The 57,671-nt window shown below is 30.6% G+C and carries 54 protein-coding genes and 1 tRNA gene (2 of these 55 cut by a window edge); 17 read left to right on the plus strand and 38 right to left on the minus strand.

The annotated features are described in order from the left end of the window. From KCTC32516_RS02830 to KCTC32516_RS02935, 22 genes are all read right to left on the minus strand, one after another. Positions 1 to 72: the start of a hypothetical protein gene (locus KCTC32516_RS02830; RefSeq protein WP_301401826.1), read on the minus strand. Its footprint begins 222 nt before the window's first position; only the first 72 of its 294 coding nucleotides appear in the window; its start codon is at positions 70 to 72; the stop codon falls past the left edge of the window. Between the two features lie 6 nt (positions 73 to 78). After that, positions 79 to 783, minus strand: a complete 705-nt coding sequence (locus tag KCTC32516_RS02835; protein ID WP_301401827.1) for a hypothetical protein — start codon at positions 781 to 783, stop codon at positions 79 to 81. Positions 784 to 788: 5 nt separating this feature from the next. Then, positions 789 to 1,817 (minus strand): patatin-like phospholipase family protein, encoded by a 1,029-nt coding sequence (locus KCTC32516_RS02840; RefSeq protein WP_301401828.1) that lies wholly within the window; start codon positions 1,815 to 1,817, stop codon positions 789 to 791. A 137-nt stretch (positions 1,818 to 1,954) separates the two neighbouring features. Continuing rightward, positions 1,955 to 5,107 carry an efflux RND transporter permease subunit gene (locus tag KCTC32516_RS02845; protein ID WP_301401829.1) on the minus strand — a complete coding sequence of 1,051 codons (3,153 nt, stop codon included), beginning with the start codon at positions 5,105 to 5,107 and terminating at the stop codon, positions 1,955 to 1,957. A 13-nt stretch (positions 5,108 to 5,120) separates the two neighbouring features. Continuing rightward, a complete protein-coding gene (lepB, locus tag KCTC32516_RS02850; protein ID WP_301401830.1) occupies positions 5,121 to 6,077 on the minus strand; it encodes a signal peptidase I in 957 nt (318 codons plus the stop codon). Positions 6,078 to 6,319: 242 nt separating this feature from the next. Beyond that, positions 6,320 to 7,825, minus strand: coding sequence for a TolC family protein (locus KCTC32516_RS02855; RefSeq protein WP_301401831.1), 1,506 nt, complete (start codon positions 7,823 to 7,825; stop codon positions 6,320 to 6,322). Next, on the minus strand, positions 7,812 to 10,871 hold the full coding sequence (locus tag KCTC32516_RS02860) for an efflux RND transporter permease subunit (protein ID WP_301401832.1): 3,060 nt from the start codon (positions 10,869 to 10,871) through the stop codon (positions 7,812 to 7,814). The genes KCTC32516_RS02855 and KCTC32516_RS02860 overlap by 14 nt, the downstream gene beginning before the upstream one ends. Positions 10,872 to 10,969: 98 nt before the next feature. Continuing rightward, a complete protein-coding gene (locus KCTC32516_RS02865; protein WP_301401833.1) occupies positions 10,970 to 11,449 on the minus strand; it encodes a DUF1573 domain-containing protein in 480 nt (159 codons plus the stop codon). Positions 11,450 to 11,454: 5 nt separating this feature from the next. Next, positions 11,455 to 12,639 carry a hypothetical protein gene (locus tag KCTC32516_RS02870; protein ID WP_301401834.1) on the minus strand — a complete coding sequence of 395 codons (1,185 nt, stop codon included), beginning with the start codon at positions 12,637 to 12,639 and terminating at the stop codon, positions 11,455 to 11,457. Positions 12,640 to 12,720: 81 nt separating this feature from the next. Beyond that, entirely contained in the window at positions 12,721 to 12,963 is a 243-nt protein-coding gene (locus tag KCTC32516_RS02875) for a hypothetical protein (RefSeq protein WP_301401835.1), read from the minus strand. Positions 12,964 to 12,978: 15 nt separating this feature from the next. Then, positions 12,979 to 13,206, minus strand: coding sequence for a hypothetical protein (locus KCTC32516_RS02880; RefSeq protein WP_301401836.1), 228 nt, complete (start codon positions 13,204 to 13,206; stop codon positions 12,979 to 12,981). A 74-nt stretch (positions 13,207 to 13,280) separates the two neighbouring features. Continuing rightward, on the minus strand, positions 13,281 to 13,517 hold the full coding sequence (locus KCTC32516_RS02885; RefSeq protein ID WP_301401837.1) for a hypothetical protein: 237 nt from the start codon (positions 13,515 to 13,517) through the stop codon (positions 13,281 to 13,283). Positions 13,518 to 13,722: 205 nt separating this feature from the next. Continuing rightward, positions 13,723 to 14,865 (minus strand): efflux RND transporter periplasmic adaptor subunit, encoded by a 1,143-nt coding sequence (locus KCTC32516_RS02890; protein ID WP_301401838.1) that lies wholly within the window; start codon positions 14,863 to 14,865, stop codon positions 13,723 to 13,725. Next, positions 14,862 to 15,101: a DUF1573 domain-containing protein gene (locus tag KCTC32516_RS02895; protein WP_301401839.1), complete on the minus strand. Its 240-nt coding sequence runs from the start codon at positions 15,099 to 15,101 to the stop codon at positions 14,862 to 14,864. The genes KCTC32516_RS02890 and KCTC32516_RS02895 overlap by 4 nt, the downstream gene beginning before the upstream one ends. Continuing rightward, the gene (locus tag KCTC32516_RS02900) at positions 15,070 to 15,294 is read right to left on the minus strand and encodes a hypothetical protein (RefSeq protein WP_301401840.1); all 225 of its coding nucleotides are present in this window, start codon (positions 15,292 to 15,294) and stop codon (positions 15,070 to 15,072) included. The genes KCTC32516_RS02895 and KCTC32516_RS02900 overlap by 32 nt, the downstream gene beginning before the upstream one ends. Positions 15,295 to 15,679: 385 nt before the next feature. Then, a complete protein-coding gene (locus tag KCTC32516_RS02905; RefSeq protein WP_301401841.1) occupies positions 15,680 to 16,339 on the minus strand; it encodes a response regulator in 660 nt (219 codons plus the stop codon). Between the two features lie 20 nt (positions 16,340 to 16,359). Then, positions 16,360 to 18,378 carry an ATP-binding protein gene (locus tag KCTC32516_RS02910; RefSeq protein WP_301401842.1) on the minus strand — a complete coding sequence of 673 codons (2,019 nt, stop codon included), beginning with the start codon at positions 18,376 to 18,378 and terminating at the stop codon, positions 16,360 to 16,362. A gap of 82 nt (positions 18,379 to 18,460) precedes the next feature. Next, a complete protein-coding gene (locus KCTC32516_RS02915) occupies positions 18,461 to 18,646 on the minus strand; it encodes a hypothetical protein (RefSeq protein WP_301401843.1) in 186 nt (61 codons plus the stop codon). A gap of 330 nt (positions 18,647 to 18,976) precedes the next feature. Then, positions 18,977 to 19,738, minus strand: coding sequence for a LytR/AlgR family response regulator transcription factor (locus tag KCTC32516_RS02920; RefSeq protein WP_301401844.1), 762 nt, complete (start codon positions 19,736 to 19,738; stop codon positions 18,977 to 18,979). Between the two features lie 925 nt (positions 19,739 to 20,663). Then, complete coding sequence (locus KCTC32516_RS02925) at positions 20,664 to 20,900, minus strand: hypothetical protein (RefSeq protein WP_301401845.1); 237 nt, start codon at positions 20,898 to 20,900, stop codon at positions 20,664 to 20,666. Next, a complete protein-coding gene (locus KCTC32516_RS02930; RefSeq protein ID WP_301401846.1) occupies positions 20,900 to 21,169 on the minus strand; it encodes a hypothetical protein in 270 nt (89 codons plus the stop codon). The genes KCTC32516_RS02925 and KCTC32516_RS02930 overlap by 1 nt, the downstream gene beginning before the upstream one ends. Positions 21,170 to 21,191: 22 nt before the next feature. Then, complete coding sequence (locus KCTC32516_RS02935; protein WP_301401847.1) at positions 21,192 to 22,406, minus strand: site-specific integrase; 1,215 nt, start codon at positions 22,404 to 22,406, stop codon at positions 21,192 to 21,194. A 144-nt stretch (positions 22,407 to 22,550) separates the two neighbouring features. Here KCTC32516_RS02935 and KCTC32516_RS02940 point away from each other — a divergent pair. Next, positions 22,551 to 22,653 (plus strand) — tRNA-OTHER (locus tag KCTC32516_RS02940). Between the two features lie 124 nt (positions 22,654 to 22,777). Here the strand turns inward: KCTC32516_RS02940 and KCTC32516_RS02945 are convergent. From KCTC32516_RS02945 to KCTC32516_RS03010, 14 genes are all read right to left on the minus strand, one after another. After that, on the minus strand, positions 22,778 to 25,270 hold the full coding sequence (locus tag KCTC32516_RS02945; RefSeq protein ID WP_301401848.1) for a heavy metal translocating P-type ATPase: 2,493 nt from the start codon (positions 25,268 to 25,270) through the stop codon (positions 22,778 to 22,780). A gap of 12 nt (positions 25,271 to 25,282) precedes the next feature. After that, positions 25,283 to 26,656, minus strand: coding sequence for an APC family permease (locus KCTC32516_RS02950; protein ID WP_301401849.1), 1,374 nt, complete (start codon positions 26,654 to 26,656; stop codon positions 25,283 to 25,285). A 15-nt stretch (positions 26,657 to 26,671) separates the two neighbouring features. After that, positions 26,672 to 29,038 (minus strand): multicopper oxidase domain-containing protein, encoded by a 2,367-nt coding sequence (locus KCTC32516_RS02955; protein ID WP_301401850.1) that lies wholly within the window; start codon positions 29,036 to 29,038, stop codon positions 26,672 to 26,674. A 120-nt stretch (positions 29,039 to 29,158) separates the two neighbouring features. After that, positions 29,159 to 29,524 (minus strand): hypothetical protein, encoded by a 366-nt coding sequence (locus KCTC32516_RS02960; protein WP_301401851.1) that lies wholly within the window; start codon positions 29,522 to 29,524, stop codon positions 29,159 to 29,161. A gap of 148 nt (positions 29,525 to 29,672) precedes the next feature. Further along, entirely contained in the window at positions 29,673 to 30,236 is a 564-nt protein-coding gene (locus tag KCTC32516_RS02965) for a helix-turn-helix domain-containing protein (protein WP_301401852.1), read from the minus strand. Between the two features lie 2 nt (positions 30,237 to 30,238). Next, positions 30,239 to 30,631 carry a DUF302 domain-containing protein gene (locus KCTC32516_RS02970; RefSeq protein ID WP_301401853.1) on the minus strand — a complete coding sequence of 131 codons (393 nt, stop codon included), beginning with the start codon at positions 30,629 to 30,631 and terminating at the stop codon, positions 30,239 to 30,241. 190 nt (positions 30,632 to 30,821) lie between these two features. After that, entirely contained in the window at positions 30,822 to 31,343 is a 522-nt protein-coding gene (locus tag KCTC32516_RS02975; RefSeq protein WP_301401854.1) for a YybH family protein, read from the minus strand. A gap of 21 nt (positions 31,344 to 31,364) precedes the next feature. Continuing rightward, on the minus strand, positions 31,365 to 31,817 hold the full coding sequence (locus KCTC32516_RS02980; protein ID WP_301401855.1) for a heme-binding domain-containing protein: 453 nt from the start codon (positions 31,815 to 31,817) through the stop codon (positions 31,365 to 31,367). Further along, entirely contained in the window at positions 31,818 to 32,444 is a 627-nt protein-coding gene (locus tag KCTC32516_RS02985; protein WP_301401856.1) for a DUF3347 domain-containing protein, read from the minus strand. A 19-nt stretch (positions 32,445 to 32,463) separates the two neighbouring features. Further along, a complete protein-coding gene (locus KCTC32516_RS02990; RefSeq protein ID WP_301401857.1) occupies positions 32,464 to 34,293 on the minus strand; it encodes an efflux RND transporter periplasmic adaptor subunit in 1,830 nt (609 codons plus the stop codon). Positions 34,294 to 34,303: 10 nt separating this feature from the next. After that, positions 34,304 to 35,551, minus strand: coding sequence for a TolC family protein (locus KCTC32516_RS02995; RefSeq protein WP_301401858.1), 1,248 nt, complete (start codon positions 35,549 to 35,551; stop codon positions 34,304 to 34,306). Position 35,552: 1 nt separating this feature from the next. Continuing rightward, positions 35,553 to 39,401 carry an efflux RND transporter permease subunit gene (locus tag KCTC32516_RS03000; RefSeq protein WP_301401859.1) on the minus strand — a complete coding sequence of 1,283 codons (3,849 nt, stop codon included), beginning with the start codon at positions 39,399 to 39,401 and terminating at the stop codon, positions 35,553 to 35,555. Between the two features lie 128 nt (positions 39,402 to 39,529). Further along, positions 39,530 to 39,943, minus strand: a complete 414-nt coding sequence (locus KCTC32516_RS03005; RefSeq protein WP_301401860.1) for an HYC_CC_PP family protein — start codon at positions 39,941 to 39,943, stop codon at positions 39,530 to 39,532. 90 nt (positions 39,944 to 40,033) lie between these two features. Then, a complete protein-coding gene (locus tag KCTC32516_RS03010; RefSeq protein ID WP_301401861.1) occupies positions 40,034 to 41,392 on the minus strand; it encodes a Gfo/Idh/MocA family protein in 1,359 nt (452 codons plus the stop codon). 126 nt (positions 41,393 to 41,518) lie between these two features. On the opposite strand from KCTC32516_RS03010, the gene KCTC32516_RS03015 reads away from it, so the two are divergent. The 15 genes from KCTC32516_RS03015 (at position 41,519) to KCTC32516_RS03085 (ending at position 56,527) form a co-directional block, all read left to right on the plus strand. Continuing rightward, positions 41,519 to 42,100 (plus strand): HupE/UreJ family protein, encoded by a 582-nt coding sequence (locus KCTC32516_RS03015; RefSeq protein WP_301401862.1) that lies wholly within the window; start codon positions 41,519 to 41,521, stop codon positions 42,098 to 42,100. Between the two features lie 43 nt (positions 42,101 to 42,143). Then, a complete protein-coding gene (locus KCTC32516_RS03020) occupies positions 42,144 to 42,569 on the plus strand; it encodes a deoxycytidylate deaminase (RefSeq protein WP_301401863.1) in 426 nt (141 codons plus the stop codon). After that, positions 42,559 to 44,160 (plus strand): S41 family peptidase, encoded by a 1,602-nt coding sequence (locus KCTC32516_RS03025; protein WP_301401864.1) that lies wholly within the window; start codon positions 42,559 to 42,561, stop codon positions 44,158 to 44,160. The genes KCTC32516_RS03020 and KCTC32516_RS03025 overlap by 11 nt, the downstream gene beginning before the upstream one ends. 24 nt (positions 44,161 to 44,184) lie before the next feature. Beyond that, the gene (locus tag KCTC32516_RS03030; RefSeq protein WP_301402719.1) at positions 44,185 to 44,937 is read left to right on the plus strand and encodes a UDP-2,3-diacylglucosamine diphosphatase; all 753 of its coding nucleotides are present in this window, start codon (positions 44,185 to 44,187) and stop codon (positions 44,935 to 44,937) included. A gap of 129 nt (positions 44,938 to 45,066) precedes the next feature. Continuing rightward, the gene (locus tag KCTC32516_RS03035; RefSeq protein WP_301402720.1) at positions 45,067 to 46,056 is read left to right on the plus strand and encodes an AAA family ATPase; all 990 of its coding nucleotides are present in this window, start codon (positions 45,067 to 45,069) and stop codon (positions 46,054 to 46,056) included. A 104-nt stretch (positions 46,057 to 46,160) separates the two neighbouring features. Continuing rightward, on the plus strand, positions 46,161 to 47,027 hold the full coding sequence (locus tag KCTC32516_RS03040; RefSeq protein ID WP_301401865.1) for a DUF58 domain-containing protein: 867 nt from the start codon (positions 46,161 to 46,163) through the stop codon (positions 47,025 to 47,027). A 77-nt stretch (positions 47,028 to 47,104) separates the two neighbouring features. Then, on the plus strand, positions 47,105 to 48,040 hold the full coding sequence (locus tag KCTC32516_RS03045; protein WP_301401866.1) for a hypothetical protein: 936 nt from the start codon (positions 47,105 to 47,107) through the stop codon (positions 48,038 to 48,040). Continuing rightward, complete coding sequence (locus tag KCTC32516_RS03050) at positions 48,027 to 49,034, plus strand: vWA domain-containing protein (RefSeq protein ID WP_301401867.1); 1,008 nt, start codon at positions 48,027 to 48,029, stop codon at positions 49,032 to 49,034. The genes KCTC32516_RS03045 and KCTC32516_RS03050 overlap by 14 nt, the downstream gene beginning before the upstream one ends. A 94-nt stretch (positions 49,035 to 49,128) precedes the next feature. After that, complete coding sequence (locus KCTC32516_RS03055; protein WP_301401868.1) at positions 49,129 to 50,160, plus strand: VWA domain-containing protein; 1,032 nt, start codon at positions 49,129 to 49,131, stop codon at positions 50,158 to 50,160. Positions 50,161 to 50,170: 10 nt separating this feature from the next. Next, entirely contained in the window at positions 50,171 to 51,007 is an 837-nt protein-coding gene (locus KCTC32516_RS03060; RefSeq protein WP_301401869.1) for a tetratricopeptide repeat protein, read from the plus strand. Between the two features lie 49 nt (positions 51,008 to 51,056). Next, entirely contained in the window at positions 51,057 to 52,814 is a 1,758-nt protein-coding gene (locus KCTC32516_RS03065) for a BatD family protein (protein WP_301401870.1), read from the plus strand. 4 nt (positions 52,815 to 52,818) lie between these two features. After that, positions 52,819 to 53,583, plus strand: a complete 765-nt coding sequence (locus KCTC32516_RS03070) for a tetratricopeptide repeat protein (protein WP_301401871.1) — start codon at positions 52,819 to 52,821, stop codon at positions 53,581 to 53,583. A gap of 48 nt (positions 53,584 to 53,631) precedes the next feature. Beyond that, positions 53,632 to 53,925, plus strand: a complete 294-nt coding sequence (locus KCTC32516_RS03075; RefSeq protein ID WP_301401872.1) for a hypothetical protein — start codon at positions 53,632 to 53,634, stop codon at positions 53,923 to 53,925. A gap of 113 nt (positions 53,926 to 54,038) precedes the next feature. Then, positions 54,039 to 55,895: a SulP family inorganic anion transporter gene (locus KCTC32516_RS03080; protein ID WP_301401873.1), complete on the plus strand. Its 1,857-nt coding sequence runs from the start codon at positions 54,039 to 54,041 to the stop codon at positions 55,893 to 55,895. Between the two features lie 5 nt (positions 55,896 to 55,900). Next, positions 55,901 to 56,527, plus strand: a complete 627-nt coding sequence (locus tag KCTC32516_RS03085; protein WP_301401874.1) for a carbonic anhydrase — start codon at positions 55,901 to 55,903, stop codon at positions 56,525 to 56,527. Between the two features lie 48 nt (positions 56,528 to 56,575). Here KCTC32516_RS03085 and KCTC32516_RS03090 read toward each other — a convergent pair whose 3' ends face one another. Further along, positions 56,576 to 57,106: a CvpA family protein gene (locus tag KCTC32516_RS03090; RefSeq protein WP_301401875.1), complete on the minus strand. Its 531-nt coding sequence runs from the start codon at positions 57,104 to 57,106 to the stop codon at positions 56,576 to 56,578. Between the two features lie 92 nt (positions 57,107 to 57,198). Here KCTC32516_RS03090 and KCTC32516_RS03095 point away from each other — a divergent pair, with 92 nt between their 5' ends. After that, positions 57,199 to 57,555: a hypothetical protein gene (locus KCTC32516_RS03095; protein WP_301401876.1), complete on the plus strand. Its 357-nt coding sequence runs from the start codon at positions 57,199 to 57,201 to the stop codon at positions 57,553 to 57,555. Here the strand turns inward: KCTC32516_RS03095 and KCTC32516_RS03100 are convergent. Next, positions 57,548 to 57,671, minus strand: the final stretch of a protein-coding gene (locus tag KCTC32516_RS03100; RefSeq protein WP_301401877.1) for an SDR family oxidoreductase. The gene runs 671 nt beyond the window's last position; the window shows 124 of its 795 coding nt (coding positions 672-795); its start codon lies off the right edge, out of view; the stop codon is at positions 57,548 to 57,550. The two genes, KCTC32516_RS03095 and KCTC32516_RS03100, sit on opposite strands and share 8 nt — an antisense overlap.

A 57,671-nucleotide genomic window follows, 5' to 3' on the forward strand; every position in this document is an offset into this window, starting at 1 on the left:
ATACAAACCAATAAATGCTGCTCTATTTTGTTTTGCTCTTTGTGCTAATCTTTCTTTATACGTTAAGGACATAGTTTTTTATTTTTTAAATAGTTTATTAAATTTTTCTTGCACTTCTTTCATTTTTTTTTCAACAGTATCAATATCTACTTTTTTAACATCTTTCAATATTTTATCTACACCTACTGCATAATCGGATAGTTTTTGGGCTGTTTCAGTTCTTAAATTTTCTAAACCAAATTTATTTAAGATTTCCTCTTGTGCATCATGCACTTTACGTACAGAAGCTAAATGGCCAATTACTATAGAGTTTGCATAGATAATTTGATTATAGGATCTATCAATAGCTGCCATTACCTCTAATTCTTGTTTTTCTATAGGTATTAAAAGTATTTTACGATATACTTCAACTTCGTTATAAACCACAGAAACGAAATCTTTCATAAGACCAATTGCTTGCTTTTGTTTGGGGTAATCAGTGCTGTTTTTGGCTGCATCAATTATAGCTCCTGTCATTGATTCAAACTTACCTGAATTTGCATCTGCAAAATCTGCTTCTAATAGCTTTCCAATTTGATAAGGTGCATATACATCATCTACAAATGTATTTACATCTTTCTTCATTCTAGTAAATAGAATAGTTGCCAAATCTTTGTGCGATTTGTAAACCGTTACTATATCTCTGCCCACGGTTGCTGATAATTCTACAGATTCTTTAGGTACAACAGCACAGGATGTTATAAGTGCTATAACGACTAAAAATAGGATACATTTAATTTTCATAGTAGTTAGTTTTGGTATTTGATAAGTTTTTCTACAATAGTATCTAATTCTTTATCTATACTTTCAATTGAGACAAACGATAAGCCGTCCTCGTTTAATTTTTGTAAATTCTCAATGGACGCATTATCCATTTCAGTATCCGCTGTTATTATTTTAGGTTCAAGTCGGTGATAATCTTTTTGGTCTTGTTCTTCTAATGTTCCAAATATTTGTGTTAAATGATAATGTACAGTTTTAGAATTACCAGACATCATGATTTCTATAATAGGTTTAATCCACCCAATTGCTCCCCAATCTTTGGCCTTCTTATATTCGTAACCTTTGCTTACACTACCTGTCCCAATAGATACAATCATCATGTTTTTAGCAGAAGGTGTGTTCTCTATATTTTCAAAATTCATAGACCTAACTTCTGAGTAGGCTACCAATGAAGGGTTGTTTACAAAAACACCACCATCTATTAAAGGATAAGGAGTACCTATTTCGTTTTTAATAAGAGCAGTTTGAAAGTAGGTTGGGGCAGCCGATGTAGCTCTTGCAACATCTTTAATTTTAAAATTATAAATTTCATTATTAGATTTGTGTTGCTTAAAAAAATGAGGTTTACCATTTCTTATATCGTAAGAACTAATTATACAAGGTTTTAATAAATTTGATAATTTCAATTCTTCAAATGTATCATCAAGTGCTCCTTCAAGTTCAGAAGCGTTATATTTTTCATCTGTTATACCTTTCCCGCTTTTTATTTTTTGCCAATTACTAACATTAAATATCTCATTTCCCCTATTTAAATAGATATTTACCGCTTCTTGAGCAGTTAATTTGGGTCGGTTTTCTTCATTAGGTGTAAGATAAGCTAAGGCCAATATTCCACCAGTACTTGTACCTGCCATAAAATCAAACATATCAGATAGTTTAACATTTGGGTCTCCTGTTCTCTTTTGAAGTTTTTGCTCAATTTGGGTTAAAACAATACCTGGTAAAATACCTCGTATCCCTCCACCATCGATAGATAGAATTCTAATTTTTTTCATATTCTTTTAATTTCAGCAAACACTTTTTTCAATCTAAATAACAACTCAATAAAAAATAAATATAAACCTTATTCAAATTAAATTATTACGGTAAAACCGTAATAATTAGTGCGATAAAAACCTCAATCTAAAGAAAACTAAAGAATTGTTTTTGTGCTCATTTTTATAAAAAGCGGTAAATACAGCAGAATTCCAACTATTGAAAAAAGTAGCCCTCCAATTGACCCAGCAGCAAACGAAAACCAAAAGACCTCTTTTTGTCCTTCCCAAACAAAAGGAATTAATCCAACTATTGTTGTGATTATAGTTAGCATGATTGGTGTTATTTTAGAATTAAAGGCTTTAAAATAACATTTTTGAACACTTAATAAAGGGTGTCCTTTTTTTATGTTATTAAAATCATTGATAATGTACAATGCAGAATTCACACTAATCCCTGATAATAAAATAAAAGATGCATAACCACCTTGATCAAAGTTGATGTCAAAAAAATAAAAAGTTAAAAATACACCTATAAACGAAATAGGAATCATGCTTATTATAGCAAAAGGTTGTCTAAGTGATTCTAATAAAATAGCACAGATAAAAAATATAATTCCAATAATGACAAAAATATAATAATATTGAGCTTTATCTTTCTTATTCCATCTATCTAAATAACTTGGATTATAAATTCTATAACCAATAGGTAAACTTTTTTTAAATTCTAGCTCTCTGTTTTCTTTAAATTTTCTCGCCAAAGGACTTGAACCAATAAAATTATAGGCAACCGTTAAACTATATTGTTGATTTCTTTTTTTAATTGTATTTCCTGTTTTCCTTTTTTCTATTGATGCTAACTCGTTTAATTTATATTGATTTCCATTAACAACTAATGGTGTGTGTTTTAAATCCCAAACATTAAAATTGAGGTATTTGTCAGATACTATTTTTACTTTTTGTAGTTCATCATCTGCAACAATGGATTTTATTTCCCCAATATGAAGCTTATTTTCTAACATTGAATATAAAGCAGATTGTGAAATGTTTGCCAGACTCAATAATTCTGAATTAAAATCTAAATAATACTCGAATAAGGAAGATCTACCCCATCTATCACTTGAGATTTCTACTTTTTTTACTCGGTCATTCGCTTCTTTTAAAATATTCTTTTTCAGTTGTTCTGCATAAGTATACAGTTGATCATAATTATATCCTTCAAGTGTAATTTGATCTCCAAAACCTCCAGTTCCTAAAGCATTCGAGAACCCTCGACCTACTCCAGAAATAAACCAATCCAAACCTCCCAAGCTAATCGCTTTCGTTTCTAATAAACTTTTTAGAGTATGAGGAAAAGAGCCAAACTCATAGGCTTCTTTAAAATAGATTTGAATTACAGAATTACGATAACTAGTTATACTTGTTTCAAATAGATTTACTTCATCAAAAGAAGAGATATATTGCTCCATTTTTTGCACTACCTCATTTAGTTGTTCAATAGTAGAACCTTCAGGCATGACCCCTCTAACGGTTAATGAGGTTCTTTCTGGCTCAGCATAATATGAGTTTTCAAAAACATTGTCTGTAAATAAACGTAATGCTCCTCCGGTTATCTTTTCTAATGTGGGTTTTACCTCATCAGTAAACCAACCTGAACCCAATGTCTTATTATAGATTTTTCCTAATTCATTAGGGTTTTCTATTTCTTCAGGTGATAAATGAAAAGGCAATCCAAAACCTAAAATAAATAATAAAATAAAACCCCATTTAACAATCGGTTTCTTACAAAAAGAAATCAAAGAGGTATATCTTTTTGTGAAGTTAATTATTATTTTTCCCTTTTTCAAGGAAGGTCGTTTTTGCTTTTCTTTTAAATTTAATTTTTCTAATAAAGCAGGAACAAAATAAAAAGAGACTGCTAATGAAACACCAATATTTATTGCAATAACGATAGCAAAATCCCAAAGATTGATACGTTGACTTTCTTCTAATAAAAAGATAACTAATACAGAACCTATCGTTGTTAATGTTGCTGCTAAAATAGCTAAAAAGGCTTTTCTGTTTTTCTTAGTTAACAAATGATCCATCATAATGATACAATTGTCTATAATAATTCCGAACGAGATCGTAATTCCTGCTAAAGAATATAGTTGCAACTCAACACCCAATGCAACATAAAAGATAATAGCGATTAAAAGATTTACAAGGATACTTGTAAATAAAACAAAAAGGTACTTGAAATTTCTATAAACAATAATTGTAAGAATTAATAAAACTAGTAATGAAAGAAATGCTCTTTTTTTTATTTTATTTAATTCGGTCACTAAAAACTCACTACTGTCTTTGGTGAGTTTTATATAATATCCTTTTGAAATTTCTTTTTGTAATTCCTCTATATTTTGTTTTACTTGTTTTGATAAACGAATTGTATTAACTCCTTTACTTGGGTAAATTGCGAAATTTAAAGTGTTTAAACCGTTTATCCGATAATATGCATTTACTTTCCCTTCTTTGAAGCGTATTTTCGCAATGTCTTTCAGAAATAATACTCGATTACCTATTTTTTGAATCGGAATTTCTTCCCAAGAAAAAACATTGGTAGATTTATAAACATACTGCATTGGTATTTCTTTTTCCGCTGCATCTTTTTCCTGCTTTAAAATTCCTTTCCCTAATTCTTTTTTATCTAGATATGTGTTAATTGCATTAGTAACTTCTAGGATTGAAATATTATATTGAAATAATTTATCGGAACTATATGTAATTACCCACTCAAATGGAGCTGATCCATATAAAGAAATTTGATTTACTCCTTCAATTTTAGAAAGTTTAGATAGAATATGGTTTTCAGCATATTTTTTAATAAAATATGGGCTTTCATTTGCATTTATCGTATATGATAAAATAGGAGATTGGTTTTCAGAACCTTCATTCATTGACAGCTGAGGGAAACTGACACCATCTGGAAATTTTTGATAGTTTTGTCGTATGATATTTGCTATTTCAAAACGAGCAATATCAATATCAATGTCCTTCTTGAAAGTTAAGTTTATATTTCCATTACCTTTATTTGAAGTAGATGTAATTTCTTTTATTCCCCTAACAGAATTAAAAAGACCTTCTAATTTAGAAGTAACTTCTTGCTCTATAACTTTTGAAGAAGCTTTAGACCAAGTAAAATTAACACTCAATGATTTTGAAGGACGATTCGGTTTTAGTTGAATACTTAATGAAGGAATTAAACTAATCCCTACTATTGTTAAGCAAACAAAAATTGTTAAAACACTAAATGATGAAAGTTTCTTATTCATTTATCTGCTATTATTAGTTGACTACTTTAAATAACCGATCCCAATTAAATGTATCATTATAGTTTGAATATAAAACGTATTGCACTTTTCCAACGACACTTTCTACAGGTACAAATCCGATATATCTCGAATCTTTAGAAATTCCTCTATTATCTCCTAAAACAAAAATGTAATCTTTTTTAAAAGTATAATTTGAGGTCTTTTTTCCATCCAAAAAATAGTTGCTTTCTTTTTTTTCTAATTGAATTTTTTCAAATTTTTGTAGTGTTTTTTTATACAGATTAAATGTTTCTTCATTCAATTCAATTTGCAATCCTTTTTTGGGGACTATAAATGCTCCCATATTGTCAGCAGTCCAGTTATAAGTGTTTTCAACTAAAAATAAATCATCGTTTTTACGCTGTTTTTTTTTCTTCTTTTTTATGGAATTCACTGATAAAAGCATTTGTATTTCTAAGTACTCCTTTTTAGTTAATACCCCTTCTATTCCATCACTAATTTCTGAATTTGGGTATAACATTGCCTCAATTTTCAAGGAATCTACCTGATTATAAAATGCTTTTTTATTTTTTACAATGATACTGTAATGCTCTTTTATCGCTAGAGGAGGAGTATATTTTTTGTTATTTGTAAATACATCACCGTCAACCATTTTAAAAATATCTCCAGATAAACCAACACATCTTTTAACTAAAAAAAAAGTTCTAGTTTCTTGAAAAACCAACACATCTCCTTGCTGAAAACTATCCATTCCTGAAAACCTTTTATATTGCCACCATTCTTTATCTATATGTGAACGGGCATTGTCATTAAAAAAAAACAAAAAATTAATCCATGGAATTTCAAAAGGAGAGCTAGGTAGTTTAGGTCCATATACTAATTTATTAACCAAAATAATATCATCTGGATATAGTGTATTTTCCATAGAACTACTTGGTATTCTAAAAACTCCAAATACAAATAGCTTCATCCCAATACTAATTATAAAAATTAGAATAAAAAAGGCAAGACCTTTTGCTATTTTAGAAAGAAATTTGTTTTTAATAAATTTTATAATAAATAAAAAAAGGAACCGTAATACAAAGATTCCTAATATACATGCAAGCAGCCAAAAAAGGTGATTTAATGCAATAAACGCAATTACTATACATAGGGATATTATTTTCCAGTACTTTTTAATTACATGATATACTTTTTGAATAAGCTCCATATTTAATTTTCTAAAAGTGATTCAAATGACACTTTTAATGTTTTTCTTTCAGAAAAATTATACAATGTCAATTGTTGTACTTCATAATAGTACGTCCAATATAGTTGCAAATTTTGTATGTATTGCTCAGTTGCCGTTTGCCAAGCCTTTCTAGAACTTAATAAGCGTAATAAATCTACTTTTCCTGATAAAAATCTTTTTTCAGTTATTTGATATGAATCACTTGAAATTTCTTTAGCTCTTAATGATACTACTACCTGCTCTTCTTGTAAATTAAAGTTTTTAACTTTTAAAATTAATTGCCTTTTTACATCATTTACAGTTTGTTGAATTTTAATATCGGTTAACTCCTTAGTCATTTTAGCTATTTTTATATTTCCTTTTCGTTCTCCCCAATCTAAAATTGGCATACTAAAAGAAATTCCTACAATTTGTTGATCTAAAAAATTACGATATGCATCAGAAAAAGTATTAGACTGTTGATTTAAACCATAGCTTGCATTAATAGATAACTTAAATCTATTTCCTTTAACAACTTCATCTAAATCTCTTTCTGCATTAATTTTTTCAATTATAGTGTTTAATAAATCAGGATTATTTTGATTCATATATTTTTCTGCTTCGGATAAACTAATTTTTAATTTTGAAATTAAAATAGGCAGGTCAGGTGCAAATTCAGATAAATTTTCTTTATTTAGAAATAATTTCAGATCGGATACTATTATTTCTAATTCTTGGGTTGCCTTAGATAAATTAGTTTCTGAAGTAAAACTTTCTAATTCTAAGTTTAACAAATCATCTTTTTCAATAGCTCCTATAACATATCTTTTTTCAGCAATTTTAAAGAGTTTTTCAGCATTAGCTTTTGTTTCTATCGCAATAGTTACTTTGGCACTATTTAATGCCCATGTAAAAAACAATGAAATGGCTTCTATGTTTATTTTTTGTTGATTAAAAATAAACTCCTTTTTTGCTTTTTCATATTCTAATAAAGCTGTTTTATTTGCCCATTTTAGTTCATTGAATGCCATTAATGGCTGAATTAAACCAACTCTAATGGGTGTTGTTGAATAATTTTCAATGGTGTTACTCCCATAATTAACTAGTCTATTAAAAGTAGAATTTATAAATACTTTTGTTCCTGTTGCCATAATATTTTGACTTAATGAAAGTTCAGAAAATAAATTTAAACTTTGTTCCTGTCTATACTCATCTATATTATTAGTAGGATTATATCTTTTCACTAAAGATCTATTGTAATTAAATGGTTGTAATTTTAGATCTAATCTAGGTAAGAATTTTGCTTTGAATGATTTGTATCTCCAATAATTAATTGCATACTCCCTTTTTGCTTTAAAGGCTTCAAGAGAATTTTTATTAGCTAATTGTAACGTTTCTTCTAAACTTATTTTTTTTAATTGTTGACCTTGAATACTATTGATACATATCAAACAACAGCATATTTTCAAAATAAATTTAAATTGGTTTGTTATCTTATTTAACAACATATATATTCTTTTTTGATAGGTGATAAAAACAAAGAGGAATTAAATACAAACTAACAATTGTGCCAAGAAGCATTCCTCCAATTAATGCAATAGCTAACGGAGCTTGTAACTCTGCGCCTATGCCATTAGTTAATAACACAGGTAATAATGCTAAAATTGTTGTTAAACTCGTCATTAATATTGGTTTTAATCTTCTTTTACCCGCAACTAATAACGCTTTTAATAACCCTGTTCTTTGTTTTTGTAATTGAATAATGGTGTCAATTTTTAAAATAGAATCATTAATCACAATTCCACTCATAACAACAATACCAATCATAGACATTAAATTAAGACTATAATCAAATAGGTACAGCAGTAAAAATGCACCAGCCATTGCAATAGGTATTTCTAGTAAAATAATAAATGGTAATGTTAGTGACTCAAATTGCGAAGCCAAAATAAAATATAACAAGATCAATGTTACTATCAATACAACCAATAACTCATTTATTAATTTTTTGTTCTTAAAAATACTCCCTGTAAATGTTACATCAAACTGTTTATTCTGAGCAATAACTTCTTTAATTTTTTTCATTACAGGTTTTTCATTAATAACTTCAAGATTCATCGCATAATACTCTCCATCTTTTCCTGCTGTAATTGTCTTTAAATTTTCTTCTTTTACTTCTGTTATAAATTCAGCAATAGAAAAACGTGTGCTATCATTTACTTTAATCTGAGTTTCATGTAATACCTCTCTAATTGTTTTTTCTTCGCCCCCTAAGACAACTGGGATGTAATTTTGATTATCTACCAAAGAGAATATTTCTCGCTCATTAAATGCGCTTTTTAATGTATTAAAGACAGCATCAGATTCTACATTATACAAAATCATTTTTTCTTTATTAGCAAGTAGTATGATGTTTTCTTCCCAAGAAATTGGTTGTACTTCTATATCTGGAAGCTTTTGTCTTAAAGATTTCCATAGAGCTTTTAATTCTTTTTTCTGTGAAGTTCCTATGTTTTCTACACTTCTTATTTTGGCAGTTAACGGAGCATCATTCTCAGAGAAAATAATGTTAAAAATATTATCAACTTCTTTAAACTCTTGAATTGCTTGTGGATAGTTTTTGTTTAAATAATTTGAGAGTTCCTTTTTTAGTAAAACTAATTTTTTGGGAGAACTAGTTTTAACATATAAAGTTACTTCTGAAGTTTTAGCATCTGCTTCTTTACTTAATAAAAATTGTTGTTGACCTACAAATGCATTGTAATCGTCAATGGAATTTTTTATTGGTTCAATTAATTTTAAAACTCTTTTCTTGTTTTCTTCTACATTAATAGATTCATTCCAATCTACTTTTAAAAATGTTTCTGAATTTGATAAGGTAGGCATTGTCTTTTTAGGAAGCATAAAAAACAAGCTAACAGTTAAAACAATAAAACTAAAAAAGATAATAAAGGCAATTCCTTGTTTCTTCATTACAAAACGAAATCCTTTTTCATAAGTTTTCTCATAATTCAATCTATTTATCTTTTTAATAAATGCATTTATTTTTGTAAACCTTCCTTCTTTTAGATAAAAAAGGCGATATATGACGGGTAATAGTGTTATCGAAATTAATAAGGAAACAAAAAGACCAATAGTTATTGCCATCGCTTGGTCATAAAATAAAGCTCCAGTAATTCCACTTAAAAAAATCAGCGGAATAAAAACCGCACAAGTAGTTAATACTGAACTTAACAAAGGCTTAAAAACCTCATTTGTTCCTTTTACACATGCATCAGATAATGAATACCCCATTTCTCTGTATTGAGTAATGTTGTCAATAACAATAATTGAATTATCAATCATTAAACCAATACCTAATACCAATCCTGATAAAGAAATAATATTAATAGAAATACCTAATAGATGAAAAAATAACAAGCAGATAATAATAGAAACAGGGATGCTTATACCTATTAAAATTGGAGATTTAATATCTTTTAAAAAGAAAAACATCACAACAAATGCCAATAACATTCCCCACAATAGGCTCTGACTTAAATTATTGATAGCAACGTCTAATAGTTTTGTTTGATCTCTGGTAATTGAAAAATTAATTTCTGGATAATCAGCTTCCATAGCTGCAATGGTAGTTTGCAATGCTGTTTTTAAATCTTTAATACGTGCATCACTTTGTTTAATTATAGCTAATGAAACGGCTTCTTTACCATTAGAAAGCACCAAACCTTTTCTCTTTTGTGGCTGCTCTTTTACCTGAGCAATGTCTTTTAGTTGATATAGTTTTCCGTTTTTATTTAAATAGATGTTTTCAATATCTTTTAAATTTGTTAACGTAGTTCCTAGACGTAAATTATATTGGTATTGACTGTCTTTGACTAAAATACTACCAATCTCTATTTGTTGTTTTTTAATCACACTTTCAATCTCATTTAGGTCAATCCCTAAAGACAAGCATTTTGATGGATTTGGAATAACTACAATTTCTGGATACACCAACCCGTTTACATCTACTAAAGCAACTTCAGTTATTTGTTCAATTCGTTTACGGATTACTTGATTTGCAAATTGATTAAATTCTATAAATTCTGGTGTTATGTTATTTGATTGATTGGCTGCTTGTGCGTTTTTAAGTGTAACATTTAAATAAAAGACTGGAATATCTGAAGCACTTGCCTTAATTACTTTTGGTCGATCTATATCTCTTGGCAAAGAAGACATAGCTCTGTCTATTTTTTCATTAACTTCAATAAACGTATAATCTATTTTTGTACCATGCGTAAAATTTAATTTAATGGTTGCCTGTCCATTTGATGTCTCACTTTTAATGTTTTCTAGATGATTTAATTGCAGTAAGTTATTGCGTAATGGTTTAATTACAGACTTTTCTAATTCATAAGCAGTACTATTCTTTGCGTTAACTTGTACTGTAATTTCTTGTATGTCAATATCTGGCATTAAAGAAACCGGCACATAAGTAGATGCGAATATGCCTAGAATTAAAATACCCAAAGCTGTCATGATAACAGCAATGGGTTTATGTATTAGAAATTTCATTATTTAATAATTAGTTATGTTCAACTTTTTTTGATTTTATTTAAAGTATATTTTTTTATCAAACCATAAATGTTTACTTCTATTAAACTCACTTGTTATTAATTCAACTCAAGAATGTTTACTTTTAATATTAATTTATGAAAACTAGCGCTTGTATTAGATTTGACTATTGCATATAGTTTTTGGTTACCAATTTTGTTTTTTATATCAAACTCTAGATCTATAAATCCTTTTTCTTGCACCTTTACTATTTCTTTTGTAAAATTATAGTCAGTACATGAACAATCTGGATTAACATATTCAATTAGCAGAGGATTTACTCCTACATTTTTAAAAATATATCTAGCTTTTAGAATAGTGTCACCTTCTATAACTTCACCTAAATTAATAAGTTTATTTTCAAATTCAATTTTTGTTAAATCAAGTAACCTCCTTTTATTATTTAAACTTGATAATTTTTTTTCTTTTTTTACACCATTAGTTTTTAATTTTTGAACATTATTATTTCCGCAAGAAAATAAAAACACAATTAATAATAATGATAAATAATTTAATTTAATTTTCTTATAGTTTTTCATTTCTTTTAATTTAATTTATGTTTCACAATACTCTCAGGTAACTTAAATCTTATAATGTTAATTTTTTCATTTTCCTCATCAATTATTGCATTTGAATAAAAATAAGGAGCATAAAAGTTTTTAATTTGTAATTTTTTAGGCACATCTATATCTAATACTAGAACTTTGTCCTTATAGATTTGTAATCCATCAGTTAAAGACCCACCACCTTTTTGATAACTCCTAAATACTAATCCAAGGTCTTCAAAGACCTTTACCCCTGTATAATATCCTTTTTTAGGTCTGTCATCAAAATACAACTGTCTAAATTTTTTTAAATTAAGTTTATTTATTTCTGTATAATTAGTATCCATATTTAAGCCTGGGACACCAAAAGCATATTGAATTTTATATTCCCTATCATAAACATAAATCATAGGGTCTATCTCATGAGAGATATAAAAATTGTAATTTTTATCAATGTCAAAATTGAATGTAGAATGATGCATTAAATACTCATATTTTAATAATTGAGGTGTTCTTCTCCCAAATAATCTTTTAAATGAAATATTGTTTAAATCTATTTCTACTAAAATATTTCCTTCTTTATAATAATCCATTCCAGAAAGTCCGTTAAATAATTTGTGTTCAGAGTAAATTGGTGCAAAAATACTGTTGCCAAAGCTTTTTAAATTAAAATTCATATAATCAAAAGAATATAAACTTGCATCATTTGGAGATACTTTTTTTAAGTTAGAACCTTTTCCTGTAGGTACACTTCCATTTCTATTAATAGTTGTTTGTTTTATTTTTTTCCAATTTCTATCATAAATATGAATATCATTAGTAGATCCTAAAAAAATTCGTTTTCCATTAGGTAAAAAAGAATAACCATCTATAAACGAAATATTTAATTCATCTTCACTTCTACCTTGTCCCAGTTTTCTTTCTAATAAGTTACCATTTAAATCAAATAAATATACCCAACAAAATCTAAAGTCAACAAAAGCAATTTTATTATCTAGGTAATCTATTGAACCAGTGTATGAAGATTCAATTTTATCTAATTCTATTGAATCTAATTCAATAGAATTAGATAAAATTTTACTTATCGAAGTTTTTTCTGTTTTAAAAAAATCTTCGAAATTATTTTTTTCCTTACACCCAGAAATAAGTATAAAGACTAATATATAAATATAATTTTGTTTCATTTTTGTTGTTTAATAGAAACCGATCATTTTTTTATTAAAAAATTCTCAATAAAAAAATGATAGATTCCTTAATTAATAATGTTAGTTTCCGCAATTAACATCATAAAGTCTACAATCTCCTTCTGTAGCAAATGATGCACATACTTCTCTACTGCCAGTCACTTTGCAATTACCCCACCAATTACATTTGCATACAACTTCATCTCCTTCAAGCCCACCAGGATCTAATTCGCTGGCCTGAGCTGTATTTGAGAAATTAATTGAAATGGTTAATCCAAAACAAATGACAAAAAGTGAAATACTTTTTAATATACTATTTTTCATAATTATTATTATTATTTAACAGTTTCTATCATATTGCCTACAATCTCCTTCTGTAGCAAATGTGGCACAAGTTGGTCCTCCGCCGGTTACTTTACAGTTACCCCAAAAATTACATTTGCATATGATTTCGTCTCCTTCAAGTCCACCAGGATCTATTTCATTTGCGTTAGCGATATTCATACTACTAAAAAGAATAGCCAGCATTATAGTGCTGATGCCAAAAAAAATTTTAATATTTTTCATTTTTATAATGTTTTAATGTTTTAAAATAGGCACACCTTATTTAGTTTTAATAAATTAAAGTATGCCAAATATAATTAACCTACTGTGCAGTTAGCATCATAATCTGAACAATAACCATTGCCTTCAAATGACGCACACTTTTCTTGGCCACCATCAGCCTTACAATGGCCAAAAAGATTACATTTACATACAATACCGTCTCCTTCAAGTCCGCCAGGTCCTAATTCATTTGCATTAGTAATATTCACATTGCTAAAAAGCATAGTTAACATAATTACACTAAGTCCTAAAGTTTGTTTTACTTTTTTCATTTTAAAAATTTTTGTGTAAGAGGAATACCCTTACGGTTATTAATTTGTACTTTTGTAAACTTTTGAAAGGAAAATGAAGTTTATAAAACATTAGTATTTTTATTCTAAATATGAAATACTTTCTTTAAATAATATTAAAGACTTCCTCTGGGTTATAGTTTATTTACATAAGCTGTAGTTTTAAGTTAAACATTGTCAAAAGTTTTTAATTTTTTATCCCAGAGGATATTTTTTTTATTTGATAATTTATTTTCACTTCGCTATCATGAGCAAGGTTTAAATTCCCTTTTGTAATAATTGTATCACCAACTTTTAATGTTGCAGAATTTTTATCAGGGTTTGGAATTACTGTATAATAATCCTTGTTTTCGTTAACAGTTTTTACATAAGTCCAAAAAGCTTTTCCTTTTTTTACTTTAAACAAAACTTCCTGATCTTGCCTTAAAACAATAGCGCTTTTTGGTATTATAAACTGATTGTGTATTTGTTTTTCCATGCTAATTTTTACATTCATACCGTCTATCAGATTACCATCATTCTTAACTCTTGCTTTTATTTGTATTGTTCCATTTTTTTCAACCAATGGGTTAATGCTTACAACTTTTCCTTTGTATTCTTTTTGAACACCCATTGCAAATACACTTATTTGATTTCCTTTAAGAACTTTATTAATTTCTGACTCCGTAATTGGAAAAATCACATCAAAATATGTATCATTAATTAATGTTAAAAAAATACTTCCCGCTGTAATTTGGTCGTGTAATTTGTTTTTAATTGCGGCTATTTTTCCACTAAATGGCGCTGTTAAACTTGTTGAATTCACATTGTATTTTGAACTTTTTATCTTTTGTAAAGCTTCTGTGTATCCAGAACGCAATCCAGCCATATCATAAACTTGCTTTGGAATTTCATTTTTTCTCTTTAAATCATAACCTCTATTAACTAACATATCCTCTAATTCTAATAGCGCTTTTTTCAAAGTTGTTTCTGCACTTATTAGTTCTTCCTTGTATTTGTATTTATCTAATATTGCTAAAACTGTATTCTCTTTCACTGCATCTCCTTCTTTTACAAAAAGCATATTTAGTTTTCCAGGTACCTCAAATTTTAAATCATTTTTTTGAACTGCCACTAATTTTCCATTTGACAATAATTCTTCATTGAAAATTCCTTTTTTAAGAATTAAAATTTCTACTTCATTTTTTTCTACAACATAATTTTTCCTATCAATAGATTCGTCTATTTTTTTTTCTGGCTTACCTTCTGTACAAGAAATTAGTAACAAAAGACAGCCATAAACAAACAGGATAGAAGTATTTCTTATAAATATGTTTTGTAGTTTTATCATTCTATTTTAACTTCTGGATACGCTACACGTCCTTTTATTTTTAATTCTAAAGGCGAATTTTTACCATTAAAATATACTGTTATTGTTTTATGAAAACGCCCAGACTCTTTAGAGTCATAGGTAACTTTTATAGCACCTTTTTTTGAAGGCTTAATTGTTTCTTTTGACCAAACTGGCACTGTGCAACCACATGTAGTTATTACCTCATCTAATTTGTAATAATTCTTTTCCGTCATTTTTAAATTGAAAAACAAATGAGGCTTCTTTTTTTAGAGGCAACTCTCCAAAGTCATGCATAGTTTTGCTAAAATCTATGGAAGCATTTGTTGGTAGCGTAGTTTCGTTCTCACAAGAAACCATAATCAAGGCAAGAATCATAATATAGAAAGACATTGCCTTTCTATATTTAAGTAGTTTTTTCTTTTTCATTTTTTGAGGAATATAAACGCAATAAAATTTATTTTTAAACAACAAGGTCTAAACATACAACTTAAACACATCATGGTATTACGGTTTTACCGTAGTTTTAATATTTGGAAAACTAGCTAAACTCTTAATATTGATAACTATTTATTATTTAGCAATAAAAAAATGTAAAAATTAGTCAATAAGTAATAATTTAAAAACCACCTCCGATTTTGGGGTGGTTAAATTGCTATGAAAAAGAATGTTGGAAATACACCAACACGATAAGTTTACAAAAAATATTAATTTAATATTACGCTTTTACAGTAAATATTTTTTAATGTATTTGGGTTTATTTGTAATAATTATTTTAAGGGAAAATTGGATGAATTTTTATAAAAAAAAGAGGTTATAAAAAACCTCTTTTTTTTGCTTCTACTAACAGTTCTTCATCATTTTCTACATCAAAAAATTGTTTAATGTATTTTTTTCTTTTTTCTACAGCACTTAATGACAAAGAAATATATTCTGGAATTTGATTTGTTTTTACACCTCTTGATAAATGATATATTATTTTAACATTCTTTTCATCTAAAAGATCATTATTTTGAATAACTCTATTTGCTATTTTACTAACTGATTTACTATAAAACAACCCGCCATCCATAACATTAAAAAGAGCTTGGACTAAAATGCTTTTACTCACATCACTTTTAATCAAAATACCATTATGAGGAATAGTTTTAATCATATTTTCTAAACGTGTTGCTTTATTAATCATTGTTAAAATAATGATTTTAGTCTCTTTAAAATGATTTCCTATATACAAAGCAATATCTTCACCAGAGGTGAATTTCATATTCCTTGAAGAAGGTATTTGAATATCTACTAGGACTAAATCAAATGCACCTTGATTTTTTGACTTATTTAATTGAGCAATAGTTTCTTCACAATCATTGACGGATATAATATTTGGGGTAAATTGACTTTGAGAAGATATTGCTTTTTGATAACCTTCAATAATCATTGGATGATCATCAATAATTAATATTTTTAATTTTTCTTTCATACAATTATCTATTTTTAAAACTAAACTCTCAATGAAATCTCAATAGTAATTTTAGTGCCTTTATCTTTTACAGAATTAATATTTACTTTCCCTTTGAGGTCATTTACTCTTGATCTGATATTTTTGAGTCCAATTCCTTTAGATTTAGCCTTTGTATTAAATCCAATTCCATTATCTTCAATACAAAATAGTAAATTATTTTCAGCTTTGGTAAAACTTATTATCACTTTTTTTGCTTCTGAATACTTGTTAATATTTTGAATAGCTTCTTGTAGTATTCTGTAACAGTTTATTTTTATAGTATTAGAAATATTTTCCCAGTCAATATTTTTATCAAAGTTTAATTGAAAATTAAAACTAGTGATTTTACTTTGTTTTTCCATCAATTGTTCTACTAATACTTTAAAGCTGGAGTTGTTATTAAACTCTGTTAACTTTAAATTGTGTGAGATTTCTCTAATTTCTTCTTCAATAGACTGTAACTCATTAATGTTTTTTTCACGCGCTTTTATGTCATTTTCTGAAACTCCTTCGTTAAAAGCATCTAAACTTAATCTAGTACCAAATAATCGACCCAACACACCATCATGAAGATCTCTTGAGATTCTGTTTTGCTCATTAACACTACCTTCATTAAACATTTTTTGTTGTGAAAGCATTAAATTATAAATTTCGATATTGGATTTATCCTCCTTTTGTGCAAACTCCAATTCTTTATTTTTTGAACGTTGTCTAATTATGAAATATATTAATAAAAAAAATACTGAAGTAATAATTAATATTAGCATTAATAAGTAGTTCTTTTCTTGAGTTTTTTTATTCTCTTGAATTACTTCATCTGTTTCATAAGCAATACGTGTAAATTTTTCTCTAACAACCCTTTCTTGTTGTTGTAAACTATCTGAAAGCTGAATGTATTTATTTAAATACTGTTTCCCCTTAGTCCCTTGTGAAATTTTTGACAGTAATTTATAAGATTCTAATAAACCATCATTGTAATTTATTTCTTTTGCAATATTTTTTGACAACAAGCCGTATTGAAGTGCTTTTAAGGTATCGTGTTTTGATAAATTGTATTCAGCCAAATGATGATAACTGGCTACCATTCCGTCTTTTATTTGTAAGCTATCTCTAATTTGTAATGACTTATAAAATAATGCTGGAATTTCGGAGAGTTCTTCTAATATAAATTTTGAATAGGCTTTATTATCTAATGCCATTGCATAAAGTCTTGGGTTTCTAATGTTTAAATTTTTAATTTCGAGGGCTTTGTTATAAGAATCCAAAGCAACTATATGATTCCCTTGTTTAGCATATACCCTACCAATATTGTTATAAGTAGTTGCATATAAAAATTGATTATTTTTAATTTTACTTAAATAAGATTTAGATTTTTCAAAATTTTGAATTGATAAATTAAATTTACCCAAATTCTTATTATTAATTGCTAATGAATTATAAGCTAAATACAAACTTCTAAATTCATCAGTACCTTCAAGTTTAGAAATAGCCTTAATAGCATTAATTTCGCTTCCAGTAAAATCTTTTACATCCTCTTGAAGGGTTGCCATACTGAGTAACATCCGTCCTTCATTTATTTTATCTTCTCTTAATTCAAAAAGATGTAAAGCCTTGTTATAGAAGTAATATGCACTATCTACTTTATATTCAAATTGATAAAAATATCCTAAATAAGAGTAAGCTCTTGTCAATGCGATTGTATCTTTTCTGTCTAAAGAAAACTTTAAGATTTGTTTACTTTTCCTCCCATATTCTTTAAAGTCACCTAGCATTAAACTACCATAAGTTGTTCTAATTAGTAAATGAGCTTTAAGTGAATCATTTTTTATTTTATCTATTTGATTGTCTGCCTTCGATAAAAAAACAGTACGAATAGAGTCATTAAATGAGATATTACTAGAAAGTTGAATCAATGAATCTACCTTTTTACTAATAGAATCATTTTGTTTTTGCTCTAATTTTTCAGAACATCCGAGCAGGAAAAGTACCGCAATTATTAAAATTACATTTTTTATCATAGCTAAAAAGTATTACTAAAGTAAATGTAATGAAATGATTTAAAAAAAACCTCATGTATAATCATGAGGTCTTTTATCAGCATTAACCTCCAGATGGAGGCGGTGGTGGTGGTGGTGGTGGTGGGTCATCATCACCACCAGAATCAGTAGTTAATTCTGTATTCTCCTTATTTTGATATAGATCGTTATCTTCATCAAGATCTGTACAAGAAACAAACAGTAAACCACCTAGCATTAAAATTGCTACATATATTATTGATTTCTTCATTTTTAATTGAATTAAAATTTGACAAAAGCCGTCCTACTCAAGTGTTATACTGAGGTGATAATTCACGAAAAAACGACACTAAATAATCAATGTGGGAAGTCATTGATGTTTGCAGAAATCAATAGTTAACTAGTTTTCCCAGACTAATAAAACTTTTTTATCCTACCCTTTTTTGAAGCTTCAAATAATCAATTGAAATGCATCAATTGAAATTGTACACACCAAATTTAAATAATAATTGGGTTATTTAATAGTGATTGGAGTCTTGTTTTGTATAAGGTTCTATAGGTTTAGTGAACAGCCTAAAACAAGTGGTGAATGGTGTTTTAATTACGCTGTAGTTTTAACATGATTCTCTGAAGATAAACTCAATAAGAAATTACGAATTTCAAGCATTTCAGATTTTAATCTTTTTGAAAAAGGTATCACTTGTTTGGTGAATTTAAGGATACATTGATATTTACTGAAATGAATTTTTGAAATGAAATTTACATTTACCATATAGCTTTTATGAATACGTACAAACACATTTGGTAAAGTTGTTTCAAAATTCTTAAGTGTTTGACAACTAGTTACTACTGAGCCATCCTTTAAATAGAAGTCAGTTGTATTATTATCCGCTTTTAGATATATAATATCATTTGCTACTAAAAACCGATACTCGGTAAATGATTTTAAACAAATAGATGAAGATTCTGGTTGGCTTTTCTCAAATCTTAGTAGCGATTTTTTTAAATCGAAATAATTAAATGGCTTCAAAAGATAATCGAAAACTCCATTTTTAATTGCTTGATATGAATGGTTCGTTGAGGAGCTTATTGCAATAAACTTAGGTAGGATCTCCAAATACTGATGCAATTCATGTATCATATTAAAAGAATTCGTTTTTATCAAACCTACTTCTAATTCTGTATTTAAAAATACAAGATTGGGAATTTGTTCTAGTGCTAGATTTATTGCTTCAGACTCATTTTTGGCAATACCAACACAATAATAATTAGGATAGCTTTCCAGTTGTTGTTTTAACTCTCTAGTATCTTCTATTTGAGAGTCAACAATTATGTATTTATATTTTTTTGTAGAAAAATCCAACTATCAATATTTTTTTATAATTCAAAAATAATTGATTATTGAAACAGATAACTACGGCTTTACCGCATATAATTTCTTAAAATAAATGTTGTAACACTCAAACAAGGTGTGATTTTTCACAAGCTAAACCCATAATAATATGTCTTTTTATAGCTTTTGATACTATTAAAGTAAATATTTCAAATAGGATGAACTTCTTTTTAAAAAATTTACTATATTTGAATAGAAAGTGTTAATCACTATTCTTTTTCATAGCAATTCACTCCACCTCTCTAAAGAAGTGGAGTTTTTTATTAATTAAATCTTTAGAAAAAGATCCAAACAAAGAAGCTATCCTATCAGAGTGCTAATTTTAAACATTGGCATATAAATAACATAATTTCTCTACCCAGACGCGATATTCATCTTCAATTTGAATAAGCCTCATAATATTAATGAAAAACCGAACCCGATTTAGCGATATTTGAAAATTTAAGGTAAAACCTATTCTCATTTTTATTTACTACAGTAGATTTCTCCAGAAGTGAAAATCAAACATTAGAGGCAGGTAATTTTGTTATTCCTTTTAATAACTATAAATACATTTGTAAAACAATAATGACAGGTCTGCCGAATGAATAATGGTATAGTATAACGATTAAATATGGTTTTATAATTTTAGTAGTCTTATTAAAGCCTTAAGTTATTGAAGTATAAAAAAATTTGTTTCGATAATGCAGTAATAAGGGGAGCCTTCTTGTGCTCCTACTCTTATTAATGAGATTTTTATTTATTTTGTTTTAAAACTACTGTTTTTACTAAGGATTATAGCTGTAAAAATATTCTAAGAAACGATTCGATACTTATTTATAAAATAAATTAGAATCTGGATAATATCGAACCAATAGTTAACTTTATAAGACCTTAAAAGGAAGATTTACTCAATTTATCTTTCTAAATCCTTGTCTTGGCTTCTCTCTTTTTGAGAATATAATTTTTTAAGTTCTTGCGTTCTTAATTTGGTTTGATTTTGTTCAAAGAAATATTTCCCGTCTTTCAATCCTTGGATGTAATCGTTCAAACTATTTGTTTTAAGTATTTCTTGAAGTAACTCTGGATTATTCTTTGCCAATAAATATGCATGATTAAAACCTTTTAAATATTTTTCATTTACGTTATCCATTAGAAAAGTTTTTTGGAATGCTTATTCAGATATTTTATTATAGAATCATAATCGTAAAGGATGATTTTTTTTTGAGGTTGCGTAAAAGCAACACTCCCCTTGTCACGCAATTTCTGCAAAGTTGTCTTACTTTTAATGTTTAATATCTCCATTGTACGTTCAGGAGAGATCCATTTATCTTGAGTAATGTTCTGTTTCTCTTTTAAACGATCTACAACTTGTTCAACTAGTTGATAAAAAGCTTCTTCTTGTAAGCAAATGACTTCCATGTGTTAAAGATAAAATAATTTATTAAAAATCTATTACTTTGTCTAAAGCATCATCTGTATCTTTATGCATAAAGTTAGATTGATAGTTGATTGTAGTAGTAACCGATGAGTGTCTATATAATTTCTGTAACATTTGAATAGGAATTTTATCTCCAGATATATTTCCAAAAGTATGACGTGCAATGTGCATCGTTAGCTTTTTATTAATTTCTGCTTTTACTGCTATTTGTTCTAAGTATTTATTAAACTTTTTGTTAGCGGTTTTTGTCTTTGCTAAAATATCCTTGTCACTTTTTAAATTTGCTTTTTTAAGTTCAGGAAAGATAAAATCATCTTCATTTAATTTATCTTTTGCATAATTTTCTAATATTGGTAAAACCTTTTGAGGTAATTTAAGAGATAAGAGTTTATCATTCTTATTCATTCGGTAATGCAATCTTTCGTCAAAAATATCACTCCATTTAATCTTTAATACGTCTGCAACACGCATACCTGCCAAATAGAAACTAAAGAGCCATACATTTCTTGCATGAAGTTCTTGTTCCTTGAGGGTTTCTAAGTTTTCTATTTTCTTTACTTCATCAGCAGACAATCCCACTTTCTCTGTTTCTGGAAATTTGACCCTAATTTTACCTTTCCCGAAAGGATATAATTTACTATCAACAATCCCCTTTCTAATAGCAATGTTAAATAGCGTCCTAATAACTATAAGATTATTAGTAATTGAACGTGGAGAGTTTTTTCTTTTTATTCTAAGGTGAGAAATAAAATTTTTAAGAAAATCTTCATTAATTTCTTTAAAAGATAAATTATCAGAGCCTGCAAAATTTATTACGTGATTAATCCTTGGTTTATCTGAACTTAATCGAGTTAATTTTTTATTAGCTTCCAATTCTAATAAAAATTGTTTGCTAATATTATTAAAGCTTTCGTTCTCAAAAGGCTTTACTATCTGTTTTTTAATTTGTTTTGAGGAAAACTCTTTATGATTTGATTGCAACTCTATAACTGTATCACTTGCTTCAGCTAATCTCTTAACAAGTAAATTATTTAAGCGAACTGAATTAGGATGTGATTTTTTTATTTTCCTTTCTACATCATCCCAATGATGAGATTCAATATAATGTCCTGTGTAGATAACATTAGCTTTTCTATTTTTAACAATTCTAATCATTAAGGGATACAAGCCCTCTTTATTAGGTTTTTTTCGTAAGATTAATCTTATACTAGATGCCATATTGTTAATGTATTATCTTATTTTAGTATTACGTAACTTTGGGTTATAAAGCTAAGTTAACATTTTTAGGTCAAACATAGGTCAAACATAAGCTGATTTTATGCGGTTTTATATGCTTTTATAAGGCACTGTAAATAAAGGCAAGTGCTTGAAAATTAGCACAGATAGATACATATTGAACCATTAAAAACTGGATTCAAAATCCAGTTCTTTCGGGAGTGTGGGTTCGATTCCCACCTCGAGTACAAAAAACCTCAACCTTTTAATGTTTAAAAAGTTGAGGTTTTTACATTTTAAGTCTTTTTAACCCTCTTTCAATAGTTCTTTGCTCTCTGAAAAAACGATCCTAAACTAAATTACTAGTTTCTAGTTTACAATTTTACTTTTCTTAATCGCAAAGAATTAGCAATAACTGACACAGAGCTAAAACTCATGGCTAAAGCAGCAATTATTGGCGATAATAAAACACCAAATATTGGAAATAAGACACCTGCTGCAATGGGCACACCTAAAACATTATACACAAATGAGAAAAATAAATTTTGCTTGATGTTTTTCATCACTGCATGACTTAAATTTTTAGCTTTTACAATGCCTTGTAAATCGCCTTTTACCAACGTAATTTCAGAACTTTCTATGGCAACATCTGTACCTGTTCCCATGGCAATACCCACATTAGATTGTGCTAGTGCCGGTGCATCATTAATACCATCACCAGCCATGGCCACTATTTTTCCTTCTGCTTGTAATTTTTTAATGAATTCTAATTTATCTTCTGGTAAACAACCTGCTTTAAAACTGGTTAAATGCAGTTCATCTGCTACAGCTTTTGCCGTATTTTCATTATCACCTGTTAACATAATAACTTCAACACCTTTGTCCATTAATGCTTTTACAGCTGCTTTACTAGATTCTTTAATAGCGTCTGAAATACTCACAAAACCTACGGCAATAGCATTCACTGAAATATAGGATACTGTTTTACCTAGTTTTTGTTCTGCTGTAATTTTAGTTTCTAGTTCGTTTGGAATTGATGCTTGTATTTGTTCCATCAATTTTTTATTTCCTAGTGCCACTTTATCTTTAGCAACAGTTCCTACAACACCTTTACCAGCAACAGCTTCAAAATCATTCACTTTAATCAATGTTGTCTTATTTTGCTTCGCATAATTTACAACAGCTTGTGCCAATGGGTGCTCGCTATATTGATTTAATGATGCAATTTGTTGTAATAAATCAGTATTCTTTTCATCTATAGCAACTACTTTCTCTACAGAAGGTTTTCCTTCCGTTAAAGTCCCCGTTTTATCCGTAATTAAAACATTTACTTTATTCATTAATTCAAGTGCTTCTGCATTTTTTATCAATACACCATTTTGTGCACCTTTACCAACACCAACCATAACAGACATTGGCGTTGCCAAACCTAATGCACATGGGCACGCAATAATTAATACAGCAACCGCATTTACAAAAGCATAAACAGTAGCTGGTTCTGGCCCAAAATTAGCCCAAATAATAAAAGTGATTATAGAAACCAAAACCACAATCGGTACAAAATATTTAGAAATAGTATCTGCTAATTTTTGAATTGGAGCTCTAGAACGACTCGCGTCATTTACCATTTGAATAATTTGTGACAGCAAGGTTTCTGAACCTACGCGCTCTGCTTTCATCACAAAAGATTGTGTTCCGTTTATAGTTCCTGAGCTTACTTTATCATCTACAGTTTTATCAACAGGAATCGGCTCTCCTGTAATCATCGATTCATCAATACTACTTTTTCCTTCAAAAATTACACCATCTACAGGAATTTTATCGCCTGGTTTTACGCGCAATAAATCACCTGCTTTGATATCGTGAATTGACACTACTTTATCTTCTCCATCAACTACTAAAACAGCTTCAGATGGTGCTAATTTTAGTAATTCTTTAATCGCACCACTTGTTTGACTGTGGGCTCTAGCTTCTAATAATTGCCCTAGTAAAACTAGGGTTAAAATGACTGCTGTTGCTTCAAAGTAGAGACTTACATCTCCGCTTTTACTTTTAAATTCAGCAGGAAAAACATCAGGAAATAACAAACCAACAATGCTAAATAAAAAGGCCGCTCCTGTACCTATACCAACCAAGGTAAACATGTTTAAATTCCAAGTAATAATAGATTTCCAAGCACGTTCAAAAAACATCCAACAGGTATAAAAAACAACTGGAATTGTTAAAAATAATTGCAACCAATCCCAATATAATTGAGGCATTACTTTAGTAAGCGGATTGGATGGAAGATGCATGGACATTGAAATAATAAATACCGGAACTGCAAAAATTACGGATAATTTCATTTTTTTTAGCAACTTCTGATAGGTTTTATCTTCTTCACTTTCCGTTGGTTTCATTGGCACTAAATCCATTCCGCAAATTGGGCAAGAACCTGGTCCGTCTTTAATTACCTCTGGGTGCATCGGGCATGTATATTGGGTTTTTTGCACTGCTTTTGGCTGTTCAATTAAGTCCATTCCACACACAGGACAATCACCTGGTTTTTCGTACGTTTTCTCTCCTTCACAATGCATCGGACAATAAAAAATCCCATTTCCATCCTTTACTTGTACCTTTTGATGATGTTTATGGTCTGAATGATGGTGTTCGTGTCCAGGCATTTCTATCGTGTAATGTAAACCTGCTTTTAATAATGCTTCTTGTAATTTTTCTAAAGGAACATGAGAGGACATTTCGATCGTTACCTCAGATTCTTTTAAATCGACTTCTACTTTCGTAATTTCTTTTAAGTTCCCTAAAGCACTTTCTGCATTTGCTTTACAGCCCATGCAAGTCATTCCTATTAATTTATATGTGTGTTTCATTTTTTGTAAATTTTACATTTTCATTATTTCTTCCTTATCAACTACTTGTTTTCCAATTTCCTCCATACCCATATGCATATTTCCATCTTCATCTGTATGTGATTTCATAAAAAGATACTGAGAGATAAAAATAAGAATAATCCCAATCGCTGCAACAATAAGCACAAAAGGATCGTTTACATATTTTAGATAGACAAATGCTGCTAAAACAACAATATCCATTAGCATTGCAATTATTGGAATAACGGGATTGAATTTCACTTCGTTTTTTAAGTTTTTAAAAAGCCCCCAATGAATTGCAATATCCATTATTAAATAAAAAATAGCACCAATAGAAGCAATTCTCGTTAAATCAAAAAATACGGTTAAGAATATTGCTAGAGTAACCGTAAAAATTAATGCAGGGTTTTTAAGATTTTTGAGGTTATTTAAGTTAGGAACTTGTTTCATATTACTTAGCATCCCCAACATTCTGGATGCAGAATACACACTAGCAATTACCCCAGATACAGTTGCTATTATAGCAAGAAAAATGGTTAATATAGAACCCCATTCTCCAAAAACTGGTTTTGCTGCAGCAGCCAATGCATAATCTTTTGCCGCTATAATTTCCTTTATACTTAATCCGCCAGCAACTGATAATGCCAAAACAACATATATAATTGTGCAAACAGCTATTGAAATTATAATAGAACGTCCTACATTTTTATGTGGGTTTTTAACATCTCCTCCTTGGTTTGTTATTGTTGTAAACCCCTTATAAGCAAGGATAGATAAAGCTAAAGCGGCAATAAACCCAAAACCTTCTGGTAAAGATTGACTACTGGTTGGTGTATAACTTCCTGTTATTGTAGGTAAACCCGAAATAACTAATCCAGAAATTGCCAACAACGCAATACCAACTACTTTAATAATTGCCGTAAAAGTTGCTGTTGCTTCAATAATCTTATTCCCAGAAATATTGACAATATATGCTGTGCCTAAAAGAACCACTCCCAATACTGATGCGTAACCCGTATATTCTTGTGGAAATAGACGTAACGTATATGCTCCGAAAGTACCCGCTACTAAACTTTCTGAAACCACCATTGATACATACATCAACAAAGAAAATGAACCAGCAGCAGTTCCTGGTCCATAGGCTTTTGTTAAAAATTTTGCAACACCTCCAGAAGAAGGGTATGCATTTGAAAATTTAACATATGAATATGAGCTAAAACCAACGACAACTGCACCAGCAATAAATGCAATAGGAAATAAATCACCAACTAACTCTGCTATTTGTCCCATAAGCACAAATATCCCTGCGCCAATCATTACGCCAGTTCCTAAAGAAATGGAGCCTAATAAAGAGATTTTTTGAGTAGTGCTTTTTAGCTTTTCCATGTTAGTATATGCTAATTAAAATCTTATAGACAAACCACCACCAGCTCCATATCTGTTATCATAACTCGCCATTAAAGAAAAGTTTCTTGAGAACATATATTCAGCTCCAGCATTCCAGACCGTTTCTGATGAAAAGTTTTTATTTATAGGTAGATTATTTACCCATCCAAAGTCCATTAAATATTCATAATACCCGAAAATAGAGAGTTTAGGGAATACCATTATGCTTCTTCCTAAAGAAATTCTTGATCTTAATTCGTTATCAATTCTTGCATCAAGCGAAAACAAGTATGGTGTTAAATAACGGATTCCAACTACAGCTGTAGTTTTAAATTGATTTAGACTTTTTCGTGTTTCATTCTCAATATTTACACCACCAAACACTCGAAAATAATCTTGCAGGTAGTATTCATAAGTTACCTCTGCTTCTAAATTTTTATTCCAACCATATTCAAAAGATGCATTCAATTGATTTCTTAAATTGGATGTCGTAAAATTAATAGCCGTATAGCTCGAAGCAGCATCTATCAACCCCCAAGAATACCATCTATCTGTTTCTGCAATAATTTTTGATTCCGGAAAATCTTTCATTCGGGGATCTCTTGGTGTATCATAAGATACCACTCGTGCCATACCACCCATCATATGATATAAAATGTGACAATGGAAAAACCAATCGCCATTCTCATCGCCTTTATTGCCATAAAATTCTATAGTGACTTTTCCCATTGGTGGCACATTCACCGTGTGTTTTAATGGAGAATAATCTCCATTTTTATTGATGACTCTAAAAAAATGACCGTGTAAATGCATTGGGTGGTGCATCATCGTTAGGTTATTCAAGGTAATTCGAGTTACCATCTTACTATTTATTTTAATCTTATCTGCTTCAGACAATGGTACACCATTCATGCTCCAGATATAGCGACTCATATTCCCTGTAAGATTTAATAATATTTCTTTTACAGGAACATTTTTATCGTAGTTGGTTTTCTTTGGCGACTTCAAATAATCGTAATTATATTCTGCAAATAGGTCCATTTCACCCATTTTCATTGGTTCCTTTTTTGGATTCATTTGCATGCCTTTCATTTTAGAATGATCCATTTTCATACCTTCCATTTCAGAGTGATTCATTGGCATAGAATCTTTAGCTTTCATCATTTTCATTTCAGACATTGTTTTGTCTTTTTTCATGTTTATGCCTTCCATTTTATCCATCTGCATACCATACTTGGCCTTCATTTTATAACGTTCATCCTTTTTTGGACGATATTTTAATGCAGGTGCACCCATTTTCATATCCATTTTTGCCATTTTCATCATCATTCCAATCTTATCTGGCTTCGGAATATCTTGTGCTTTTAAAACTTTTCCAGTCCCTAAAAATGCTGAGGCTGTACCAGAACCATCTTGTGCTGTAATTTTGAATTCTATTTTTCCGTTTTCGGGGATGGTTACAATATAATCGTAGGCTTCTGCAATGGCTATAAATGTTTTGTTCTTTTTAACAGGTACTACATCAAGGCCATCCGCCGAAACTAATAGTGGATCTCCACCACCAAAAGTCATCCAAAAAGAAGTAGATGCGCCTCCATCAATAATTCGCAATCGTACTTTTTCCCCTGGCTTAAATTTTGGGTACTCAACACTTTCTTCTCCATTAATTAAAAATGCAGGATAATATATATCTGCTATATCTGCGCCTTGCATACGTTGTCTCCAGAAATTAAGTTGTGCACCAAAAGCACCTCTGGCAATTACTTTATTTAGCGGAGTAGATGTTCCTTTTTTAATACCGTACCATTCGTTACCACGTTTTAAATTTTTAAGAACACTCATTGGTTTTTCATTAGTCCAATCAGATAGCATTAATACCAATTCCTTGTCATAATCTAATGTTTTTTCTTTAGGCTGAATAACAATAGAGCCGAAAACACCACTTTGTTCTTGTAACATGGTATGAGAATGATACCAATACGTACCAGATTGTCTAATGGGAAATTCGTATTTAAAAGTAGTCCCAGGTTCTATGGGTGGTGTATTTAAATACGGAACACCATCATAAAAATTAGGAAGTAAAAGACCGTGCCAATGCACTGAGGTTTCTACACTCATTTCATTTTTTACGTAAATAACAGCGTATTCTCCTTCTTTAAATTCTAGAGTAGGACCAGGGATGGTTCCGTTAACGGTCATTCCCATTACGTCTATTCCTGCTTTATTAACCGTTGCTTCTCGCAATGTAATCGTGTGTTCTCTTACCGGAAGGTTATTTACATTTCCTTCACTTACCTTATTGGTCTGTGCCTCTATGGTTAAACCAGAAACTAGAAGAACTAAAAATAAAAACTTCCTTTTGAATTGTTTTAAATTTTTCATGTTTTATCTTTTTTGGGTTTAATTATTTTTCTTTTTTGCATTCCACCATATTGCCCATAGAATAATTAATAGTGGAATAACCCATACATACATCATAATTTCTAGGTTTTATAGTTGGTGTTATTTGTGACTATTATGCATGTCACCCATATCCATTCCTTTGTCTTTCATCATTTTCACGCAGGACTGCATACATTCACTACTCATCATCCCTTTATCATGCATCATTTGCATCATATTGCCCATCATTTTACTGTCTTTCATCATATTGCCCATCATGTTTTTCATCATGTCTGGATTTTTCATCATTTGCATGCCATTTCCTTGTGTCATCATCTTCATCATGTCTTTATCGCCTTGCATCATTTGCATGGCATGCTCATTTCCTTTTATTTTTCCCATAAATTCTGTCATCATTCCTTGATCACCTACGATGTTTTGCATCATTTTGCTTCTCATTTCAGGGTTTTTGAGCATTGTACTCATGTCTGTTTCTTGTTTACAACTAGTAAGTGTAAAAAGACCAACTACTGTTAATAGTATTGCTAATGTTTTCATGATATTAAAATTTAATTGTTATTATTTATAGTGTAAAGATCACCATCTTAATTAACTTTTTTGTGCATGATTTTGGTTATATGTTATCTAATTTTTGGCGTTTCCCTATCCTTTTAAATTCTGTCGGAGTTAATCCAGTAATTTGTTTAAATTGTCTTGATAAATGTTGTGGGCTGCTATAATTAAGTCCGTAAGAAATTTGACTTAATGTTAATTCATTGTAGATGATGAATTCTTTAGCACGTTCTATGCGCTGTTCTATAATGTAGTGTTCTATGGTTTTACCTTCTAATTCTGAAAATAGTTTACTCATGTATGAATACTCTATTCCTATCTCTAAAGTAAGGTATTTTGAGAAGTTTTGATGTGCTGGCTTTTCTAATCCTTGATGAATGTTTTTTATAATTAACGCCTTTATCTTACTGATAATAATTGCGTCTTTATCTTCAAGGATTTCAAAACCTTCTTTTTTTAGTAATTTGTTTAAGATTTCTTTGTTTTCAGTTGAAATATCTTCTGTTAATGTTAGAACCCCAAGAGTCACCTCATCAAAAGCTATATGGTTGTTTTGTAAAACATCTGTAACCACCTTAATACAGCGATTACAGACCATGTTTTTGATGTTGATTGTGTGGTTCATTTCTACAAAGAATCTATGACTAATTTTAATCGTTTTTCAATATCTAATGCTACATTCCCTAATTCATTATTTTCAATCATTCCCATGGCTACAGTTGGCATAATTGCAGAAACAAATACAGCATCGTTTTTTTGATATACAATAACGTTGCAGGGCAACATTAAACCAATTTCAATTTCTGACTGGATGGATTGATATGCGCTTGGTGGATGACAAGCACCTAAAATGGTGTAATTCTCCATTTCAACATTAAGTTTGTTTTTTAGCGTGTTTTTAATATCTATTTCAGTTAACACCCCAAATCCATCATTTTTTAAGGCTTGTTTTGTTTGTTCTATTGCATCTATAAACGTAGCCTTTACTTTTTTTCGATATCCATAATTTGCTGTTTTCATTTTGTCTGTAAATTAGTTATTTATTAAATTTTTTCTTAATGTAATTAACCCATCTTTTAGCTTGTAATAATCTTTTGTAGATGGCTTTTTATTTCTTTATAAGATATAAAAAATAATTTAACATAGCATCATAAGTAACAACTTGTACAATCGTTATTAAACCTCTTTTTAACGCTAGTAATCTCGTTCTTTACGGCTTCAATTTTTTAAATGAAGTGTGAGAATGAATAATTTTCCAGTTGCCATCAATTTTTTGTAAAATAGAAGTAGCAACTCCTTTACTTTTTATGGTTCTCTCTTTAACTCCTTTAGCTTTATCACCTTTTAAAACAATTGTATATACATACTTTTCTGTAGTATATGCATACGGCAAGCTAACTGTTGTATTAATACCGTAATCTGAAAAGGTAAAGCTTTTAAAATGCCCTAATTCTGGACCTAAATGATGGTTGATGTATTCTTTGTAAGTGCCTTCTGCTTTCCCTTGTTCAAAAATAGTAGCTTCTGGAGTAAATAGTTCAAAAGTACCATCTGTTGTTAAATTTTGTATTGCATCTTTGTATGCCTGCATTACAGAAAATATTGCTTCTTTTTCTTTTGATATATTAACTATTTCTTCTTTATTGGTTACGACTTCTTTCTCTTGTTTTTTACAGCTTGTAAGTACTACTGTAAAAATGGTGATGATAATAAGTGATTTTAAAAGTTTCATTTGGTTTTGTTTTGAGTGTTCTTATATACTATCTCTTAATTGTGTAAGCCATTCAAAAAGTTCTTTTTTCTCTTTTTCTGTGAATTTTGCATCGCCATGAATTAAAGTATAAGATGTTAATGGCATCTCACCCTCTTTAATTTGACTTATTATTGATTTTAATTTGCCTTTCTTTCTTCTATTAGAATAATTGCTCCAAGCACTAAAATTAAGTTCTTTTTTTCCTGCTATTACATGGTCTTCTAAAAACCAAGCAATAGGTTGAATTTTATTATACCAAGGGTATGATGTATTATTACTATGGCAATCATAACAAGAGGTTTGTACCTTAATTTTGATATGATAAGGAACATTATTTACCAACATAAAATCAGTTTTAGGCACCGTTTTACTTTGATTGCGAGTTGTGGGAAAAAATTGTATTCCCACAAGTGCAATCAATAAAACCAAAAGTATGATTTTAACTTTTTTCATTTAATTAATTTGTTTTTTAACAAAACCACACGTCAACATTTTACTTCCATAATAAGGATTTTTGACGTCTTTTGTTTCGCTTAACCAACTTGCTTTTTTCATTGGACAAATATCTTGATACAACGTTTTTTCTGTTCCTAATAAAGAAATCAAATCATTTATGTCTGTATTTAAGGTCTCAAAATGCTCTCTTTGATGATCAATCGGACTTTTTACAATATGCTCTGCTTGTTCTTTTGCGCTTTCAGCAATTTCCATGTAATTTTTATGTGCTTCACCTGATAATTTGGTCATATCAAATTTTGAAAAAGCAGTTAATAATGCTGTTGCTCCTTTTGCTGCACCCTCTTTATTGTCTGCAACCAAACCGTTTTTAATTTGGATGTATGCTTCAATAATTGGAGTTGTTGCTGCATTTTTTTGAGCAGTTGTTTCTATGGTTCTTTTTTCTTTTTTTTCTGACATTTCTTTGTCTTCATGATCCATTTTAGAATGATCGTCATCTTTCATTTCTGTTTGATGTTTATCATCGTTATCATGATCTTTTTTGTTCTCCTTACAAGATGTAATTGTTAGTGCAATAAACGCTATTGATAAAATACCTGTTGTTACTTTTAAATGTTTCATTGTTTTTGTTTTTTAGTTATTAATTAATTATTGTTTTTGTGCTACCGCAAGTAGCCATTTTAGATCCATAATATGGATTATTTATTTTTTCGTCTAAACTCAACCAAAAAGCTCCTTTATTAGTATCTGCCATTGGGCAAAATTGTTCATAAACCTGCTTATTAACTCCAAATAATTTTACTGCTTTAGATAAATATACTGATAAATGTATAAAATGATTGCGTTGTTTTTCAATATCTAAAGTTTTTGAAATAGCCGTTGCAAAACTTACAATTTCTTTAGAAACAGTCATCCAATGATTATGCGCGTCCATATTTTTTAATTGTTTCATATCTACTTTATCCATTGCTTTTAATAGTTCTTTTGCAGATTTTTGAGCTGTTTCTGCATCATCTTTTGTAAACGCATCTTTAAGCGCAATATATTGAGTAAAAGCTTTTTCTAATTGAGTTTGAAAAGCGTTAGAAACTTTAATGCGTTTATTCATTGTAGCATGATCTGTCTTACTTTCCTTTTTCTCTTTTAAACTACCGCTGGTTTTATCATCACCCATATTCATTCCAGGCATATTTGCCATTCCTCCTGTATTTCCAGAAGTTCCAGTTGGATTCATCATACTTTTTTGCCCCATTAATTGAGCAGAAGCATCAATTCTAAAGACACCATTTGTTGCTACTATTTCACCCGCTTTCAATCCGCTTGCAACAATATAAAAATCTCCCATGTTTTGACCTAAAATAATTTCTCTGTATACAAAAGAAATCGTTCTATCGTGAGGTACTTTTACATATACTACAGATCGTTTTCCTGTCCATAACACTGCCGATTTAGGGATAATTATAGCATCCTTTATGTTTTTAAGTTTTGCTTTTATAACTCCAGTTGCATACATTTCTGGCAGTAATTTTCGGTCTACATTTGCGATCTCTACTCGTACTTTAGCAACTCGGGTTTTTGCAGATACAAAAGGATCTACGAAAGTGATTTTTCCTTTAAATGCTTTACCAGGGTTTGCTTGTATGGTAAAATCTACATTATCACCAATATGAATCCAAGGAATATCAGCCTCATAAGCTTCAAACAATACCCAAACCGAACTTAAATTAGCAATATCATATAAACTACCACCAGCTTTTATATAATCTCCTAGCGCTACATTTTTTTGCATTACATAACCCGAATAATCTGAATATATATCTACTTGTTCGCTCACTTTTCCTGATTTTTCTATCGCATCTATTTGTGCATCCGTAAGCTTCCATAACTTTAATTTATTACGTGATGCTGTGTATAACTGTGGATAAACCGCTCTAGATCGTATCGCTTCAAACAATTCTTTTTGTGCCGTAATTAAATCCGGAGAATAGATGCGAACGATTGGTTGCCCTTTTGTTACTTTTTCTCCCGTAAAATTCACATACAAACGCTCAATTCGCCCTGGAATATGAGAGACTTGAGAATACAAACGTCTTTCATCTGGTTTTACTCTACCTAACAAACGAATTTCTTTTATTGCTTTAGAACGTTCTACAGTTGTGGTTTGAATATTTGCCAATTGATAAGCTTGATCACTCATTACAATTTCGTTGTCTGCGATGTTTTCTGAAGAATCGCTTGACGTTTCTAATGGAATAAGCTCCATTCCACAAATAGGACAATCGCCTGGTTTTTCTGCTCTTATTTGTGGATGCATCGAGCAAGTCCACAATTTGCTAACTGGGTCTTGAACAAGGTTATGTTCCGTTTTAGAATGTTTCGTTTCAGAATTTCCTCCTGAAAATACATTGCCTAAAATAATTCCGAGAATTAATATTCCGGCAGCGATGAGATAATTTTTATATTTTTTCATTTTATATTTTTTAATTTCCTATTAAATAATTTACAAATGCAGTAGCTACATTTTTATCAATTAGTGCTTTTTGATATGCCAATTCATATTTTAATAATTGACGTTCGATACGCAATACTTCTTCAAAATCTTTAGAATCCGTAGAATAGGATGTAATCAAAACATCCAACACTTTTTTTGCAATTTCTGTTTGTTTCTTATTTAACAAAATGCGTCTGTCACTATCACTATAATTTTTATGTGTTTTTTCATAAATGGTAGAAAGACTATTTTTTTTGTCTTTTTTATTAGAAATTTCAGCCTCTTGCATGTATTTAGCTTCCTTGATAAGAGCTTTATACTTTTTTCTAAATAAAGGAATTTTTATTCCAATAGATGGAAACATAAAAGCATCTTTTCCGTTGTTTGACACTGTAGAGCCTGCATTCTTGCTAATGATTGTATAATCCAAACCAATGGTAAATTTTGGAAGCCCTTCTTTTTGTGCTACTACCTCTTGATTTATAAAAGCATTCAATCTATGATCGATACTCTTTAATTGATGATTTGAACTATAAATAGCATCCAGAACGGTTTGTTTATCTATTGGTAATTCATCTTGCCATAACATTATCGGAACATTAATTTTAGTACTTGCTTTAGTGTTCAATAAATTATTAAACTGTATTTGCAATACCTGTTTGGTATCTTTAAGTAATTCCAATTGATTGCGCAAATCATTCAATTCTAATTCCACTCGAAGTTCATCTACGATGGATGCCTTTCCAGCTTCAATTTTAACCAAAGACAGGCGTTTAAAAGCCTCCAAAATTCGAATATTCTTTTGTGTTATTTCTATCGCTTTTTCAATAAAATAATAATTGTAATAGGCTGTTTTTACTTCAAAGAATAAATTTGATTTTGCATTTTCAAATACTTCGTATTTTGCTTTTGCCATTTCGGTAGCCACATCTTCTTTAGCACTCAACAATCCAAACCAAGGAAAGCTTTGCGATACATTAAATTTCCAATTTTGTGGACCAACTCTTGTCTCAACAGGTTGCACAAAATACCCAAAAGCGAAACTTGGATCTGGTAAAGCACCTACTTGAGGTACTTTTTCCATAGCCGCCATATAATTGCTGAATTTCGCTTTTAATCCAGGGTTATTTTTAGCGGCAACTACTAAATAATTTTTTAGCTGTTCTTGTCCAAAAGCGCTCGATACAAATAGCATCAACACACTAAAAAAGAATAGCTGTTTTATAATTTTTTTCATCTTAATTTGTTTTTTCTGTCATTTTTTTAAGCTGTCTTTTTAATCCGTGCTCTTTCCACATGCAATACAATACCGGAACTACAAACATGGTCATCACTTGTAGCAACATCCCTCCAAAAGACGGAATTGCCATAGGCACCACAACATCTGATCCTTTCCCGGTTGCTGTCAACACAGGAATCAGTGCAATCACTGCAACTGCTGCTGTCATCATCGCTGGTCGTACTCGTTTTGCTCCTGCATGTAACACAGAAGTTCTGATATCTTTCACCGTTGTCGGTTTTTCCTCATCAAAAACTTGCGTTAAATACGTTCCCATAATAACACCGTCATCGGTTGCAATCCCAAATAAGGCAATAAAACCTACCCAAACGGCGACGCTTAAATTAATGGTGTGTAATTGAAATAAATCTCGCATATGAACACCTGCAAAGCTGAAATTTAAAAACCACTCTTGACCATACAGCCAAATCATGATAAAACCACCAGAAAAAGCTACAAAAATACCTGAAAACACCATCAATGATGGTAAAATATGTTTGAACTGAAAATACAATATCAATAGAATTAAGACCAATGAAATTGGTACTACAATCATAAGACGTTTTGAGGCTCTTATCTGATTTTCGTAATTTCCTGTAAAACGATACGTTACACCCGCTGGTAATTTAAATTCGCCCGAATCAATTTTAGCTTTGATTAATTTTTGTGCTGCTTCTACCACATTGGTTTCTGCATTGCCTTCCTTCATATCAAAAATGACATAGCCAGTTAAAAAAGTATCTTCACTTTTTATCACCTGTGGGCCTCTTACATATTCTATGGATGCCAATTCGCCCAATTCTACTTGAACACCAGTTGGAGTTGGAATTAAAATCTTTTTAATATCCTCTGGATTGTCTCTAAACTCTCTGGCGTATCTAACACGAACAGGAAAACGCTCTCTACCTTCAACAGTTGTTGTTAGTTGTTTTCCACCGATTGCCACAGACAATTGCATTTGCATATCCTTAATGGTTAACCCGTAACGAGACATTGCTTGTCTATTTAGTTTAATTTCTAAATAAGGTTTACCAACAACTCTATCGGCAAAAACGGTAGATGGATTGATACTTGGAACTTCTTTTAATAAACGTTCTAATTCAAAACCTACTTTTTCAATTGACTCTAATGTGGGTCCAAATACTTTAATTCCCATTGGCGCACGCATTCCTGTTGCCAACATGATTAATCGTGTTTGAATAGGTTGCAATTTGGGTGCAGAAGTTAATCCTGGAAATTTGGCATGTTTGATAATTTCTTTCCAAATATCGTCTGGCTTTTTAATCTTTTCACGCCACTGTCTAAAATTCTCCCCATCTTCATCTAAAATAAGTTCTTCTTTAGTTATTTTAAGAAATTCGTCTTTACCATATTTATAGGTTGTTCCATCTTTTAAAACAAAGGCTTGATTATCATCAACTTTAAAGCGCTCTCTATGTCCATCAGCATCCAACATATATTCAGGAATATAATTGATGGTGTTTTCATACATAGATGTAGGAGCAGGATCTAAAGCCGAATTGACACGTCCCCACTTACCTACAGACGATGCTATTTCTGGAATGGTCATTACATGTTTGTCTATACTAGCAATAACTTCCGTGTTTTCGGTAATACCAGAATGTGGCATTGTGGTTGGCATTAATAGAAAAGAACCTTCATTTAACGCTGGCATAAATTCTTTTCCAATTCCTGGAAACGTTTTGCCTAAACTAGCCCAAGCACTATTGTTTTTAACAAAATTGGGCATAAACCCAAAGGTTTTTCCGAAACCTAACCAAATAGTAATTCCAAAAAAGACAACAATAATTGGAACACTTAAAAATTTCCATTTGTTATCTAAACACCAAGCCAATATGCTTGTATAAAAATGTACAATAGTCATTAAGACCCCTAATACAGAACCTACAATAATGATTACAAAAATAAAGTTCACAAACGTAGAATTTGAAGCTCCTAAAGGCATCCATTCAACTGTTAAAAAATAAAGAACAATAAGTGTTGTAATTATAATGTTGATTAAGTTTGCTGTTTTTTCTGAGTACGGTAATTTTATTTTATTATTTAAAAAGCTTCTTGGTGCTACTTTTGTTAGTAAATTATTTACTCCAAATGCAATCAAAGCAAGTGCAATAATACTTCCGTATGCTATTGTAAACACAAGACCAAAACCAATTAATAAGGCGTTAAATATTCTACTGGTTTTCTTTTTGTCCAGTCGAATAGAAAATAATACTTGTGCAATTGCCGGGATAAATAATATCCCAATAAATAATGAAGACACCAAAGCAAAAGTCTTCGTCCACGCTAACGGTCTAAATAATTTTCCTTCGGATGCTTGCATCGCAAAAACAGGTAAGAAACTTACAATGGTAGTTGCTAATGCCGTCATTATTGCAGATGCCACTTCAACCGTTGCTATATAAATAACTTCCACTAACCGTTTTCCTTTAATACCTTCATTTTCTGGCATTTCGAGATGCCTGATAATGTTTTCGGTAAAGACAATTCCCACATCCACCATAACACCTATCGCGATAGCGATACCTGATAATGCAACAATGTTGGCATCGACATTAAAGTATTTCATTAAGATAAAAGTCATTAATACTCCAACAGGCAGTAACGTGGATATTAATACGGAAGCTCTTAAATTTAGCACCAAAACAATCACTACCAAAATACTAATCAAAATTTCATGTGACAAAGAAGATTCTAAAGTTCCTAAGGTTTCTTGGATCAATCCAGAACGATCATAAAAAGGAACGATGGTAATTTTAGAAACGGTTCCATCTGCCAGGGTTTTTGAAGGCAAACCAGGAGCAACTTCTTTTATTTTATCTTTTAATGATTTAATTACAGCTTGTGGATTTGCACCATATCTTGCCACAACAACACCACCAACGGCTTCAACCCCACCTTTGTCGAGACCACCTCTTCGTGTTGCTGGACCAAATTGAATTTTGGCGACATCTTTTAAGCGGATTGGGACATTATCTCTAACGGTAACCACACTTTCTTCGAGATCAGATAAACTTTTAATATACCCCAATCCTCTCACTAAATACTCTACTTTATTAAATTCTAAAGTACGAGCACCAATATCGAGATTGCTGTTTTTAACAGCATTCATAATCATTTTTACATCTACATTATTGGCTTTCATTGCATCAGGATCGATTTCGATTTGATACTCTTTTAAAAATCCACCAATAGATGCTACTTCAGAAACTCCGCTAGTTGCAGTTAAATAATATCGAACATAAAAATCTTGAATGGTTCTTAGTTCTTGCGGATCCCAACCGCCTGTTGGTTTTCCTGTTTTTGGATCTCTTCCTTCTAAAGTGTACCAATAAACTTGTCCTAACGCTGTTGCATCGGGTCCAAGTGCTGGTTTGACCTCATTAGGAACTGTGCCAGGAGGTAAGGAATTTAGTTTTTCTAGAATACGAGTTCTACTCCAATAAAAATCTACATCATCATTAAAAATAATGTAAATACTAGAGAGCCCAAAAATAGAATTACTTCGGATGGTTTTTACTCCTGGAACACCTAGTAGCGCTGTTGTTAGCGGATAGGTAATTTGATTTTCAATATCCTGAGGTGATTGTCCCATCCATTCGGTATAGACAATTTGTTGGTTTTCACCAATATCGGGAATGGCATCTACAGGAACTGGGCTTCGCTCAATAAATGAGGTTTCCCAATTAAATGGAGCGGTAACTAGACCTCCAATAATAAAGGTAGCGAGTAATAGAAATGTTATTAGCTTGTTTTCAAGAAAATAACGAATGGTTTTATTTAACATAAATTTTGATACTTAAACAATTGAACATTGGTATTATTAAAATACCGAATACCTGTCTGCCGATAGGCAGGCAACAAGTTATCCTTGTAGATTATTTCTACAGGACAATACAGTTTAATGTTTAAAAATCAAATTAAATAAGTTTCGTCAAGTTTTTGTATATCCTTGACGACCAAAGGAGTTTTGTAATCTGTATAAGAATTCTTGTTTTCTTGTACACTATCAAAAGGATTTATGAAAGCGTAAACAAATGAAGTTATAAGTTTTTGTTGTTTAAGTGAAAGCTTGTCAAAAGTTATTTGTAGTTCATTTTGACCCGCAACAACAATCTGTTTGTCATCGCAACAACTCTTTTTAATTGTAACACATTCTTCACTAGAAAGGTCTTGTGTTTCCATACCACAACTTTCTGCAGAACTCAACATTGATGAATCTACTAAAACATCACCACAAAAGTGCATATCAACAGTAAACGACATTGTAGAGAATAACACTACAAAAGCCATTAAAAAAGATACTATTTTATGAGTTATTTGTTTCATTTGTAACGCAAAGATATAAAAATTTCTTTATTAACTACTTATTCGTTCTTTAGAAAAGCCTCAACTTTTCAGTTGAGGCTTTTTTTATGTTTAATACGTGTCTTTCATCCAATTATACGGTTTGCGTTTTACCCACATTCCGCGTGTAAAATCTGGAAAATCTTGCGGCTCTCCGTTGTTTTCTATGGATGCTTCAGAAAGTGGCGTAATTGCGCTCCAAGCGGCAGCATCATAAGCATCTAAAGGCGGAGCAATATTGCGTTTTGCAGATTCTACAAAAGCGTTAATTACAAAGAAATCCATTCCGCCATGACCAGCGCCTTGTGCGTGTTCTCCAAATTTTTTCCAAAGTGGATGATCATATTTTTCTAACCATTCTTTTGATGCGTCCCAACGATGTGGCTTCGATTTTCCTTCAACATACATTCTATCCCCGTCTTTTTCCCAAAGTCCTTCTGTTCCTTGAACTCTAAATCCTAAAGAATACGGTCTTGGCGAACTACAATCGTGTGTAACAATAATAGTTTCGCCATTTGCTGTTTCAATTGTACTGGTAATTATATCACCAATTTTAAAATTTAATTTTGCATTCGGATGCTCTTTTCCGCCATTATCAACAATATATTTATGCAAACCTCTAGATTTTGTAGCATGAGAAGTTAAAGACATCAATCTATTTCCTCTGTTTACGTTACACATTGTTGCCACAGGACCAACACCATGCGTTGGATATACATCTGCATTTTGCATTAAATTATGTTGCGTGCGCCAAGCAGATTCTGAAATTCCTTTTTCGCCAAACTCTACTCCTTTGCCATAAGCGGATTTTCCATCATTAAAAAACACCCCTCTTAAATCGTGTTGATACCCACATCTAAAATGCAATAATTCTCCAAACACATTTTGCTTTACCATGTTTAAAACTGCCAATACATCTCTTCGATAATTTACATTTTCAAGAATCATCATGTGTGTTCCTGTTTCTTCGTGCGTATTGACCAAATCCCAACATTCTTCCATGGTATTTGCCGCAGAAACTTCTAAACCTGCGTAAACGCCTGCCAACATTGCATCTTTTGCCATGCGTGTATGCCACAACCAAGGTGTTGCAATAATTACGGCATCAACATCATCTAGTTCTAATAAATTTCTATAATCTAAATCGTTTTTTCCAAAAATTTTAGGTTTCTTTTCTCCTGCTTTTTCTATAGTGTCTAAAGCAATTTTAATTCTTCTAGAATCGATATCGCAGATTGCAGTTACCAAAACATCGTCTCTTAACAACACATTATTTAAATGATTAGTGCCTCGCAAACCAACACCAATTAAACCTACTTTTAGTGTTTTGTCTTTATACGAATCGTTTGATGCAAATGATAAACTTGGCGACATTGCTATTCCTGTACCAATTATGGCTGACTTTTTTATAAAATCTCTTCTAGAACTCATATTGTTTTGATTGGTTAATAGTTATGTAATATATTTCAAACTCTTTCAAATTTATAAATATTATTTTAGGATTAAGAATCCTTAGCATAACTTTTTTATATCTTTGATTTTCTAAAAACTTTTTCAATGGATAATTTTCTTTTATATGTAAAAATGGGACTCTATCATGTGTTAGATTTTGCTGCCTATGATCACATCCTTTTTTTAATTGCGTTGGCTGTTGTTTTTGAATTTTATCAACTAAAAAAAGTTTTGTGGTTAATCACGTTATTTACAATTGGCCATAGTTTAACTTTAGCTTTATCGGCATACGGAGTTTTAAAAATTGACGTAAAAGTTGTAGAGTTTTTAATTCCGGTTACTATTTTTATCACCAGTATTGTAAATATTTTTAACCTAGGAAAAACATCAAAAAATAAAGATAATATCAATTTAATTTTTGCCTTAATTTTTGGCTTGATTCACGGTTTAGGATTTTCTAATTATTTTAGAATGATGATTGGACGAGAAGAAGACAAATTAATGCCACTATTAGAATTTGCGTTAGGAATCGAACTATCGCAAGTAATTATTGTTTTAAGCATCTTAATTGTTGGCGCTTTAATGCAATCCTTTTTTAAAGTTACCAAAAGGGATTGGATTTTAGTCATCTCGTCTATTGTAATTGGTTTTGTAATACCAATGATGATAGAACGCCTTTTTTGGTAAAAAATTAACGCTTCAACTTTATAAAAGAAACTACTTTTGCTACATGAATAAAAAGCAACACAAATACGATACTGCTTATCTGAAAATGGCTCAAGAATGGGCAAAATTATCGCACTGCGAACGCAAACAAGTGGGCGCTTTGATTGTAAAAGACAGAATGATTATTTCTGACGGATTTAACGGAACTCCAACTGGTTTTGAAAACTTTTGCGAAGACGAAGAAAATTACACAAAATGGTATGTGTTGCATGCAGAAGCAAATGCCATCTTAAAAGTTGCTTCTTCTACACAATCTTGTAAAGATGCAACGTTATACATCACGATGTCGCCTTGTAAAGAATGTAGTAAATTAATTCATCAAGCAGGAATAAAAAGAGTGGTATATGCAAATGCTTATAAAGATGATACTGGTTTGCAATTCTTAAAAAAAGCAGGTGTAGAACTAATGCATTTAACACATGAAGAATAAAAATTATTTACCAATCTATTTTGCTTTTGCAATTGTATTTGGCGTTTTAATAGGAAGTTTTTTTAATGGAGGAAATTCTTCTAGAAATTTATTTGCAAAAAAATCTTCGAACGAAGCAAAAATAAAACGCTTAATGGACTACATCCAAAGAGATTATGTTGATAGCGTAAATACAGAAAATTTATTGGACGGCGCAATTACACAAATCTTAGGAAAATTAGATCCGCATTCTGTGTACATTCCAAAAGAAAACTTGCAAGCAATTACCGAAAACATGCAAGGTAATTTTGTGGGAATTGGCGTTCAGTTTAGAATGATAAAAGATTCTATTACGGTAATTCAACCTATAAAAGGCGGGCCAAGTATTAAAGCGGGAATTAAAGCTGGAGACCGAATTTTAATGGCAGATAAAGACACGTTATTTGGTAAAAATTATTCTAGCAATGCAATTCCAAAATTTTTAAAAGGCAAATCAAACACAACTATTAATTTACAAGTCTATAGAAAATCTACCGACTCTTTGTTTACCATTTCTCTAAAAAGAGGAAAAGTTGCCATAAAAAGTGTCGATGTTTCGTATATGATAAACGATTCTATCGGTTACATCAAATTAGAACGTTTTGCCAGAACATCTTACAGCGAATTTAAAACTGCCTTAACAAAACTCCAAGAAAAAGGAATGACCGATTTGGTCTTAGATCTTAGAGGAAATGGCGGCGGATATGTAGATATTGCAACCAAAATTGTGGATGAATTTTTAGAAGACGGAAAACTCATTGTTTTTACCAAAGACAATAAAGGAACTGTTGACGAATCGTATGCTACAAATCGTGGTGCTTTTGAAAATGGCGGATTGTATATTTTAATCGATCAAAATTCTGCTTCAGCTTCAGAGATTGTTGCTGGTGCTTTGCAAGATAACGATCGCGGAACAACTATTGGAAGACGTTCTTTCGGAAAAGGTTTGGTGCAAGAAGAATTAGATTTAGGCGATGGTTCTGCTGTTCGTTTAACTATTGCGCGTTATTATACGCCAACTGGGAGATCCATTCAAAAACCATATGAAAAAGGAAAAGGAGCAAAATATTCTCGAGATATTAATAACAGAATTAAAAGCGGAGAATTATTAAATAGAGACAGCATTAAAGTAGTTGATTCTTTACAATTTACAACGCCAAAAGGGAAAGTTGTTTATGGCGGCGGCGGAATTATTCCCGACGTTTTTGTTGCTGTTGATACAACATCCTATTTAAATAATTTCTATTTTAATACCATTCAGAATTTTGCTTTTGATTTGGTGGATGCCAACAGAAAAGAATTATCAAAAAATAGTTTAGATAGTTTTCTCAAAAATTATGACATCAACAAATCGTATAAGGAATATTTGAAAAGCATCAACACCACTTTAAAAGATTCTAAAAGACGTTATGCAAAGCGATTTAAGCCATCAAAAAAGGTGGAAAAAACTTTAAAAGAATATTTAAAAGCTACTATTGCAAGTCAAATTTATGGCGATGATGGTTTTTACAGAGTCATACAAGCTGACGATAAAATGCTGCAAAAAGTTTTAGAGTTGGAAAGTAATAATTAATGCCGTTACTTTGTGACAATGAATATCAAGATTCCAAACAATAAAAAAATTTACTTCGCTTCCGATCAGCATTTAGGAGCTCCAACTGCAGAAGCTAGCTTCCCTAGAGAACAAAAATTTGTTGCGTGGTTAAACGAAGTAAAAGAAGATGCCGCAGCTATTTTTTTACTGGGTGATTTATTTGATTTTTGGTTCGAATATAAAACGGTTGTTCCAAAAGGATTTGTAAGAGTTTTAGGAAAATTAGCAGAAATAAAAGACAGCGGAATTCCGATTTACTTTTTTGTAGGAAACCACGATTTATGGATGAAAGATTACTTTGAAAAAGAATTGAACATTCCTGTGTATCACAAACCACAAGAATTCACTTTTAACAACACTTCTTTATTTATTGGTCATGGCGATGGATTAGGTCCTGGAGACAAAGGCTATAAACGCATGAAAAAAGTATTTACTTTTCCGTTGTTTCAATGGATTTTTAAATGGTTACATCCAGATGTAGGAATGAAATTAGGACAATACATGTCTGTTAAAAACAAACTAATTTCTGGCGAAGAAGATGCCGTTTTTTTAGGCGAAGAAAACGAATGGCTGGCACAATATTGCAACCGCAAATTAGAAACCAAACATTACGATTATTTTGTATTTGGACACAGACATTTGCCTTTAGATATTCAGTTAACAGAAAACAGCAAATACATAAATTTAGGCGATTGGATTGGTCATTTTACCTATGGTGTTTTTGAAGAGGAAGAATTATCCTTAAAAAAGTATTAAAAGTTCCATTTCACAATACTTTAACCAAACCTTTAGCATTCTTTTAACAAGAAAAAAATCGCTATTATTGTAGCTTTGTTTTCAACAAATTTTTATCACACCAAAAATCCTAAAATGATAGAACAACAAATGAATGTAGATGTAAGAGCAATCAATGAAAAGATTGAAAGAGAAAGTGCCTTTATAGACATTTTAACCTTAGAAATGAACAAAGTTATTGTCGGGCAAAAAGACATGATTGAACGATTGTTAATTGGTTTGTTAGGAAACGGGCATATTCTTCTTGAAGGAGTTCCTGGTTTGGCAAAAACATTAGCAATTAACACATTATCTAAAGCGATTCAAGCTTCTTTTAGTAGAGTTCAGTTTACTCCAGATTTATTGCCTGCGGATGTTGTTGGAACCATGATTTACAACATGAAAGAAAATGATTTCATGATTAAAAAAGGTCCAATTTTTGCAAATTTTGTGTTGGCGGATGAGATTAACAGAGCGCCAGCAAAAGTGCAATCTGCTTTGTTAGAAGCCATGCAAGAACGCCAAATTACAATTGGCGATACTACGTTTAAATTAGACGAACCTTTTTTAGTAATGGCAACGCAAAATCCGGTAGAACAAGAAGGAACCTATCCTTTACCAGAAGCACAAGTTGACCGTTTTATGTTAAAAGTAGTGATTGATTATCCAAAAATTTCGGATGAGCAAACCATTATGCGTCAGAATTTAAACAACGATTATATCACTGTGAATCCTGTAGTTTCTGTAGCGCAAATCTTAAAAGCTCGTGAAGTTGTAAATGAAGTGTATATGGATGAAAAAATTGAAAAATACATTCTAGATATCATTTTTGCAACGCGTTATCCAGATAAATATAACTTACCTAATTTAAACTCATTAATTAGTTTTGGAGCTTCACCTCGTGGAAGTATCAACTTGGCAAAAGCTGCAAAATGTTATGCTTTTATAAAACGAAGAGGCTATGTCATTCCTGAAGATGTTAGAGCTGTTGTACACGATGTGCTGCGTCATAGAATCGGAATTACTTACGAAGCTGAAGCTGAAAACATCACTTCAGAAGACATTATAAACAGCATTATTAACGAAGTTGAAGTACCATAGACAATTATCATTGTTCAATTAACAATTATCAAAAGTTTGAATTGATGATTGTTAACTGGTTATTGTTGACTGATTATTGATAATTGTTCCCTGAGAATTGAAAAATGGATACAAAAGAAATACTTAAAAAAGTACGAAAAATAGAAATCAAGACACGTCGTTTGTCTGATGATATTTTTGGTGGCGAATATCATTCTACTTTCAAAGGTCGTGGTATGACGTTTTCTGAAGTGCGTCAATATCAATATGGTGATGATATTAGAGCCATCGATTGGAATGTTACTGCACGCTACAACGAACCTTATGTAAAAGTTTTTGAAGAAGAACGAGAATTAACCATGCTATTAATGGTTGATGTTTCTGGCTCGGAATACTTTGGTACAAATCAGCAATTTAAAAGAGATACGGCAACAGAAATTGCCGCAACTTTGGCTTTCTCTGCTATTCAAAACAACGATAAAGTTGGATTGATGCTATTTTCTGATCAAGTAGAATTATACATTCCGCCAAAAAAAGGAAAAAGTCATGTGTTAAGAATCATCCGAGAATTGATTGAGTTTAAACCAAAAAGCAAACAAACGAACATCAACGAAGCGTTAAAATTTTTATCAAACGTGCTAAAAAAGAAAGCAATTGTTTTTTTATTATCAGATTTTATGGATGATGATTACGAACAAACATTAAAAATTGCGGGAAGAAAACACGATGTTACAGGAATCAAAATTTTTGACAAACACGATGAAGAAATTCCGAATTTAGGAATTGTACCTATGCAAGATGCAGAAACTGGCAACGTGCAATTGGTCAATACAAGTGCTAAAAGCATCAGAACAAATTACAAAGCAAATGCCTTGCGTTTACAAGATTATTACACAAAAACATTTAGCAAATCTGGAGCAGGAACAATTACAACTCGTGTAGATGGCGATTATGTAAAAAAATTATTAGGCTATTTTAAACACAAAGGATAAACAATAAAAAAATGTCTCCTCGAGCGGAGTCGAGAGGTTAATAAGGTCTCGACTCCGCTCGACCAGACAAAACGATAATGAAACAAAAATTATTTTACATATTATTATTATTTTCAATTGCAACATTTGCGCAGGTTACACCTGTTGTAAAAGCAGAAATTGACACAACCAACATTAGAATTGGTGAGCAATTTGAGTTTAAAATAACGGTTAACGATACGGCAAATGTCATCATTCCTAAACTAGAAAAGTTAACTGGTTTAGAAATTATTGAAGACAAAAAAGTTGATACGTTAAAAAATCAATTGATAAAAAAATACATTTTAACAAGTTTTGATAGCGGCGCCTATTACATTCCGCAACAACAAATATTTATCCGTCAGAAATTATTTTTAACAGATTCTTTGTTGATAAAAGTTGCTTCTGTTGTAACAGACACGGTTAAACAACCTGTATTTCCAATAAAATCAATTCAAAAAGAACCGTATCAATTTGATGATTTTAAACCCTATTTATGGTATGTTTTAATGGCATTCATTATCATCGGATTGATTTTATATTTCATCCTAAGAAAGAAAAAAGAAGTTGTTGAAGAAGAAATAATTCCTGCTTTACCACCTTTTGAAGAAGCAATTCAGAAATTACATGAATTGGATGAAAAATTATTGTGGCAAAACAACTTAGTTAAAGAATATTATAGTGAGTTAACAGAAATTGTGAGAGGCTTTATTGAGCGCGAATTAAAAGTGCCAGCGTTAGAATCTACCACAGATGAATTGATAGAAACCTTAACCGATTTTAGCGATTCAAAATCAATTTCTACAACAAAAGAAAACATTAAAAAATTAAGAGATTTATTAAGAGAAGCCGATTTGGTAAAGTTTGCAAAATCGAAACCAATGTCTGAGGAAATTGAAGCACATAGAAAAGATGCTGAAGAGGTTGTAACTGAGTTAAAACCAGAAACAATAGAAATTCCTGAAACTAAAACCGAAGAAAATGAACTGGAATAATTTTGAGTTTCATAGTCCAGAATTTTTCTGGTTGTTTGCGATAATTCCGTTTGTAATTCTTTGGCGCGTTTTAGTTCGTAAAAAAAGTGCAGCAACATTAACAATACCAAGTTTAAAAGGATTTAAAGCGGAGCAATCTATCGTTTCAAAACTAAAACCTCTTTTATTTATTTTAAGAATTAGTGCTTTGTGTCTTCTAATTTTAGCATTGGCAAGACCAAGAAACGTTGCTGTAAGTAAAAAAACAAAAAGCAATAGAGGAATTGATATTGTTATGGCAATTGATGTTTCTGCAAGTATGTTGGCCAGAGATTTAAAGCCAAACAGATTAGAAGCTCTAAAAAAAGTAGCTATAGATTTTGTAAACCAAAGACCAAATGACAGAATCGGAATTGTTTTGTATGCAGGAGAGAGTTTTACACAAACTCCAATTACAAGCGATAAAGGAATTGTAAAAAGAACCATTTCTGAAATTAAATGGGGACAATTAGAAGGCGGAACTGCAATTGGAATGGGATTAGGTTCTGCTGTAAACAGATTGAAAGAAAGTAAAGCCAAGAGCAAAGTCATTATTTTATTGACAGACGGAGTAAATAATTCTGGATTTATCGACCCAAAGACAGCAACAGAATTGGCAAAAGAACTTTCTATAAAAGTATATACCATCGGAATTGGAACAAACGGAATGGCAGATTTTCCTGCATTTAAAGATCCAAGAACAGGAAAATTAATTTTTAGAAAACAACAAGTAGAAATTGATGAAGATTTGTTAAAATATATTGCAAATCAAACAGAAGGAAAATATTTTAGAGCAACAGACAACATAGAATTAAAAGCTATTTACGACGAAATTAACAAGTTAGAAAAAACAAAAATAGAAGAATTTAAATATTATAATTATCAAGAATTGTATAGAAGTTTAGTGCTTATAGCATTAGGATTATTAGTATTAGAATATCTGTTGAAAAAAACACTGTTTAAAAGTTTTATTTAAAATAAGTTCATAAAGTATGAATGTAATAAAGTTGTAAAGTTATATGTTCAACTTTTTAACCTTTCACTTTATAACTTTATAACTAAAGAAAAGAATGTATCAAATAGAAGAACCAACATATTTTTATTATTTAGCAATTATTCCTGTAATAATTGTACTATTTCTATTGGCTTTTTGGTGGAAAAAAAGAACTCAAAAAAGATTTACTGATAGTCTTTTATTAGAAAAACTAGCCCCAAACACCTCCACTTTTAAATCCGTTTTAAAAATGATTTTTTTAATCATTGGAATTGGGTTTTTAGTGATTTCTTTGGTAAACCCTAAAATGGGAACCAAGTTAAAAACGGTAAAAAGAGAAGGTGTAGATGTTGTTTTTGCGTTGGATGTTTCTAAAAGTATGTTGACAGAAGATATTGCGCCAAACAGGCTAGAGAAAGCAAAGCAAATTATTTCTAAAATTATTGACAAATTAGGAAGCGATAGAGTTGGAATTATTATTTATGCAGGAAACTCGTATCCGCTTTTACCAATAACAACAGATCATGCAGCGGCAAAAATGTTTTTACAAAATGCAAGTCCAGATATGGTTTCGAGTCAAGGAACAGCCATCAACGAAGCATTAAATTTGGCAAAAACCTATTATAATAATGATGAACAAACCAATCGTTTTTTAATTATTCTTTCTGATGGAGAAGATCATCAAGAAGACACCAAACAAGTAGCGCAAAACATGTCTAAAGAAGGCATTAAAGTTTATACAATTGGTGTTGGAACAGAAAAAGGTGGACCAATACCGATGAAAATAAGCGGTTCTTTAATTGGGTATAAAAAATACAAAGGGGAAACGGTAATTAGCAAAAGAAAACCAGAGATGTTAGAAACAATTGCAAATGCTGCTGGCGGAAAATATATTGACGGAAATAAAACTGAAAAACCTGTGGATTTTATTGAAAAACTGATTGCTAATGCGCAAAAAAGTGAATTCGAAACCAAACAGTTTTCAGATTATAAAGATCAGTTTCAATGGTTTATTGGATTGGGAATTTTCTTTTTATTAATTGATGTTTTCTTTTTAGACAAGAAAACGAAATGGGTTAAAAAAATCGATTTATTTAATGAGCACTAAATACAAAACTATGAAAACATCTTATTCATTTTTATTGTTTCTGCTGTTTTTTACAGCATTCTTAAACGCTCAAGAAGTTAAAGATTCTATCGTTTTAAAAAGAGAAGCAAGAAGTTTATTAAGAGAAGGAAACGAATTGTATCAGCAAGAAAAATACACAGACGCTAGTGTTTTATTTAAAAAAGCATTAGAAAAAAGTGCAACCTATAAAAAAGCAAGTTACAATTTAGGAAACGCTTTGTATCAACAAAAAAACTATAAAGAAGCTGTTCCGCAATACGAGGTTTCTGCAAAAAGTGCAGAAGATAAATTTACAAAAGCAGCCTCATTTCATAATATTGGTAATGCTGCGATGAAGCAAAAGCAATACCAACAAGCTGTTGATGCGTATAAAAATGCGTTAAGAAATAACCCGAATGATGATGAAACTCGTTACAATTTAGCCGTTGCTAAAAAGCTATTAAAAAAAGAGAAGGATAAAAAAGACAAAAATAAAGATAAAAAGGACGACAAGAAAAAAGACAACAAAGACAAAAAGGAGAATAAAGATAAAAAAGGCGACAAAGAGAAAAACGACGACAAAGGAGATAAAAAGAAACAAGATAAAAAAGACGACAAACAGAACGACAAGAAAGACGGAGATAAAGACAAGGATCAAAAACAAAAGAAAAACCCGAACGATCAAAAAAAGAATCCGCAAAAACAAAAGCCACAAAAAGGGACTATGACACCTCAGCAAATTAAACAATTACTAGAAAGTTTAAACAACGAGGAAAAGAAAACCCAAAAGAAAATGAATGTTCAAAAAACCAAAGGGACGAAAGTTAAACAAGAAAAAGATTGGTAATTTTCTGTTTTAATTTTTCTAAAAAGATATTATTTTTGACAATCAAAAAATGAAAAACAAAAGCATTTACATATTTTTATTCCTGAGTTTTATTGCTCAATCTATTTTTGCTCAAACAGATTTTAAAACCACTGTAAGCAAAAGTAAATTAGGGGTAAATGAGCGCTTTAGAATTGAATTCTCTATCAACAAACAAGGCGGAGATAATTTTACACCTCCAAGTTTTAAAAATTTTAAAGTTGTTGCTGGCCCAAGTCAATCTGTAAATCAATCTTGGATAAACGGCAGCGTAAGTTTTTCGCAATCGTACACCTATGTTCTTGAACCAAAAGCAATTGGTACATTTTCAATTTCTGGAGCAACAATTCAGTTAAACGGAAAAACACTGACGTCGAATTCGGTAAAAATCAATATTCTAAAAGCAGTAGATATTCCTCCAAATCCGAATGATCCAAATTATATTGCGCAACAAAATGTGCATTTGGTTGCCGAAGTTTCTAAAACGAAACCTTATGTTGGAGAAGGGATTTATGTAGAATACAAATTGTATGTAAGCGAAAATATTAGTGTTAAAGATTTTTCTGTTACCGACACACCACAATACAATGGTTTTTGGAATCAAGATATAAAGATTAATAATTTACAGATTAAAAACGGCATCTATAACGGAGAAAATTATCGTTATGTAGTCTTAAAAAAAGCCTTGTTGATTCCGACTAAATCTGGAAAATTAGTGATTGAACCCATGAAAATGGATATTTTAATTGGTGTGCCAACCGGAAGAGGAGATTTCTTTGGAAATGCAATTACAAGAAATATTACCAAAGTATTTTCATCACCAAAAAGAGATATTAGCGTAAAACAATTGCCGCTAAAAAATAAACCTGGAAACTTTAATGGCGCTGTTGGAGATTTTGATTTTAGCATTACTTCTAGTAAAAATGATTTAAAAGCAAACGAATCTTCGCAAATAAAAGTTGCTGTTAGCGGAAAAGGAAATTTAAAATTATTTGAACTTCCACAAATTGAAACGCCAAAAGAGTTAGAGATTTACACTCCAGAACACAAGGAAGCAATTAGAACAACGTTGAACGGAATTCAAGGTTCTGTCTATGATTTATACACCGTTGTTCCGCAATTTAAAGGAAAATACAAAATTCCGAAAGTATCGTTTTCTTATTTTAATCCATCAGAAAAAAAATACAAAACCATTACAACTGAAGACTTGTTTGTACATGTTTTAGAAGGAAAAAAGGTAGTTAGTACAACAAACAATGTTATTAAAAAAGATGTTGCAATCACTGGAGCTAATTTTAGATACATTCAAACAAAAAGTGTTTTTTCTCCATCAAAAAAAGAAGATTTCTTTACCTCCAATCTTTTTTACATATTGCTTTTGTTACCGTTAATTGCAATTCCGATTGGAATTGTTATTTACAATATTTCATCAAAAAGAAATAGTGATCTTGTTGGTGTAAAACAGCGAAAAGCAGATCGATTGGCTAGAAAATATTTATCAGAAGCAAAAAAACAATTAGGCAATAAAGATAAATTTTATATCGCTTTAGAAAAAGCGTTGCACAATTATTTAAAAGCAAAATTACAAATAGAAACGGCTGATATCAGCAGAGACAATATCATCGAAATTTTAAATTCTAAACAGATTGATGATGCTACAATTAACAATTTTATAGAAGTATTGAATAATTGTGATATTGCTCGTTACACACCAATAACTGTTGTAATGATGAATGATGATTTTGAAAAATCGATAAAAGTAATAACCGCATTAGACAAACAATTATAAACAGATGAAAAAACTATTTTTCTTTTTATGTATGCTGTCTTCAACAATTTTTGTTGCACAAACAAGTACAAAAATGTTGTTTGATAATGCAAACCTTTTGTATAAAGATGGCAAGTTTGAAGAAGCTATTAAAATCTATCAAGAAATAGAAGCAAAAGATTCCGTTTCTTCAACGTTGTATTACAATTTAGGGAATTCTTATTATAAATTAAATAAGGTCGCACACGCTATTTATAATTACGAAAAAGCATTAATGTTAAATCCATTAAACAAAGATGCGGCAACTAATTTAGGATTTGCAAGAAGAATGACAATTGATAATATTGAAGAACTTCCTAAAACCTTTTTACAACGATTAGAAATCAATTATTTGCAAAAATTTACTTACAACCAGTGGGCAATGTTCACAATTGTGTTTTCGTTTTTAGCCGCAATATTATTTTTGCTTTTTTACTTTTCAACGATTTCTAATAAAAAAAGAATTTATTTCTTAACCAGCATGTTGTCTTTTTTCTTGCTGATAATTTCTGTGTTTATTACGTATCATCAATATCAAAAAGCATTGAATACGAAATATGCCATTATTTTTTCTCCAAAAACAACTGTAAACAATGCACCAATACTAAATTCTGATGAAATTTTTGAGTTGCATGAAGGTACAAAGGTTCGTGTTTTAGATGCGGTAGATAATTGGAAAAAAATAAAATTGTCTGACGGTAAAATAGGTTGGATTTCTGCAGATAATCTTAAAATGTTAACCGATAAATAGCTGCTTTTTTTGTTGAAAAACTTATATTTGCAATAATTAAGAATAAAAATGTACAAAAACAGAATAGCCGTTTTTTTTTCAATCCTATTTCTAACATTTATTATAGCTCCAACTGTAATATCGTTAGTAGATAATTCTGTTGATATTTCATTTATTTATTCAAGTTCTGAAGAAGAATCTAACAACAAACAACTAGAAAAAGTAAAAATTATATTACCTCCTTTTAACATTAGTGATCTTGTTTTTTCTTCTACAAAAAAAGTGAGTGCATTAACACACACCAATAAAAATTATACAAAACCATATTTAAACTTGGTTTTTCCACCTCCAGAGCACTTTTAATTTCAACTTAAAATAACGCTCTATCTTTATCAAGAGTGTAAGAAATTAATTTACAAAATTTATCATTAAATAACCTCAAAATTTTATCTTAGAGGTTAAAATATACATACATTATGTTCAAAAATATTAAAGGCGATCTTTTTGGCGGTATCACAGCCGGAATTGTTGCTTTACCATTAGCATTAGCATTCGGAGTTAGTTCTGGTCTTGGACCAAGTGCTGGATTATACGGAGCTATCTTTTTATCTTTTTTCGCTGCCCTTTTTGGCGGAACAAATACACAAATTTCTGGTCCAACAGCTCCAATGACAGCTGTAAGTATGGTGGTTATTGCTGGAATTATTGCCACAAATGATGGCGATATCTCTAAAGCTTTACCAGCAATTTTAACCGTTTTTTTATTAGCTGGTTTAATGCAAATTGGCTTAGGAGCCTTAGGTATCGGAAAATACATTCGATATATTCCGTACCCTGTAGTTTCTGGTTTTATGACTGCAATTGGAGTGATTATTTTGATTACTCAAATTTTACCTTCTTTAGGGTATTACCCAAAGGAAGATGTAAATTTTGTGAATCAATTTAAGCCTCATGCACAAGAAGTAATTTTAGAAAACATCTTAAAGAAAGAAGCAGGAGAAGGAATTTTAGTCTTAGAAGATTTTAAAGAAACAATTATCCGAGCAGAAAAAATTACTCAAAGTGATATCTTAAAAGAATCTGAAACGTTGGCATCTAAAGAAGCGTCTGGTGTATTGGGAGCAATTAAAGTATTACCAAATGCTTTAAGAAACATTAATATTTTAGAGTTATTATTAGCTTTAGGTACCATCATTATTATATATGGTTTTAAACGAATAACAACAAAAGTTCCAAGTACTTTAGTGGCATTGCTTGTAATGTCTGGAGTTGCAGTTGGTTTTGGTTTAGATTACAGAGCAATAGAAACAATTCCTGGCGGATTTCCAATTCCAAATTTATCCTTATTTACAGAATTTAGTCTTGGTAGTTTAACGCCATATTTCTTTACCGCACTAACGTTAGCGTTATTAGGCGCAATTGATTCTCTTTTAACAAGTGTTGTAGCAGACAATATGACCAAAACCAAACACAAACCAAATAAAGAATTAATTGGACAAGGAATTGGAAATAGTATTGCAGCTGTCTTTGGAGGGATTCCTGGTGCTGGAGCAACGATTAGAACCGTTGTAAACATTAATTCTGGAGGAAAAACAAAACTATCTGGAATGGTAGCCGGAATTATGTTATTAATCATTTTGTTAGGCCTGGGGCCAATTGCATCTAAAATTCCGGCGGCAGTTTTAGCAGGAATCTTAATTACCGTTGGTATTGGCGTGATGGATTACAAAGGGTTAAAAGCAATTCCTAGTTTACCTAGAGATATAAAAGTTGGCCCATTTAAATTAAGTTCGGAAGTGTTAATAATGTTAGTAGTATTATTATTATCTACATTTTGGAACTTAGTATATGCGGTAGGAATCGGGCTGATAATTGCTTCGTTAATGTTTATGAAGAAAATTGGTGACTTAGCAGCAGAACGCTCTGATGTGAAATCGTTAAAAAAAGAAAAAAACTGGGAAGATGAAACTGGTTTTCCTGAAGAATTAAAACAATCTGTTTTTATCAAACACATAAAGGGACCGTTATTTTTTGGAACAACAAGCGATTTTCATAGCTTAGCACAGCAAATTCCAGAAAATGCCTCTTCTGTTATCATTAGACTTGGTAGAATGCAATATATGGATCAATCTGGTTTATATGCGATGGAAGATGTGCTTCAAGAGTTAAGAAATAAAAACATTCAAGTTTTATTTGTAAACTTACTACAGCAACCAAAATACATGATGGAAAGAATTGGGATAATTCCTGAGCTGATAACAAAAGAACACATTTTTAAGTCTTTCTCAGACTGTACAAATTGGATTAAAGAACAACAACAATCAAAAAAATAAATAATATGAATTTACAAAACGTATTTAAAAATAATAAAGAATGGATCAAAAATAAAATAACAACCAACCCAAACTACTTTGATGAGTTAGGAAAAGGTCAAGATCCAGAATTTCTATACATCGGCTGTTCAGACAGTAGAGTTACCGCAGAAGATTTAATGGGCTTAGGCCCTGGAGAAGTTTTTGTGCACAGAAACATTGCAAATATGGTTACCGGAACAGACTTAAATGCAATGTCTGTGGTAGAATATGCAGTTGTACATTTAAAGGTAAAACACATTGTAGTTTGTGGTCATTATGCTTGTGGTGGTGTTAAAGCCGCTATGCAATCTCAAGATTTAGGAATTCTAAATCCGTGGTTGCGTAATATTAGAGATGTATATAGAATTCATAGAGAAGAACTTAACGCAATTACAAGTGAAGATAAAAAATACGATAAACTTGTAGAGTTAAATGTACAAGAACAATGTATTAATTTAATTAAAACAGCCGCGGTTCAAAAAGCTATTAGAGAAAGAGATTTAAAAGTTCATGGATGGGTTTTTGATATTCATTCTGGAAAGTTAATCGATTTAAAAATTGATTTTAATAACATTCTAGAATCTATCAGAGAAATATATCATTTAGATTAAACAGATTTATATTTTCAATAAAAAAGGCTTGCAATTGCAAGCCTTTTTTTATACTACTTTTTTTATAATATCATCAATTACATCTTCGTCAACTCCATTTTCTCTTACAATTGATGGAAAAATTGTTGGTGCAATCCTTTTTACGGGTTTGTATAAAATCGATTCTTCTAAAGTTTCTTTATCAACAAGTGTGATTGAAGAGTTCATTCTATCAAAAAAGATAAAAACAACACTCAATAACAAGCCCATTTTTACCAAACCAAAAACACCACCAAAAATTTTATTTACGATTCCTAAAGCTGCTAAATCTGCTAGTTTTGTTAAAAATTTCCCTATCAAACTCACAACAACAAGTATCAAAATAAAAGTAATTGCAAATGCTGCTAAAGAAATTTGTTTTTCTGACCAAGAAACACTTTCCTTTAAAAAATCTCCAACGAAATACGAAAAATGAATGGATCCCCAAATACCACCAATTAAGCCAACCAAAGAAGCAACTTCTATAAAAAACCCTTTCATTAAACCTCTTGCAAATCCAAATACTAGGAATACGGCAATTACAATATCAAAAACATTCATGCTACTCTATTTTGGTTATCTGCGCTAACTTACTAAAAAAGAACCAAAAATATTATAGATAGTATGTATCTTTGTTGCTTAGCTAAAATTTTATGACAGAAATTACTACTTTAAAAGAAAAATGGAATTTGTTAGTTGAGAATTTATCAACGCAATTTGCTGATGGAGACCCCTTAGATATCGATGCAATTATTTATTTAATTGGCATTCAAGAATTAGGACAAGGACACCGAAAATTTAAGAAAGACGAAAAAATAAACTTAATGCATATTGCCATTTGCAAATTGTTAGAACCTTATGGTTATTACGAATTTGAGTTTTTTGATAATGATGGCTGGCCACATTACAAAACCACAAATCAATTGCCAAATTTAAAACCTGGCGAACAATCAGTATTGATGAAAGAAGCCATTGTTTCGTATTTTGAGGGATTAGATTTTTTTAAGTAACAGATAGTTTTCGAATCATAACCGATAACAATTTTGGAATAAAGCGTTTTGCATAAACGCCTAATTTTTCTTTAAATCCCGCAATATAAACTTCTTCTTTTTTTGCATCAATTGCT

This window comes from Polaribacter huanghezhanensis, from assembly GCF_030444335.1.
Lineage (GTDB): Bacteria > Bacteroidota > Bacteroidia > Flavobacteriales > Flavobacteriaceae > Polaribacter > Polaribacter huanghezhanensis.

Excerpts from the sequence above, each read along its gene's own strand:
- KCTC32516_RS02835 (WP_301401827.1), bottom strand. The coding sequence starts at position 783 with ATGAAAATTAAATGTATCCTATTTTTAGTCGTTATAGCACTTATAACA.
- KCTC32516_RS02840 (WP_301401828.1), bottom strand. The coding sequence starts at position 1,817 with ATGAAAAAAATTAGAATTCTATCTATCGATGGTGGAGGGATACGAGGT.
- KCTC32516_RS02845 (WP_301401829.1), bottom strand. The coding sequence starts at position 5,107 with ATGAATAAGAAACTTTCATCATTTAGTGTTTTAACAATTTTTGTTTGC.
- lepB (WP_301401830.1), bottom strand. The coding sequence starts at position 6,077 with ATGAAGCTATTTGTATTTGGAGTTTTTAGAATACCAAGTAGTTCTATG.
- KCTC32516_RS02855 (WP_301401831.1), bottom strand. The coding sequence starts at position 7,825 with ATGTTGTTAAATAAGATAACAAACCAATTTAAATTTATTTTGAAAATA.
- KCTC32516_RS02860 (WP_301401832.1), bottom strand. The coding sequence starts at position 10,871 with ATGAAATTTCTAATACATAAACCCATTGCTGTTATCATGACAGCTTTG.
- KCTC32516_RS02865 (WP_301401833.1), bottom strand. The coding sequence starts at position 11,449 with ATGAAAAACTATAAGAAAATTAAATTAAATTATTTATCATTATTATTA.
- KCTC32516_RS02870 (WP_301401834.1), bottom strand. The coding sequence starts at position 12,639 with ATGAAACAAAATTATATTTATATATTAGTCTTTATACTTATTTCTGGG.
- KCTC32516_RS02875 (WP_301401835.1), bottom strand. The coding sequence starts at position 12,963 with ATGAAAAATAGTATATTAAAAAGTATTTCACTTTTTGTCATTTGTTTT.
- KCTC32516_RS02880 (WP_301401836.1), bottom strand. The coding sequence starts at position 13,206 with ATGAAAAATATTAAAATTTTTTTTGGCATCAGCACTATAATGCTGGCT.
- KCTC32516_RS02885 (WP_301401837.1), bottom strand. The coding sequence starts at position 13,517 with ATGAAAAAAGTAAAACAAACTTTAGGACTTAGTGTAATTATGTTAACT.
- KCTC32516_RS02890 (WP_301401838.1), bottom strand. The coding sequence starts at position 14,865 with ATGATAAAACTACAAAACATATTTATAAGAAATACTTCTATCCTGTTT.
- KCTC32516_RS02895 (WP_301401839.1), bottom strand. The coding sequence starts at position 15,101 with ATGACGGAAAAGAATTATTACAAATTAGATGAGGTAATAACTACATGT.
- KCTC32516_RS02900 (WP_301401840.1), bottom strand. The coding sequence starts at position 15,294 with ATGAAAAAGAAAAAACTACTTAAATATAGAAAGGCAATGTCTTTCTAT.
- KCTC32516_RS02905 (WP_301401841.1), bottom strand. The coding sequence starts at position 16,339 with ATGAAAGAAAAATTAAAAATATTAATTATTGATGATCATCCAATGATT.
- KCTC32516_RS02910 (WP_301401842.1), bottom strand. The coding sequence starts at position 18,378 with ATGATAAAAAATGTAATTTTAATAATTGCGGTACTTTTCCTGCTCGGA.
- KCTC32516_RS02915 (WP_301401843.1), bottom strand. The coding sequence starts at position 18,646 with ATGAAGAAATCAATAATATATGTAGCAATTTTAATGCTAGGTGGTTTA.
- KCTC32516_RS02925 (WP_301401845.1), bottom strand. The coding sequence starts at position 20,900 with ATGGATAACGTAAATGAAAAATATTTAAAAGGTTTTAATCATGCATAT.
- KCTC32516_RS02930 (WP_301401846.1), bottom strand. The coding sequence starts at position 21,169 with ATGGAAGTCATTTGCTTACAAGAAGAAGCTTTTTATCAACTAGTTGAA.
- KCTC32516_RS02935 (WP_301401847.1), bottom strand. The coding sequence starts at position 22,406 with ATGGCATCTAGTATAAGATTAATCTTACGAAAAAAACCTAATAAAGAG.
- KCTC32516_RS02945 (WP_301401848.1), bottom strand. The coding sequence starts at position 25,270 with ATGAAACACACATATAAATTAATAGGAATGACTTGCATGGGCTGTAAA.
- KCTC32516_RS02950 (WP_301401849.1), bottom strand. The coding sequence starts at position 26,656 with ATGGAAAAGCTAAAAAGCACTACTCAAAAAATCTCTTTATTAGGCTCC.
- KCTC32516_RS02955 (WP_301401850.1), bottom strand. The coding sequence starts at position 29,038 with ATGAAAAATTTAAAACAATTCAAAAGGAAGTTTTTATTTTTAGTTCTT.
- KCTC32516_RS02960 (WP_301401851.1), bottom strand. The coding sequence starts at position 29,524 with ATGAGTACAATGCTCAAAAACCCTGAAATGAGAAGCAAAATGATGCAA.
- KCTC32516_RS02965 (WP_301401852.1), bottom strand. The coding sequence starts at position 30,236 with ATGAACCACACAATCAACATCAAAAACATGGTCTGTAATCGCTGTATT.
- KCTC32516_RS02970 (WP_301401853.1), bottom strand. The coding sequence starts at position 30,631 with ATGAAAACAGCAAATTATGGATATCGAAAAAAAGTAAAGGCTACGTTT.
- KCTC32516_RS02975 (WP_301401854.1), bottom strand. The coding sequence starts at position 31,343 with ATGAAACTTTTAAAATCACTTATTATCATCACCATTTTTACAGTAGTA.
- KCTC32516_RS02980 (WP_301401855.1), bottom strand. The coding sequence starts at position 31,817 with ATGAAAAAAGTTAAAATCATACTTTTGGTTTTATTGATTGCACTTGTG.
- KCTC32516_RS02985 (WP_301401856.1), bottom strand. The coding sequence starts at position 32,444 with ATGAAACATTTAAAAGTAACAACAGGTATTTTATCAATAGCGTTTATT.
- KCTC32516_RS02990 (WP_301401857.1), bottom strand. The coding sequence starts at position 34,293 with ATGAAAAAATATAAAAATTATCTCATCGCTGCCGGAATATTAATTCTC.
- KCTC32516_RS02995 (WP_301401858.1), bottom strand. The coding sequence starts at position 35,551 with ATGAAAAAAATTATAAAACAGCTATTCTTTTTTAGTGTGTTGATGCTA.
- KCTC32516_RS03000 (WP_301401859.1), bottom strand. The coding sequence starts at position 39,401 with ATGTTAAATAAAACCATTCGTTATTTTCTTGAAAACAAGCTAATAACA.
- KCTC32516_RS03005 (WP_301401860.1), bottom strand. The coding sequence starts at position 39,943 with ATGAAACAAATAACTCATAAAATAGTATCTTTTTTAATGGCTTTTGTA.
- KCTC32516_RS03010 (WP_301401861.1), bottom strand. The coding sequence starts at position 41,392 with ATGAGTTCTAGAAGAGATTTTATAAAAAAGTCAGCCATAATTGGTACA.
- KCTC32516_RS03015 (WP_301401862.1), top strand. The coding sequence starts at position 41,519 with ATGGATAATTTTCTTTTATATGTAAAAATGGGACTCTATCATGTGTTA.
- KCTC32516_RS03020 (WP_301401863.1), top strand. The coding sequence starts at position 42,144 with ATGAATAAAAAGCAACACAAATACGATACTGCTTATCTGAAAATGGCT.
- KCTC32516_RS03025 (WP_301401864.1), top strand. The coding sequence starts at position 42,559 with ATGAAGAATAAAAATTATTTACCAATCTATTTTGCTTTTGCAATTGTA.
- KCTC32516_RS03035 (WP_301402720.1), top strand. The coding sequence starts at position 45,067 with ATGAATGTAGATGTAAGAGCAATCAATGAAAAGATTGAAAGAGAAAGT.
- KCTC32516_RS03040 (WP_301401865.1), top strand. The coding sequence starts at position 46,161 with ATGGATACAAAAGAAATACTTAAAAAAGTACGAAAAATAGAAATCAAG.
- KCTC32516_RS03045 (WP_301401866.1), top strand. The coding sequence starts at position 47,105 with ATGAAACAAAAATTATTTTACATATTATTATTATTTTCAATTGCAACA.
- KCTC32516_RS03050 (WP_301401867.1), top strand. The coding sequence starts at position 48,027 with ATGAACTGGAATAATTTTGAGTTTCATAGTCCAGAATTTTTCTGGTTG.
- KCTC32516_RS03055 (WP_301401868.1), top strand. The coding sequence starts at position 49,129 with ATGTATCAAATAGAAGAACCAACATATTTTTATTATTTAGCAATTATT.
- KCTC32516_RS03060 (WP_301401869.1), top strand. The coding sequence starts at position 50,171 with ATGAAAACATCTTATTCATTTTTATTGTTTCTGCTGTTTTTTACAGCA.
- KCTC32516_RS03065 (WP_301401870.1), top strand. The coding sequence starts at position 51,057 with ATGAAAAACAAAAGCATTTACATATTTTTATTCCTGAGTTTTATTGCT.
- KCTC32516_RS03070 (WP_301401871.1), top strand. The coding sequence starts at position 52,819 with ATGAAAAAACTATTTTTCTTTTTATGTATGCTGTCTTCAACAATTTTT.
- KCTC32516_RS03075 (WP_301401872.1), top strand. The coding sequence starts at position 53,632 with ATGTACAAAAACAGAATAGCCGTTTTTTTTTCAATCCTATTTCTAACA.
- KCTC32516_RS03080 (WP_301401873.1), top strand. The coding sequence starts at position 54,039 with ATGTTCAAAAATATTAAAGGCGATCTTTTTGGCGGTATCACAGCCGGA.
- KCTC32516_RS03085 (WP_301401874.1), top strand. The coding sequence starts at position 55,901 with ATGAATTTACAAAACGTATTTAAAAATAATAAAGAATGGATCAAAAAT.
- KCTC32516_RS03090 (WP_301401875.1), bottom strand. The coding sequence starts at position 57,106 with ATGAATGTTTTTGATATTGTAATTGCCGTATTCCTAGTATTTGGATTT.
- KCTC32516_RS03095 (WP_301401876.1), top strand. The coding sequence starts at position 57,199 with ATGACAGAAATTACTACTTTAAAAGAAAAATGGAATTTGTTAGTTGAG.